Raw genomic sequence first — 56,559 nt, 5'->3', positions numbered from 1 at the left:
CCCGTCGGGGACGTCGCGCCCAGTACGAGGGCCACGTGGAGGAGAGCCATTGCCAGGGACATTCCCACAAGCATCCGGGCCGTACGTAGAGAGGGGGCGCGCCACATGACCCATGCGCAAGGGACGCATACGAAAGCCATGCAGAGACCCATGGCGATCATCCAGCCTCCGGCCGAGACCATCCCCAGGTGGGCTGCGATTCCGACGGACGCCGCTGCGGCGGTCCAACGTGCGTGGCGCCCCAACACTTCTGCCCGCTTGATGGGCAACGCGGCGGCCGGACGTGGCCGGTAGAGGTTCCGTGCCGTCGCTGGAGGAGCGGCATGGGACAGGGTCTCATCCATGAATCAGCCGCCCAGATCCGTGGCGTAGTCAAGTACCAGTCCCTTGCGACGGCGTTGGGCAGCGTACGCCCAACCGACGGCGGCGGCACCTGGAATCAGCAAGAGCAGCCAACGCGCGGTCTCATCCGTGGCCCCCAGGAACTGGTAATTCTGGATGGCGAGCACCAGGACGCAGATCATTCCGATCGCGGCAACGGCCGGAGCGATCCGGGTTGCCCACGCATTTCCTGAGGTTTCGTGTCGTGAGAAGAAGATGAGAATGGAGACGCTGACCAGGGAAAGGACGGCCAGCAACCCTACCGTGCCCAAGCCCACGAGCCAGCTGTAAGTGACGGCCACAGGGTCTGCCCCGGCCAGGGTAAAGGCCAACATGGCTATGGCGATAGTTCCTGTCACCGCCAGGGAGGCTGCTGCCGGGTTGCCGTTACCGCCCTTCGTGGCGCCCAACCGTCGGGGCAGCGCTCCTGCGCGGGCAAGAGCGAAGACGTAACGCGAAATCATGCTCTGGAAGCCGATGAACAGTGCCAGGAAGCTTGTTGCCACCAGGATTTCCAGGAAACGGGTGAAGCCGGGCCCCATGGCGCTTTCCACGACGGCGAAAAAGAAGCCCGCGGGATCCTCAGCCGCGATGGACTGAACTGCATCGGGGCCGACATGGACGGTGATCAACCAGCTTGTCACTGCGTAGAAGCCCGTGACGAAGCCCAGCGAGACGTAGACTGCCCGGCGAATGGTGCGGCGGGGGTCCCGGGCTTCTTCCGAGAAAACCACGGTTGCCTCCAACCCGCTGTAGCACGTCATGGACAGCAGAAGGGCTACTCCGAAGCCGGGGCCGATGATCACAGCTGGGTCGAAGCCAGCCAATGAATATCCCTGCGGTCCACCTTGAACCAGCAGGGCTACGTCCACAATTCCCAATGCCGCTACCTCGACTGCAAGCAGCAGCACCAGGAGCTTGACGTTCACTGAGATCCCCAGGTAGCCAAGGACTCCGACGATCGCGATGCCCGCGAACGTGACCCAGTATGCGTTGAATTCCAGCCCGAAGGTTCCTGCTGCGACAACGCCGGCAATCGCGTAGAAGGCAACCAAGGCTGCCAGATAGAACAGCAAGGTAACGGCGGCTGTTGCCGTGCCTGCAGTGGGGCCCATGGCTCTGGCGACGTATGCCACGAAGCCGCCGGCATTGACCATATGCCTGCTCATTGCAACATAGCCGACGGAGAAGACGGCGAATAGAATTCCGGCAATGAGGTACGTTGCCGGAGTGGCGGAGCCGTGAACAGCGAAGATGACCGGCGTGGCGGCCGCCATGACGGAGACCGGGGCAACCGCAGATACCACCAGACTCGCAATCGACAGTGTTCCCAGACGATTCCTGGCGAGTGCGGGACCACTGGGGGCGGTCAGCGTGGAATTTCTTTGCTCTTGATGTTCTTCATTCGACATTGAAGTACTTCTTTCTCTCAGATGACCACCTTCATTGGTGGCGGTGAGCAGTATTTGGTCGTGGGGAAATCAGGGTGCCAGCGCCTGAGCAGCACACTCGAAGGCTGGCTGTCGTGGGTCGATGAATGCGTAGTGGCCGGTTTTGGTGAGTGTCGTGAGGGAGACGTCTTCACCTGCCGCCAAGGCGGCGGCAGCGTGGCAGCGACTTTGAGCTGCGGGGACGGCCCGGTCATGGGTGCCGTGAAGCAGCACATTTCTGGCGTTTGTTGGCCATTGGTGCTGCAGGCGTGACGCCTCGTAGATCTCAGGGCGGTGGTCAGGTGCGGCGCCGAGCCAGGTCGAAATTGCGCCGTCGTCGGCGCCCGAGCGTGTGGATGCCTCAAGGTCGGTCACTGCCGCCATGGCGACCACGAGGTCGACCGGTTCCAAGGCTGATACCCACTCTGCGAGGTACCCGCCGGCGGAGTGCCCGATCACAGCGACTCTGCTGGATTCAGCGGATGCGACAAAGGCGACCGCCCTGCGGACGTCATCGGTGGTTTCCCTGAAGCCGCCGTGCCCAGGGGGCGCACGCCGGTACTCGATGTTCCAAACAGTGAAGCCCCGGCGGGCAAGGGCCCTCGAAAGTGGTGTGTGGATCTCCCGCCTGTACTCTTCGGAAAAGAATCCTCCGTGAATACTCACAACGATGCGGTCCGATGCTTCGTCCACAAGCTGCCATACGTCGGCCACTTGGTCCGGGAGGTCGCCGTATGGCACTGTCCGTACCGAAACCTCGGGTCCGTCGCTGTGGTTGCGGTCCCAATCCTCCAGGTCTGCGAACCAGTCGCTGAGCAGGTCCTCGGAGGGGTCGAGCGCCGACATCACGAGGCCAGATCCACCCGAAGGACCACAGCTGCCGCGCTGTCCCCGGCCGCGCACCCGGTGAACAAACCCGTACCGCCACCTTTCAGGGTCAGCGCCTCGATTAGCTCAGCCATCGCGCGCATGCCGGTGGGTGCTTGGGGATGCCCATAGATCAGGCTCGACCCATAGGGGTTAAGCAGGTCCGGATTCAGCTCAAGCTCCCGGCATAGCCACAGATCGTTGACGACGAAAGGGTTGTGCGTGGTGACCACATCAAGCTGGCCGGGTGAAATGGCAGCGTCGCGAAGTGCGCGTCCGGCTGCAAGAACCGGTGCCTTTGGCATGGCTCCAAGCTCTGCCCGGGCCGTGCCCACAGAAAGGACCTGCGCAACCCCGTGATTGCTCAGAGATCTGGCGCGGGAGCGGGTTGTGACCAGCATTCCGGCCGCACCATCTGCAGGGTGAGTCTGGGACCCGGAGGTCACTACGCCACCATGAACCGTCGGCGCCAAGGCAGCCAAGCCTTCCTTTGTGGATTCCCGGACACCCTCGTCTGCGTCAACCATCCGGATGCTTCCACGCGGTCCGGGGACTTCGACCTGTACGAAGTAGCGGCGCTGAAATGCCCGGTCCCCGGCAAGGGCGCGCTGGTACTGGGTGGAGCGAAGCAGAGTCATGTCGTCAAGCTGCGCCCTGGAGAATCCTGCTTCGCGGGCAACCCGCTCCGCGGTCTCAACCATCGGTTTCCCGGTCAGCGGATCCCGCGCAAAGTTATCGAGCACCCAGTCCTCCGACTGGACGCGGCCGGATCCTGTTGGGTAGACCAAATGGGGACCATTGCTGGTGCGGTCAGCGGTGACTGCCAGCACGAGTTCATCCTCGTCGCTGCCTTCGACCGTTTGTGCGGCGTGGGACACGACGGCCGCCGAGGTCGCGCAGGCTTGCGCGATCACAGGACCGCCCAGTGCGGGCGCACCGATCCGATACGCCAAGGTCGGCGTCGCGTAAAAGGCCTCAGGCTGTGGAATTGTCATGCCCAGCGCGATGCTGGTGAGGGATGCGGAGTCCACCCCCCGGTCCGCCAGCGCCCGCCGCGTCACATCGGCAGCCAGTTCCAAGCTGGACAGAGATGCCAGGCTGCCCTGCCAACGGCTGAACGGCGTGGACCAGGCAGCCCCCAAGGGGATAAATGCGCGTTCGAACCTCATGCGCGTACCCCTGCGTCTGTGGCGGCCTGCACCCGGATCAGGCGGGTCTTGCCTTCTGATCGTTCCAAAGTGCCGCGCGGAACCAACTCAACCTCGCAGCGGGCAATCAACCGGTCACGCAGCTCCCGCTCAAGGTCTGCCTTGAGCGCGGAGAGATCTTCGGCCTCACCGTGCTCCACGCGGAGCTGTAGGGGTGGCACCACAAGTGGGGGTTCTTGACTCAGCAGAATCTCAAAGGCTCCCGTGGTGGCCGGCACCATTGAGGACACGACGTCGCTGATCGCTGAGGGCCAGACGTTCACACCGTTGACAATGAGGAGGTCGTCGGTTCGCCCAATGCAGGTGATGCGGGGAGACAGCCTGCCGCACGAACAAGCGCCGGTCCTGACGCGAACACGGTCGCGCGTGCGGAAGCGGATCAAGGGGACGCACTGCCGCAAAAGATGTGTCGTGACCAGCTCTCCCTCGGCGCCATCCCCCCAGTCAATGACGTTCCCGGTTTCCGGGTCGATGAGTTCGAAGATGACGTGGTCTTCGGCGAGCAGGTGGTTTCCATCGAATTCGTTGCACATTGCCGCATACACGGGCAAGACGTCGGCATTGCCAACGCTTTCATATACCTCCGCGCCGAACGCCGACTCGATCTCCTGGCGGACCGATGGGATGGATCCGCCGGGTTCGGCTCCGACCAGGATGCGCCGGAATCCCAGGCTCCGAGGGTCCTCGCCGAGTCGGTTCCGCATGTAGTCGATGAGGTAACGCGCGAAAGACGGTGTACAGGAGAGGACGGTTGCGCCAAGGTCGCGTGCACTCTGTACCAAGCGGTCTGTAGCGCCAATACCAACGGGGACGAAGGTGGCCCCGGTGCGCTGCACTCCTTCGGCCAGTGGCAATCCACCGACGAAGAAGCCCAACGCCAGCCCATGAATCACCACATCGTCTTCAGTGACGCCCTGGCAGCGGTACACACGGGCCGCAACCTCCGCCCAGGCGTCTGCGTCTTTTGCCGTGACGCCAACGTAGCTTGGCCGTCCGGTGGTTCCGCTGGACGCATGGACTCTCACTACATCCCTCAGCGCTGCAGCCGCGTGGTCGCCCAACGGTGGGGTAGTCAGCTGGCTTTCGCGAAGTTCAGACTTTTCCGTGAACGGAAGGGCGGCCAGGTCTGCGACGGAACGGATCGCGTCGAACGCTATGCCGGCGTCGGCAAACTTCCTCCGATAAAACGGTGAGTGCCCTTGAACGTATTCGAGTTGGGCCCTTAGCCGTTCTTCCTGGAGGAGACGGACCTGGTCGCGGACGAGGCCCGCGGTCTCCGTCGTGGTGGGGTTTGATTGCATTATTGCTCCTGATGGCTGTAAGGCGCGGAGGCCTGGGGAGCGAGCCTGCCGCTGGTGTCATTGCGCCAGGGACCGGTGCCGGGTGACGAGGGCCGCGATCTGCTGCTGCAGTTCGAGGTCCTCTGAGATGACCAGCACCAGCCCCTGGCTGGTTTCCTCTGCCCCTGTGGAGGAACCGGTGTGGGCCGTTTTGAAGAGCGCGAGCGCGGACCGGCGCACAAGAACCCTTGCACTGTCCAGCAATGCTGCAAGGTTGACGTCCTCGTGGAACGCCCACGTGTCCAAGACGCCGTCAACGGCCGCCACCAAACCCGCCGCGAAAATGCGAGCGGCAAGTTCGGTCTCCGGCTGGGTGGCTTGGCCGCTGCTGCCTCGGTGGTCGAGCTGGCCGACGAGGAATTCCTCGATGGCCAGCTCGTAGGCACGGTCAGCGATGCGTTCGTGATCACGCAGCGCTTGTTCGGTGTGCACCAGCCGGTACCGTGGCCGGTAAAGCTCCGGCTGTTCGAAGTACTCGTGTGCCGATGCCAGGCTCACATCGATGGCGGCCTCAATCGGGTCGGCCGTGAGCACATGCGCCGCCAGTGCTCCCTTGAACCGCTGGACGCGCTCCTCGTGGTCGGGGAAAGCGGCCTGCTCCTTGGTGGGGAAGTAGCGGAAGAACGTGCGGGCCGCAACGCCGGCCTCCGCTGCAATCTCCTCGGCCGTGACGGCGTCATACCCGCGGTCGATGAACAATTTGATGGCGGCGGCTGCAATCGCGTATTTACGACGCTCGCTCGTTGGCGACATGGGCTGGTACCTCCCGGTTGTGCTTCTAACAGTGACTCTGGCAGTGTCCCACGGCCTCCGAGGGTGGCACGTCGATTGCCGGACTCTGTGTGAAGAACCCCGATGGTTTGAGTGCGAATCCCATCCGCGCTACGGGCATGACTGGCCAATCCTCAGGGCGGACCAGGTGGTGATGGCCCAGTGTGTACCAAAGGACAACGTCCTGATCACGGATGTTCCGGTCCTCCGCAGTCCAGACTTGAAGTCCGTCGGCCCCTGGATCCTGGTTGGGGAACATCCCGGCAGGGTACTTCTCGTCCTTGTTCCAAGGTGTCACCCACAGATGGTGGTACATGTACTCAGCCCGGGCGGCGATGGATGATCCCGGCTGGGCGTAGGGCTTGCAGTTCTCACCCGGCACCAACCGGTAGCCGGGGGTTCCGCCCAGCGCATTCTTAGTAGTGGAACTCTCGATCACCCATGAACGGGAGGTCTCCAGGTTCAAGTCCCGGATGGCTTCCAACTCGGTGTTGAAAGTTGTCTTCACCGGATAGAAGGCGTTTCCGTAGGGGTTGCTTGGTCCCAGAGGGTCCGCATGGGTATTGACCTCGGTAACGCGGTTCTGGATGCCGTCCACCATCGGATCCAAGCGGACGCAGAAGAAGTGCTGATGGTGGGGCGCGTACAGGTTCGGGCCCAGTTTGGTCCCGTGCCGGTTTGTTTCTCCATCGTGCAGCGCACCGGTCTGGACGATCCCGGTAGCCTTGACTTCCAGTTCCATGGTGCCGTCCTGATAGAAGTACCAGTAGAACCCATATTCGTAGTTGCCGATGGTGGATATGGACGAGATCACCAGGCGCCGGGAGCGGCGGACTTCGGTCTTGTCGGTGCGCTGGTCGTAGTGCTTCCAGAGGATCCCGGCATCTTCCTCATGGAGGCAGATCACGTTGTTGCGGGGATCGAGGTCACCTTGGGCGCTGATGACCGTGGAGTCGAAGTAGTAAATCTCTCCGAGGCAGTCGCACCCAAGTTCCAAGGCGTTGGCGCACATTCCGAGCCCGTATTCACCAACATCAAATGCGTTCTTACGACGCTGGGTGAGGGATGTGTCACCATACGGAACGGTCATTTCCGCGATGGAAGCACGGTACATGATCGAGCGATCGTTTCCCTTGTCGTTATAGCGGATGTCGTGCAGAACCAGGCCTTCACGCTGGCTGAAGCCGACCCGGAAACTCCACTTCTGCCAGTTGACCTTCCAACCCTCGACCGTGAAACTCGGCCCTTGCGGCTGGACAATGTCGAGGGGCTTGATGTCCTCGCGCATGGTGTCGATGAACTTGGCCCCATAGTTGGCGTCTTCCATTGGGACCGGGTAGACGTCCTCGTCCTCCAGCCCCACCAATTCCAGCGTGTCAAGGTCGATGAGGGCCACCAGCCCGTCCACCGGGTGGGCGTACTGGTTGTCGTCGTTCTGGGATCTCATGTAGAAGACGCCGCGGGCGATGCGCCGCCCTTGCTCTTCTTCCACCCCAAAGTTGCCGGCGGACCAAGGATCCACCATGACCATGGCGCGCTGTTGGAGGTCCAGGCCACGCTTGCGCAAGGCTTCCTGCACGCGAGGGTCCGACTTCGTTTCTATCTCGATATCGACGAACTCGTCGATGGTGATGGCCGGTTGTTGGCCCGGCATGTCGGTCCAGGACAGAACTGTTTCTTTACGGACATCGACACTGAGCAAGTGGGTCACCCGGCGGCGTCCATCGAGAAGCAGCACCTCTGCTTGTCGCTCGATTTCCGCGCCGCTGGCCATTTGCTGTTTGGTGGGCTCAGTTAGTTCTATCGAAGCGAATCGCATGTGGTATTCAAACCGGGCGTCGTGGCGGACCGTGGCGGCCACCCGCTCGTATTCATCAGGCGACAGTGGATCCAGCGGGTGTGCAAATTCTGTGAGTTCCTCTGCACGGGTTGCGTACCGCTCACGGAGGGTCTGTACTTTGCGGGCCCTGGTCACCGCGCGCTCGGGCGACCTCCGCGTGTCGCCAATGGACAGCCCCATTGCCTGCTCTTCCAGGCGAAGGCTTTGAGCCTCAACTGTTTGCTTGGTCATTTCACTTGCTCCTCTTCTTACACAGCTCAGTAGGCAATGCACACCGACTTGGTCTCGGTGTAGTGTTCGATCGCCGCCTTGCCATGCTCACGGCCCAAGCCTGACTGCTTGAAGCCTCCGAATGGCATGTTCGCGTCGAGGACGCCATGGGTGTTGATCCATATGGTTCCCGCTTTGAGGCGGGGTATGAGTTCGTGCACCCGACTGATGTTCTGGCTCCAGATGCTGGCGGCCAAGGCGTACTCGGAGTCGTTGGCCATCTCGACGAGCTGCTCAATGTCGTCGTAGGGCATGGCGACCAGTACGGGACCGAAGATTTCTTCCTGCACCACCTTCATCGAATGATCGGTGTTCGCCAGGATGGTCGGTTCCACGAAGTAGCCGGGTCCGTCTATGGCATTTCCTCCCAGAATGACCTCGGCGCCTTCTGCGCGGCCCGATTCGATGTAGCTGCATACCCTGTCACGCTGTTCGGCAGAAATCAGCGGACCCAGATGAACATTGGAGTCGAAAGGGGAACCGATGCGGAGGCTGTCGGCCAAGGATGTGATCCTCGTCAGGTACTCGTCGTAACGACGGCGGGGCAGATACAGCCGTGAGCCGGCAACGCATTGCTGTCCGGAATTGAAGAACAGCGCGCGCAGCATCCCCGCGCCGATGAATTCCGGATCAATGTCGTCGAGGACCACTACCGGGGACTTGCCGCCGAGCTCAAGAGAGGTCCGGGTCATGTTCTTCATGGCCTCGATACCGATTTGCTTCCCGACGCTGGTCGAACCGGTGAACGCGATCTTGTCGATGCCCTTGTGCTTGCTGAGCGCCGCACCCGCTTGGTAACCCAAGCCCGTGACAACATTGAGGACGCCTGACGGGAATCCGGCCTCAAGGACCAGCTCGGCGAGCAGCAGCGCGGTCAGCGGTGTTTGCTCTGCGGGTTTGAGCACCACAGTGCACCCGGTCGCAAGCGCTGGCGCTACCTTCCATACAGCCATGAGATGGGGGAAGTTCCACGGCACGATGGCAGCCACAACGCCCACTGGCTCACGCCGGGTGAAGGCATGGAACCGCGTGCCGTCGTCGTCGGTTGGCGAAAGGTCGAAGGTGCTGCCCTCGATCTTCGTGGCCCAACCGGCCATGTAACGGACGTAGTCGGCTGCCATGCCGACCTCGACCGTCCGTGCGACGTCGAGAAGCTTTCCTTGTTCCAGGGCCTCCAAAGACGCGATTTCCTCGCCCCGCTCCTCAATGAGGTCGGCGAGCCGGTGCATCAGCTGGGCACGATGATGCGGCAGCACCGATCCCCACGGCCCCTCCAGCGCTGTTCGGGCTGCGCGCACCGCCAGGTCCACGTCCGGCTCGTCGGCCGCTGGAACTTTGGCTATGAAACAGCCAGTAGACGGATCAAGAACGTCTATCTCCGCGCCACTGACGGCATCCACCCACTGGTCCGCGATCAGCATCCGATGCTTACGTGAAAGGAAGGAATCCAGGACTGGGGGTGGAACAAACTCTGTTGAAACAAACATATGACACACCTCACTAAATGACAGTAAATGCCACATTAGTGGCAGTGACTGACAAGCGCAAGGCCTCGACGAGACTCATGAATAGTGCTCGCGAAACGGGGTGCATGCCTCATTTGAGAAACGCTCGCGAAATCATGGGCCGCTGCGGGCACGGCGGTGACGATGAGGGATGGACCTGTCGATGGCAACGCGTAGGGAAATCACGAAGAAGTACGCAGCCGGTTATGCGAAGTCGTCGAAGAATGCCAAGGGATTGGTTCTGGACGAGCTGGTCGCCGTCACGGGCTGGTCCAGGGCCAATGCCCGGCGGGCGCTTTCCACAGCGCGCAAGCGCAAGGGCCCTGCGAGGGTGGCGGTACGGAAGCCTCGGGGACGAACCTATGGCTATGACACGCTTAAAGTCCTGATCGGTGTGTGGCGGCTGGCGGGGATGCCCTCGGGCAAATATCTGGCCGCGACCATGGACCTATGGCTACCGAAGCTCGAAGCGTTTGGTGAACTCGACACCAAGAGACTGACACCGGCTGTCAGAGTGCAGTTGATGCAGGTCTCCGGGGCCACGATCGACCGGCTCCTCAAACCCACCAAGGACGCGGACAAACCCAAAGGGCTCTCCGCGACGAAGGCCGGGCCACTGCTGCGTAATTCGATCACGGTCCGTAAGGCCGGCGACGAGCACGAACAGCTCCCGGGTTTCATCGAGGCGGACCTGGTCGTCCATTGCGGCCCCACCCTGACTGGGGAATTCGCACGAACCCTGACCGCCACGGACGTGTTCACCGGCTGGACCGAGAACGTGGCCGTCCGAAACGGGGCGCACGTCTGGGTCCTTGCGGCCATGGATGAGGTCGTGGCACGACTACCGTTTCCCTTGGTGGGGCTTGATACCGACAACGGCGGGGAATTCATCAACTACGCCATGATCGAGTGGGCCGGGAAGAAGGACATCTACTTCACCCGTGCACGGCCGTATAAGTCCAACGACAATGCTCACGTCGAGCAGAAAAACGGTGACGTCGTGCGCCGGCACGCCTTCCACTACCGGTACGACACGGCGGCCGAACTGAAGCTCCTCAACGCCCTCTACGCCTTGGTCCGGATCCGCCTCAACCTCTTTACCGCGACCACCAAAGCCATCGGCTGGCGCTCAAACAAACACGGCAAAAAGACCCGGATCTATGACAAACCACGGACCCCATACCACCGCGTCATCGACTCCGGGATCCTCACCGAGGCCAAAGCGACCGAACTTGCCGAACTAATGGAGACCACCAACCCGGCCGAACTCACCCGCGGCATCACCAGAATCCAAACCCAGCTCATCGCCCTCGCCGCCGCGAAAACACAGGCTCTAGAAGCCTCAATCACGCGAGCAGAAATAACTGAGGCACGCACAACACTTTCGCGAGCATCTTGACATGAGTCATCACGGGCCTGGGTGCTTCCAACAACAAGAATTGTTCGGGTGGGCGTTCGCGGCCGCCGATTTGCAACCCGGCCAAGGCGACGTGCTCAGCCGCCGGCGGTCCGCGCCTGATCACCGAGCCGCATAGCAAGCTTGGCGCCGTAGACCTGCGCTTCCACCAGGTCGGTGACCGGCGGCATAGTATCTTCGACCAAGACCAAGCACGAGCCGTAGGAAGCCTCCGGGTCGAAGCCGTCCAGGCCGAAGAACTGCCGCTGGAAGTCTTCGCGACTCAGGCCGACGCAGGGGTAGGGCTTCGTCTGCCAGTAAGCGCGCTCGAAGCCGTAGCCGTAATTTCCCCTAGAACAGCGGCCAGGGCACCGCCGGCATGTCACCGCTCGGAGCGGGAAACTGCCCTGCCAAGCGCAACCGGTCACAGCGCGCGGCGAGCGATTCGATTTCTTCATCGCTGAGCAATTCAGCCAGGTCCAGGCCAAGCGCGCCATGCAGCCCTTCGCTGACACGATCGATACCAGCGCGCTCCTCGGCTGTGAGAGTGTCTCCCAGCCATCCCCACAGCACTGTGCGGAGCTTGTGTTCACTGTGAAAGGTGAGCCCATGGTCGACTCCGTGCCGGTGCCCGTCAGGCATGGCAAGAACGTGGTTGCCCTTGCGGTCAGCGTTGTTGACCAGCACGTCGAACACCGCCATGCGCCTTAGAGCCGGCGAGTCTTCGTGGACGAGGGCGACCAGGCTTCCGTCCTCATCGCGTCCCTCAAGAACGTGTTTCCAGCCGGTATCCGGCATATTGTCAGCAGCGATCAGGTCCACGGGGCTTTGGGCGGGGTCCTGTTCCTGCCAGAGCTGCACCATTCCCTGGCCCAGGGGACCTTCACGCAGCCAAGTGCGTGGCACTATGTTCCAGCCCAGGACCTGAGACACCAGATACGCAGCCACCTCCCGGTGGGCGAGTTTTCCGTCGGGAAAATCCCAGAGCGGACTTTCGCCAGCTATCGGCTTGTAGACCACAGGCACGTTGCTGATACTGCCCAGGAATGTAGCGTTTGAGGCCGTCGTAATGCGGCCGGTAAGAGTCAGCTCGGCCGTTACCAGGTCCGGCGCCGGCACTAGGCCTCGGGGAGTGTGCAGTCGTGTCCGTCGGCGTCCATGGGGTACCCGCAGAGCGGGCATGCTGGGCGCCCTGCGCCTACGATCTCACGGGTGCGCTTGGCGAAGGCGCGGGCAGTGCCTACCGGCATACGCACCAGCATCATTTCTGTTTCGTTGGCGCTGTTCTCGTTGAGCGGTTCGTCGATGTCGTCAGGATCGACATCGCTGAGGGGATAGGCCTCTATGACGATCTGAGCCGTGGTTGGGTCCCAATCCAAGGTCATGGCACCGGTTCGAAACTGTTCATGAGGGGCCTCAAGCGGGTCATTGTCGACGAGCTCAATCGGCGTACTCGTAGGAACGCTGAAGGGGTTGCCGTCAATGGTGATGAGCTGGTCAAGGACCTCATCGATCTTCTCCGCAAGCAGAGCCGACTGTTCCTTCTCGAGGGCAATACTCACGATGTTCGCGCCTGTGCGCACCTGCAAGTAGAACGTACGCGCTCCTGGAACGCCAATGGTGCCAATGACAACCCGATCAGGCCAGGAAAACTCGTGAACGCGTGTAGGCATGTCAGTATTTTAGGCACATGAGCCTTACGGCGTCTTCTGCCCTGCACCACCACCCACCGGCGCATCGCCCGAACGGATGCCTTTCGACAGCCATGACAGATCACCTGCTTCTGTGTTGGTCGCGTAGACGCTCGGCCGGCTGGCGCTGTAGTTGACGATTGATACGGAGGCAGGGCTGACGCTTATACGCTGGAACAGGTCAAGGTGCATTCCCAGCGCGTCGGCGAGGATTGACTTGATGACGTCACCATGGCTCACCGCCACCCAGACGGCCTCTGGCCCATACTCGGCTTCGAAGGCTGCATCGTGGCGCCGGATCGCCGCCACCGACCGGGACTGCATCGCTGCCATGGACTCACCGCCCGGAAAGACGACGGCGGATGGTTGCGACTGCACCAGAGGCCACAGGTTTTCGGTCGCGAGATCACTGAGTTTGCGGCCCTGCCACTGGCCGTAATCGCATTCAGTGAGATCGGGATCCACAGGGGTGTAAGGGGTGCCAGCCTGGCGATCGATGATGAGCTGGGCGGTCTGCTGGCAACGCTCAAGCGGACTCGTCACGACGCCGACGACGGGCACGGTCGCGAGCCGCTCTCCGGTCAGAGCCGCTTGGTCGCGCCCCACCTGGTCCAGGCTGACGCCGATGGCACGACCGGCGAGCAGTCCACTGGCATTGGCTGTAGTACGGCCGTGCCGCACGAGAATAAGTGTTGCCATTCACCCAGCCTAACTACCCGCCTGCAGGTGAGGGGTCTAGTTTCCCGTGTACACGCTTGTCACCGTTCCGGGCTCAGTGGTTATCGGGGCCTGGCTACGGGCAAGGCTGAGGCGGCGACGATGGTAGAAGCATCACCTGCGTCTTCAGGCCCGCTGCTCGATGAGGGTGAGCTGCGTACCATCGGGGTCTACGAGGTATCCGGCGCGGAGTCCCCATGTTTGCATGCGGACCGGGTGCAGACGTGGCATGCCCGCCATAGCGACGGGTACACCGGATCGGAGAATGGCGTCGTACAGTTCGTCGACATCAGCAACACGCAAGCAACACATGAAGTTGCTGGACAGCGGATCGAGGTCCGGGGCCGGAAAGAACTCCAGCTGCAGTCCGGCCCGCGTGAGGATCATCCATCCCTGATCGCGGAACAGGCGTTCAAAACCGAAGGCGCTGTAGAACGCCTCGGTCGCATCGAAGTCTTGCGATGGCAGATTTGGAACGGCGAGATCGTGCACCGGGGGCGAGGCCATGGACCAATAGTGGCACGGATTGAACTACTTGGTTGGGGGTGTCCGCCAATGACAGACACCCCCAACAGAGTTTGATTCCCTAGGCGATCGGTGCAGGGGGCAGTTCGCCGCTCAACACGGCGAGGGCGTTGTCGGCAGCGAGCATGGCCATGGCGGTGCGTGTCTCCACTGTGGCCGAGCCGAGGTGTGGAAGCAACGCGACATTGTCCAGGTCCAGAAGCCCGGGATGCACGCGGGGTTCCTGCTCGTAAACGTCCAGTCCGGCTCCCGCGATGACGTGATCTCGAAGTGCCGACGCCAATGCTTCTTCGTCGATGATCGGTCCGCGCGCGGTGTTGACGAGGAATGCCGAGCTCTTCATCGCAGCGAGTTGCTCGGCCCCGATCAGGTGATGGGTGGCGGGACCGTAGGGGCAGTGCAGGGATACGACGTCGGAGACGGCCAGCAGTTCGTCGAGATCGACCCGCCGGGCGTCCAGTTCGGCGGCAATCCTGGGGTCGGTTTCTCTGCGCGACTGATAGATGATCTCCATGCCGAAGGCTTTGGCCCGGCGCGCCGTCGCTTGGCCGATGCCACCCATGCCAACGACCCCGAGCGTCTTGCCCTGCAGACTGCTGCCGAGTAGAAAGAACATGCCCCACTTCCATGCCTGGCCGGAGCGGATGAGCCGTTCCCCCTCACTGAGCCGCCGGGTTGCCATGAGGATGAGACCGAACGCGATGTCGGCCGTGGCCTCCGTCAGCACGCCGGGAGTGTTGGTGGCCACGATGCCCCGTTTGGCACACGCGCGAACGTCGATGTTGTCATAGCCGACTGCGACGTTCGCCACGACTTTGAGTTGCGGGCCGGCGGCGTCGAGCAGTTCAGTGTCGACGCGTTCGGTGAGCAGGGACACAACCGCGTCTGCGCCGGCGACCCTGCGCAGGAGTTCTTCGCGGGTGATGGATTCCGCGCCGGTCCAGGCATCGACCTCATGTTCAGCACGGAGCTTTTCAATCGCTGCATCGGGGATGCGCCCCGTGACGACGACACGGCTCATGCGGTCACGATCCAGTCGCGAAGGCGGCCGAGGCCGTCACGGATATCGGCGACGTCGATACCTGAGTAGGCGAGCCGGATGTATTGACGCTCTTCACCTGGTTGGCGCCGGCCGAAGTGCTCGCGGGTACAGAAAGAAACGCCGGTCTTATACAGTGCGTCGCTGGCGAAGTCGCCGACGGCCGTATACCCCATTTTCTCCATGACGTCGGTGACATCCGGGAAGAGGTAGAACGTCGATTGTGGCACCGCGACGTGCATCCCGGGGACGGCGTTCACGAGTTCGCAGGCAGCATCCCGGCGCTCCCGAAGGTTGTCGAGCATCTGCTGGACGGGTTCCTGGGTTCCTCGGAGTGCTTCGATGCCGGCCCATTGAACGTAGTGGGTGGTGCATGATTCGTCGTTGGTATTGAGGGTGCTGAGTACTTTGGCGATTTCAGGCGGCGCGACCGCACAGCCAAGACGTGAGCCGGTCATGGCGAACTTCTTGCTGAAGGTATAAAGGATGACGGTGCGTTCGGCCATGCCTGGGATCGAAGCGATCGAGTTCGAGACGCCCTCGTAGCGGGTTTCGAAGTAGGCCTCGTCGGAGAGCACCCAGAGGTTGTGTTCCTGGGCGAGCTGGGCGATGGCTTCACGCTCGGCCGCTGTGGATTCCGCGGAGATGGGGTTCTGGAGGTCGTTGTAAATGATCGCAACGGTGTTGGAGGTAATTGACGCGCGGACCTGGTCGAGATCGATGGAGAAGCCCTGGCTCGTAGGCAGGTAGCGGTACGGCACCGCCGTACCTCCGAGGTATTCGATCTGCGACTCATAGATCGGGAACCCTGGGTTCGGGTAGAGCACCTCCTGGCCGGGATTCATGACCGCCTGGAGGAACTTGGTAATGACCGGCTTGCCGCCAGTCATGACGACGATGTTGTCCGGGGACAGGCTGATGCCGCGCCGTGATCCGATGTCTTCGGCGAGGGCTTCGCGCAGTTGGGGGATGCCTGGTCCGGGGCAATAGCCCGTGTAACCGTCTGCGATTGCCTTGGTCATGGCCTCGACAATGTGCGGGGCGGTCGGGATGTTGATATCGCCGAGGTGGAAGGGGTAGACCAGATTCCCCTTCGCCTTCCAGGCCGCCGCGGCTTGGGCGACGCTGAAAGCTGTTTCGGTGCCGAGCCGTTCGAGTCGATGCGCGAGTTGCTGCATGCAGTTCACTCCTCGTTGAGTAAGAGCCGTTGGTAGACATCTAATACGGCATTAATATATCAGAGAGGAAATGGCCCGCTCAATGGCTCCTTATGTGAGCCCAGGGACGTTGAAACCTACGTGCCCCGGGCGTCACACCGCCTGGGCACTAGTGTTCGGCGTCCGCCGCTGCCTGCTTCCTGGCATTTTTTCCGGCGTCCTTTTCGGCCCGCAGGGCCTCGGCCTCGTGTTGCTCCTCAGCCTTTTCCTGATGGATGACGTCGGCGAAAAGCTTCTCCATTTCCTTGGCCACACCAGCCGCCGAGGCAGGGTTCTGGCCGGTCACCAGACGGTCGTCCACCACCACCTTCTCTTCGAATACTCCCGCGGAGACGTGGTGTGCCCCCTGTTCCTCGAGCCGGTCGGCCAGGAAGAACGGGATGACCTTGTCTTTCCCTGCGGCCACTTCCTCGTCATTGGTGAACGCGGCAACGTCCCGGCCTTCGACCAGCCGGAACCCGTTCTCCAGTTCCACCTTCAACAGTCCGGCGGGCCCATGGCAGACCGCCCCGACCAAGCCGCCGGCGTTGTACACGCTGGCAACGAGGTTCTGCAGGCCTTCGCTGTCCGGGAAGTCCCACATAGTGCCGTGGCCGCCAACGAGGTAGACGGCGTCGTACTGCCCGGGATCGATGACGTCCACGCGGGCAGTGTTGTAGAGTCCGGCACGTGTTGTCTCGTCCGTCGTAAAGGCGACCTGGATGGGATCATCCGGGTCCACTTCATCGCGCGGAGGCTGGCCTCCCTTGATGGAAGCAAAATCGACAAAGTGGCCTGAGTCTTTGAAAACCTTCCAGGGATGTGCAGCTTCGGCTACGTTGTAGCCGGTCTTCTCTCCCGTATCGCCGAGCTCGGAAACGCTGGTTAGTACCATGAGGATTTTCTTCATGAGGTGCTCCTTTCGTCCACCTTCCACCCTACGCCCCCTCCAATTTCGGTCCCTTCGGGAAGGCCTGACAGCGGGCCAGGATGGGTACGTTCCTCCAGAACCGAACGGCAGCGCTTGGGGATCGGATCCGGTGTCGCCTGAGCCTGGTGTTCACGACTGCTTGATGGCCAACCGGACAATGACACATGCTTGAGTGGTTCCCTACGTCAGGAGTGTGAGTGCAATGCCCAAGACCGGCAAGAACGATCATGCCCGGAAGGACGAGTTACCGTCGACCCTTCAGCGCTCCGACCAGAAGGCTCAGGACACATTCGCCAAGACCTACGATTCGGCCATGGATTCCTACGATGGCGATGAGGGCCGGGCCGCCCGTACCGCGTTCGCTTCGCTGAAACACAGCTACGAAAAGGTAGGCGACCACTGGGAGGCAAAGGAAGAAAGGGGTCCTTCGGATCAGCGGGCGGAAGAAGGAATCACTTCAAATGCGCCCACGGCTGGGGGAGTGGACGCCAATGCCTCCAAAGAGCACCTCTACCAGCGGGCCCGCGAATTGGATATCAAGGGGCGTTCGACCATGGACAAGGATGAACTGGTTGAGGCCCTGCAAAAAGCCAATGACGCTGCAACCCGAAAAGCCCGGGAAGGATAAGCCGCCGTACAGAATTCGCGCCAGCAATCGTCCCCTGGACCGTGATTGCAGCGGTAGCCCTGCCATGGGCGGCCAGGGTCCTATTTCCCGGTGAGTTCGGCTGGGCGTCGCCTCAAGGTCTTGGTGATGGAGAGCTTGCTGGAGTACTGGATGGAACCGTAGCGGAACAGGTGGACGGCCAACCGCAGGATCAGGGCGCCGAGGATGAAAAGCATGGCGATGATGACGATCGCTTCCCCGGTGCCCAGTGTTCCAAATCCGTTACGAAGCATCGCAGTGACCGGTGCGGAGAGGGGGAAGTACGTGAAGACCTGCACGATGGGCGCGGTAGGGTCCGAAAGGATCAGGCTGATCGCGTAGAACGGGACAAAGATCAATGCCATGAGCGGGCCGAAGATGACACCGGCCTCTTTCGCGGTGGGCATGACCGCTCCAATGGCAACCAGGACTGCGGTGAACAGGGTAAACCCGCTGAGGAGAAGCAGTGCGCCGATGATGAGGGGACCGGGTTCGAAAGTTAACGAGGACAGATCGAAGTCGGGCAAGGACAGCCGGTCGCGGAAGAAGACGTAACCGACAACGACCGGGGCCAGGAAGACCGAAACCTGTACGACGCCGATCAAGAACAGGGAGATGATCTTCCCGACGATGAGCGTGGTCGGATTAAGCGTCGTCAGGATCATCTCGGTGACCCTGTTTTCCTTCTCTTCAAGGGTGCTGTTCAGCATCTGGTTGGAGAGCAGCAGGATGACAACGTAGAACAGCAGCAGGAACATCAGGGGCGGCAAGGCAGAGCCGAATCCTCCCGAGACGTTCCCATCCCGGAACGTCTCGGTCCGGACCTTCACTTCACCGCCGGCGGCCGCCGTGAGTTCGGGGGAGTTGATGGTGGCTTGTGCCGCAACGGCCAGCAATTGCTTTGCGACCGCCTCGTAGGTGTTGTTGGCGAACACGCCCCTGTCGGTGCCGTAGACCCTGACGGTTTCAGTGGCCGGGTCGGCCGGGTAAGCGAAGTACGCATCGCTCGTGCCGGCCCTGACGTCGGAAAGTGCGGTCTCAGGATCAGAAGCCTTGCTGCCACCCATGTCTGTCGCGGCTGCCTCGGAGATGATTCCTGACGCGTCCGTGTAGGTGAAGCTCAGGGACGCATTCTTCTGGGCCTGTGCGGTGGCAGAGGTGGACGTGTTGCTGGCAAAGATGAGCACGAAGATGATGGCCATCACCACAGGTATGGCGAGGGTCGCGATCCAGAAGCGTGGCTTTTTCACCGTTCTGGTGAACTCGAAGCCGACAACAGTGCCGAGGTTGTGGCGGCTCAAGGGAGGGCGCTTGGTGGGTGCTGGAGCTATTGCTGGTGAGGGTTTGGTTGTAGTGCTCATATCAGGCCTCCGCCAAGGTGTTTTGTTCGCCGTAGACGCTGATGAAGATCTCCTCGAGGGAAACCCGTTCAGTGGTGAAGCTGCGGACTCCAACGCCGGAAGAGATGAGCTCCCTCAGCACCGCGGTTTCCGTAGCGCCGTCCTTGGGCGCCAGATCTGCCGTGCCGGGGCCTTGGGCGACGATCTCGAAGAGGGGAGAAGCTGGCAGCGCTCCTTCAAAAGACAGCCGATATACAGTGCCGCCGAACTGGTCCTGAACCTCCGAAACCGTTCCATAGGCGCGTGAGGTGCCGTCTTTGAGGAGGATCACCCGGTCGCAAAGGCGTTCGACTTCTTCCATCTGGTGCGTAACCATGATGACGGTCGCCCCGCCGAGTTTCTGTTCTTCTATGATGTCCATCAGCAAGCGACGGTTCACGGGGTCGAACCCTTTGGTCGGCTCGTCCAGGATGAGCAGCTCCGGGTTGTTCATGATGGTTACACCCAGCTGGATCTTCTGCTGCTGGCCACCGGAAAGCTTGTCCACATTGAGGTTCGCTTTGTCCGCCAGTCTGACCCGCTCGAGATACTCCAGGGACCAGGTGCGCGCAGCTGCTTTGGACAGGCCTTTGAGCCTGCCGAAGTAGACCATGACGTCCAGGACAGGTTCCTTCTTGTACAGGCCGCGTTCCTCCGGCAGGTAGCCAAGCCGGGCACCGTCACGGGGTTCGAAGGCTTTTCCATCAATGTGCAGGGTTCCGGCGGTGGGCTGGTAGATGCCCAGCAGCGCCCTGAGCGTGGTGGTTTTTCCCGAGCCGTTACTGCCCAGGAACCCAAACGTTTCCCCGGCTTGGACATCGAAGGAGAGGTCCTTGATGACCGTCGTCGCCCCGAAATCCATCCTGAAGTCTTTGATGTGAACCAGCGGCTCGATGGCCGCGCCCCCTGCAGTCATGTCATTCACTCTATAAAGATTCTCAAGGAAAGCGCGTCACGATTCGGTTCCAGCTCACACTGTAACCGTTAGGGGGGCTTTGTTCGTTGGCAATTCAGGTCAGGTGGTCGAAATCGCCCCGCACCCAGGCAGCATGTCTCTGAGCCGAATCGTGAAGTGCGGCCTTGGCTCCGGAAGCGATGACGTTGTTGAAATTGCCGTAGATGCGGTCGAACTCGAGCCCCTCCAACTCCGCGGCGATCCGCAACGCCACAGCGCCGGATAGCGGCAAGCGATTAGGGTAGCTGCGCATGAAGGAGATCGAGCGTCGATCAGGATTGGGAAACACGCTGTCACCGGTGAGCAGAACACCTTTCCCGCCTGCACCTGCTGGCCAGTGGGCCACTGCGCTGCCCGGGAAGTGTCCTCCGGTCTGCCGAAGCGTCAAGCCTCCGGCGACAGGCCTGCTGCCTGACCAATAGGCGATGTTCGGATCATCGCGTCCCAGCCATTGACGGTCTGCATCGGCCACCAGGACAGGGACGCCCCCAAGCCTCCGCGACCATTCAACCTGCACGCCGAACATGTGGGGATGGCTGGCGGCGATGGCCAGGACAGGACCCTGTTTCATGACGGCCTCCACGGCAGCGTCGTCGACGTATCCCACGGGGTCCCACAGCAACGAGCCCACGGATGTCACCACCAACTGGGCGGTCTGGCCGATTCCGACTTTCGGTTCAGTGCTGATCCCGATAAGTCCCGGCTCGGTCTCCTCCAACGTTATTCGCTGTCCGGCCAGCATCAGCTCCTCCAGGCTGAGCCAGTTTTGTCCTTCGTCGGGCACATACTGCCGTTCATCAGTGCAGATGGGGCAGAGCTCCGGGACGGGTTCGTCACGCTCAACGGCACAAGCCGCGCAGATCAGCATGGGTGGTCCTTTCCGCCAGAATAAGGGTCCTGCTGTCCGCCTTGCGCCGCAGGCTGGTGGGCCCAGATTATTTCACGGGATCGCTTGCCAGGAAGGGCAGCGCCAGTCCGAACAGTGTTGCCAAACCCAAGCCACAGGATCACAGTGGGATACGTCAGGTCACTAACACGATCAGGGAACCGTGCAGCCGCCGTGGAGGTCAACCATGAGCACCACTTCCGACAACGTCTACCAGGCACCAACCTCAGACGAAGAACCGCAGCTTAAGCGCGTTCTGGGATCGAAACTGCTGCTCCTGTTCATCGTCGGTGACATCCTTGGAGCGGGCGTCTATGCAGTCACAGGGACCATGGCCGGAACAGTCGGGGGCATCGTATGGCTCCCATTCCTCCTCGCCTTCATCGTCGCGACGCTCACTGCATTCTCCTATTTGGAACTGGTGACGCAGTACCCTCAAGCGGCGGGGGCGGCGCTCTATACGCACAAAGCATTCGGGATCCACTTCGTCACGTTCCTTGTGGCATTCGCCGTCGTCTGTTCCGGCATCACCAGTGCATCCACATCGGCCAACGTCCTTGCCCAGAACCTGTTTGGAGGTTTGGAGGTCAACGGGTGGATGGGCGCGCCGGACAGGGGACTGATGACAGCTGTTGCCCTTGGCTTCATGCTGTTGCTCGCAGTGATCAACCTGCGCGGTGTTGGCGAGAGCGTGAAGTTCAACGTCGTCCTGACGTTGGTTGAGGTAGTCGCCTTATGCATCGTGATCGGGGTCGGCTTCTTCGTGCTGGCCCAGGGAACCGGGAACATCCAGGAAATCACTGTCTTCACGGACTACCAGGACAAAGGATTGTTCCTGGCCGTCACTGCTGCCACGTCCATAGCTTTTTTCGCGATGGTCGGGTTCGAAGACTCGGTCAACATGGTGGAGGAGACCAAGAACCCGGAGCGGATCTTTCCACGCACCATGCTGACAGGCCTTGGCATCGCCGTGCTCCTTTACATGCTGGTGGCGGTGTCTGTTGTCAGCGTGTTGTCCCCCGCGGAGCTGGGTGAGATCAGGGAATCCGAAGGGGCGGCCCTCCTTGAAGTCGTCCACAAAGGTTCCCCGGATTTCCCCATCGACAAGGTCTTCCCGTTCCTGGCAGTCTTCGCGGTTGCCAACACAGCGCTGATCAACATGCTGATGGCCAGCCGCCTGATCTACGGAATGGCCCGCCAGAACGTCCTGCCACGAGGTCTGGGCAAGGTACTGCCGGGTCGCCGTTCACCGTGGGCCGGCATCACGTTCTCCACCCTTCTAGCCCTGGGATTGATCGTGTACGTCAGCAGCGATCCGGGAAGCAACATCGTGGCCAACCTGTCCGGGACCACGGCCTTTCTGCTGTTGTGCGTCTTCACTGTGGTCAACGTGGCGTGCGTTGTGCTCCGCCGCAAGAAGGACCCGAACCGCAAGGTCTTCTTCACCTCGCCAGGGCAACTGCCACTGGTGGCCGCCGTCCTCTGCGCTTTCCTTGCGGGTCCGTGGGTCGGCAGGAACCCCATCCAATACCAGGTGGCCGGTGGGCTGATGGCCATCGGAATTGTGCTTTGGTTCATCACGTGGCTAATCACCAGAAAGTCCAACAGCACGGTGGGGCCCAGCGACCCGGAGCAGGGCCGCGGGAGGGTTCCCCGACAATAATCATTATGCTTACTATTGTGCGGCGCTTGAAGTCAGAGCCGGAAGCCACAGTATGTGGTGGAATCCGATAAAACCGGCGCCCGGGCCGCGCACAAAGGCTCCGCGCTGAAAGAGGCGACGTAGCACGATGTCCCGTCACTGCGTCCATCTCCATACCGGTAGCCGCCGCCCGGACCTGGGTCCGGGTGCTACGGCGTTGACCCGGATGCCCTGGGGTGCCAGCTGCCGGGCCAACCCCTTGGTGAAGTTGTTGGTGTTGATGATGGTGGACCCCGCGGGCAGATGGGGACGGGCGGCCTTGGTCAGCCAGAACATCGCGTAGACATTGGCTTTCAGCGTGTGGTCGAATTGCTCGTCTGTGATGTCCGCTGGTTTTCCCCGTGCCACTTGCTTGCCGGCGTTGGTGACCAGGATGTCGACTCCGCCCAGGACGGCGACGGCGGTATCCACCACGCCCTGGCACGTCGCCGGGTTTTTGAGGTCGCCAGGCACTTTCACTCTCTGTCGGCCAGCAGCTTCGATAATGCCTGCGATTCGGGCCGCGTCCTCTTCCTCTTCGGGCAGGTAGGAAAGGACGACGTCTGCGCCCTCCCGTGCGAAGGCAATTGCGGTGGCGGCGCCGATTCCCGAATCCGCTCCCTGACGATCGCCTTGCGGCCTTCCAGGCGGCCGGTTCCACGGTAGCTCGCTTCGCCGAGGTCGGCCTTGGGTGTCAGCTCCACATCCAGTCCAGGTTCAGGCTGGTGCTGTTTGGGCGCCGAAATTTGTTCGTAGGCGGTGACAGGAATGCAGGGATACGTCTGCAAAGTCCCGAGGCGAGTGTCTAGTTCCCGCCGGTGGGTGAAGCGCCCGACGGCGGGAGGTCGCCGTCGGGCGCTTGGTGCGTTTGGTCCGGACTGTTGTCGGATGGAAGCGGAACGTTGGGGAGCCGTGGTTCCTCGCCCTGCAGTTGTCGAAGCGCCAGCAGTGGAAACAGCAGGACTGAGAGCATTCCTGCGCCAACCAGTGCGGAGGAGATTCCACTGGTGATAAATCCGTGTTCCCGCCCGATGGTGGTCACGGCCACGATGATCGGCAGGCCCGTTGCTCCGAACAGGACCAGGGCACGTTTGACGGCACGGGTCGAGCCACGGGGAGCAGCAAGCAAGGACGGCAAGCCGCGGATGATCAGCAGGAGGACCAGGAACAGGGGGATGAGCGCGAGAGTAGCCGGGCTTGATGTCAGCGCGCCAAGATCGAAATCAATGCCGGTGTCGATGAAGAAGACTGGAACCAGGAAGCCGAAGGCGACGGCGTCGATTTTGGTCTCGATGACCCGCCGGTCAACTTCAGGTGCCCGGGCAATGATGACCTGCCAGAGGACACCTGCGGCGAAAGCGCCCAGCAGCATATCGAGCCCCAGCACCATGCTCAGGACTACCAGTGAACTGAGAATGAGCATGATGGACCGCATGGCGAACTGGCTGCTGGTGTGGAGGGTCCTGGTGACTTGGGCATGGAACAACGTGTGCTTTGCCCGTGAGGCGTAGACGATGGCTATGCCGGTCAGGAGAACGAACCCCAGCAGCACAGCGGACGCGGTGCCCACTTGCTTGCCGGTGAAGAACAGTGAGATCGCAATCAGCGGACCAAACTCCCCGACGGCCCCCAGGGCTGCAACGGCAATCCCCGGCGGCGACTTCGATTCGCCGGCGTCGCGGATGATGGGCAGCAGCGTGCCCAGGGCGGTGGAGCACAGGGCGACACCGATGATCACGGCGGCCTCGGGAGCAGGCGCCAGGACAAATCCGGCGCCGACCCCGGCTGCCAGGGAGATGACCCAGCCTGCCGAGGCTCGCTTGATGGGGCGACCCCGGATTGCCGTGAAGTCGATTTCGTTCCCCGCAACGAAGAAGAGCATGGCCAGGCCGAAGTCGGCCAAAGTGTCGGTGAATGGGGTGGAGTGGACCCACCCCAAAAGGCTGGGGCCAAGCAGGATCCCCAGGAGAATCTCGAACACCACGATGGGCACCTTGATCACGGGATCAAGCAAACGCGCGGCAATGGGTGCTGCAACAGCCAATGCTGCGATCAGGACCAGCGACGCGGACAGGCCTTGCATGTCAGGACCCTGGCCGCCCCGGCCACTCCTTGCCGGCCCACGGGTCGTAGTCGGCAATGAGTTCCTCCTGCGCCGGACGTTCGGGCTCGGGAACATGCTGCAGGTTCACGCGCACCCTGTACCAGAGCGAGCTGGACCCCCTCATGCCGTCAACAAGGACGTCAGCAGGGTGCAACGCCGAAACGAGATCCGGGTGCCTCGCTTTCCACTCATCCAAGGCAGTGAGGGCCTCAGGCTTGGTCTTCGTCCGGGCCACCTCAATGAGCGGCATCGTGGACATCCGGCGACCCGAGCCATCCCCGTTCCTGGGAGCCTTCTCGGCAGGGCCCAGTTCGACCGCTAATGCCAGCAGCCCATCGAGCGAACCTGCAGCGTCGTCTATGCCGGCGTGGGGATCACCCACGTCCGAGAAGCGATCGAGCACGGTGCGCACGGTGAACTGGTCCGGCCGAGCCGTGCGCACTTCTTTCCAGGTGAGCGGTGTTGAGACGCGGGCATCCGGCAGGGAACGGACCGAGTAGGCGGAAGCGACAGTTCGGTCCTTTGCGTTCTGGTTGAAGTCGACAAAGACACTTTCACCCCGTTCCTCTTTCCACCACCGCGCCGTAGCGAGTCCGGGGGCACGGTTTTCCACTTCGCGGGCCAGGGTTTCAGCGGCAAGCCGCACGTCACGGTATGACCATTCCGGCGCGATCCGGACCAGGATGTGGAGTCCCCGCGAGCCGCTGGTTTTCGGCCACCCCACCAGCCCGACGTCGTCGAGGACTTCTTGTGCGACGTACGCGGTATCGACGATCTGCGACCAGTCCACCCCTGGCATGGGGTCAAGGTCCACCCGAAGCTCGTCAGGGTGGTCCAGGTCCTCGGCGCGGACGGGATGGGGGTTGAGGTCAAGGCAGCCCAGATTGACCACCCAAGCCAACCCTGCGGCGTCCCGGAGGACGGTCTCTTCCGCGGATGTTCCGGATGAGTAATGCAGGGTTGCGGTGTCGATGAACGGAGGGTGGTTTTCGGGCACGCGTTTTTGGAAGAATGGCTCGGCGTCGATGCCCTTGGGAAAGCGCTTGAGGACCATCGGCCGGCCACCGGCCCCACGCAGCGCGCCTTCTGCAACAGCAAGGTAATAGCGGACCAGATCGAGTTTGGTCAGCCCGGGTTCGGGAAAAACCACCTTGTCCGGATTCGAGATACGGACCTCGGCGCCGTCAATGTCGAGGATCTCCGCTGGGGTCTTGGAGGGGCTCATGCGGCCACGCTAGCAACGAACAGCTGTCCCAGCCAGAGGAACTGAACAAAAAGTGCTTCAATGCCACCCCAGCCCGCCCCTGAATTACTCAACTGGCCACTAAAATATAAGAAGGTATGTTGATGGTAAAGCATCAAAGAATGGAGTGATTGGATTGCCCGGAAAATCCCCAGGTAATGGAAAATCGAAGAAACCCGGAAAGACCAAAGGTAACCCTATTCGCCCCGACCAATGGGCATGGATTGATGCCGGTCGTCAGCCGTGCTGCTCCGACTGTTCATGGCAACCCTCCATGGCAACCCGCCAAAATTATCGGCGGCATTTGTGGAAGACATAAAAGTGCGGACGTGAAGTTCAAATTCACCGCACTCGTTATGCCTGCGAGGCGTCCCATACCCCCTGCGACTCGAATTCATAGGACATGGCCTGGGAATTCGACGGAAACCGGTGGAGGGCAACGTGGAAACAATAAACGGACAGGGTTAACACGTTTTCCTGAATGACGAGGCCACATACATTTCCCTTCCTCCCAACCCTCGCGCAGAGGTGTTGATCCCAGCCGGGGCTAAGCCAAGCCGACTATATTTGGCCATGTCAGCCCACCACCACGAACTGAGGGAGCCTGCACACTATGGCCAAGGAACTTGCCACCCAGCTCATCGAACAACTTCAGGCTGCCGGCGTGCAGCGGATCTACGGAATCGTCGGTGACAGCCTCAACCCGATCGTGGACGCTGTTCGCCAAACCGGAGGTTCGGCGAAGGGAGGCATCGACTGGATCCACGTGCGCCATGAGGAGGCGGCCGCGTTCGCCGCCTCTGCGGAGGCTCAATTAACCGGCAAGCTAGCTGTGTGTGCAGGATCCTGCGGTCCCGGCAATTTGCATCTGATCAACGGACTGTATGACGCCAACCGCACCGGAGCCCCGGTTCTGGCCATTGCCTCACACATCCCCAGCAAGCAGATTGGATCAGGGTTCTTCCAGGAAACGCATCCTGACAGGCTCTTCAATGAGTGCTCGGTGTATTCGGAGCTGGTGAGTACGGCCGAGCAGGCGCCGCGTGTGATGCATAGTGCCATCCAGAACGCGATTGGCCTCGGGGGAGTCGCCGTGGTCACCCTCCCTGGTGACATCGCCGGTCTTGAAGCCACAGCCCCCACCCCCTTGCCTGCCACGTTCCGGCCCGCCAGCTTGGTCCCCGACCCCGACAGTGTCCAGCAACTGGCTGAGGCAATTAACGACGCCGGTAAGGTCGCCATTTTCGCCGGTGCCGGCGTCGAGGGCTCCCACAGCGAACTCATTGCGCTGGCCGAACTGACCAAGGCACCCATTGGCCATTCACTCCGGGGCAAGGACTTTGTCCAGTACGACAATCCGTTCGATATCGGCATGACCGGACTGCTCGGCTATGGTGCCGCGGCGGAGGGCATCGAGGACGCGGACCTGCTGATCCTGCTGGGTACTGATTTTCCGTATGACCAATTCCTGCCCGATACCCGGACAGCCCAAGTGGATCGGGCGGCGCAGCGGCTGGGGCGGCGGACCGACGTCGACATTGCCGTCCACGGTGATGTGCTGCCGACACTCCAAGCGCTGCTGCCATTGGTGCACCCCAAGAAGAACCGCCGATTCCTGGATCAGATGCTCAAGAAGCACGACCGCCTGATGAATAAAGCAGTAGGTGCCTACACTCGCAAGGTGGAGAAGAAGCAGCCGATCCACCCCGAATATGCGGCCTCATTGCTGGACCAGGTCGCAGCCGACGACGCTGTCTTCACAGCCGATACCGGCATGTGCAACGTCTGGACCGCCCGGTACATCAACCCGTTGGGTACCCGACGGCTAATCGGTTCCTTCCTGCACGGCTCCATGGCCAACGCCGTTCCGCATGCGATCGGCGCACAAGTGGCCTATCCCGGCCGTCAGGTGGTATCTGTCTCCGGCGACGGTGGCCTGTCCATGCTGTTGGGCGAGCTCATCACTATTGCGGCGCACAAGTTACCCGTGAACGTGGTGGTGTTCAACAACTCGACCTTGGGCATGGTCAAGTTGGAAATGCTGGTGGACGGCCTTCCCGACTTTGGCGTGGATGTGCCGGACGCCAACTATGCCGGGGTAGCCAAGGCGCTGGGCTTCCACGCCGTGCGGGTCACGGATCCAGCGGATATCGAGGCTGCGTACAGGGCTGCCTTTGCACACCCGGGTCCGTCCCTGGTGGAGCTCATCACTGATCCGAATGCGCTGTCCATTCCGCCGAAGATCTCCGGATCGCAGGTGATCGGCTTCGCCACGGCCATGTCCAAGGTGGTCCTGAACCGGGGCGCGGGGGAGGCCGTGAGCGTGGCGCGCAGCAACCTGCGCAACATCCCGCGGCGCTAGCTCACTGCCCGAGCGCAGCGGCGAGGTACGGTGCCGTCCTGCTTTCCTTTGAGAGTGCCACGACGGCGGGCGGGCCGGCGGCGATCACCATGCCGCCGGCGTCGCCTCCGCCGGGTCCCAAGTCGATCACCCAATCCGCGTCCGCCACTACGTCCATCCCGTGTTCCACGACGATCACGGTGTTGCCGGCATCGACGAGCCTGTTGAGTTGCTTCATCAGCAGTTGGACGTCAGCGGGGTGCAGGCCGGTGGTGGGTTCGTCCAGCAGGTAGAGCGTGTGGCCTCGCTGGATGCGCTGCAATTCGGTGGCGAGTTTGATGCGTTGCGCTTCACCGCCTGAGAGCTCGGTTGCAGGCTGTCCAAGCCTGAGGTATCCCAGCCCTACTTCCTGCAAGGTCTGGAGGCTTCGCGAGACGGACGGGAGGTCGGAGAGGAAGTCAGAGGCTGCGGTGACGGTCATACCAAGGACCTCGGCAATGTTCCGGCCACGGAAGGTCACTTCCAGAGTGTCCGGGTTGAACCGGGAACCGTCGCACTCGGGGCAGGGGCCGTAGCTTCCTGGCAGGAAGAGCAATTCAACCGCCACAAACCCCTCTCCCTGGCACGTTTCGCAGCGGCCTCCGGCGACGTTGAAGGAGAACCTTCCTGCACCGAACCCCCTGGCACGGGCGCCATCCGTCGCCGCGAATTCCTTCCGGACACCATCGAAGAGGCCCGTGTAGGTGGCCAGGTTGGAACGCGGCGTACGGCCGATGGGCTTCTGGTCAACTTTCACGAGCCGGTCGAGCCGGTGCAGACCCGACACGGATCCTGTGTCCGGTGCCGTAGTGGCAGCCTCGTTCTCCAATGATTCCGGATGCAGCCTTGCGCCAACAAGGTCTGCCAGAACCTGGCTGACCAGTGTGGACTTGCCTGAGCCGGAAACACCCGTCACGGCCGTGAGCACGCCCAAAGGGAACTCAACCCCCAGACCGCGGAGGTTGTGCCTGGTGACCCCTCGAAGCTCCAGCGACTCAGTCCAGGATCGAGGACTACGGTGATTCCTTTTGCCGCTTCCCGGGAAGAGGAATGGCTTGGTCACAGAATCATGGACATGTTTCAGCCCGTCCACGGGGCCGCTGTAAAGGACCTCTCCGCCACCTTCGCCCGCGTGCGGTCCCACGTCCACCAACCAGTCCGCGGCCCGGACGAAGTCCATGTTGTGCTCCACCACGAACACGGAGTTCCCGGAGGCCTTGAGTTGGTTCAGGACGTCAAGCAGCGGCTCGGCGTCCGCTGGATGAAGCCCGGCGGAGGGCTCGTCGAGGACGTAGATGACGCCGAAGAGGCCGGAGCGCAGTTGCGTTGCGATCCTGAGCCTTTGCATCTCCCCGGGCGAGAGAGTTGGTGTCGCCCGCCCAAGGGCCAGGTAGCCCAGGCCCAATTCCAGGAGCACGGTGACCCTGTTGAGCAGGTCCCGGGTGATGGCGACGGCAACCTCGTTGCTTTCTCCGGAAGAGTGGGTGCGGGAAGCCGTCCCGGCGCTGGTGAGTTCTGTCGTGGGCCGGATGACCGCCGCCAGTTCGGTCATCGGCAGGGCATTGAGTTCGGCGATGGTCTTTCCGGCGAAGGTGACTGCGAGCGCTTCGGGCCTGAGCCCGCTGCCTTGGCATTTCGGACACCGGCCGGTCTCCATGTAACGCAGCACCCGGTCACGCATGGTGGTGCTCTTGGAGTCCGCGAGAGTGTGGAGGACGTAGCTTTTGGCGCTCCAGAACCGGCCTTTGTAGGGCTTGGCTACACGGTCACGCTGGGGCGTCACTTCCACCACTGGCTGCTCTTCGGTGAAGAGGATCCAGTCGCGGTCTTTCTTCGGCAGCTTTTGCCAGGGTGTATCCACGTCGTAGCCCAGGTGGGTGAGGATGTCACGGAGATTCTTGCCTTGCCATGCTCCGGGCCATGCGGCGATCGCCCCGTCCCTGATGCTGAGGGATGGGTCGGGCACCAAGGATGATTCGCTGACCGTGTGCGCGACGCCCAGGCCGTGGCACTGGGGACAGGCTCCGGCGGCTGTGTTGGGGGAGAATGCGTCAGAGTCCAGCTGGCTGGCGCCTTCCGGGTAACTTCCGGCGCGGGAGAAGAGCATGCGCAGGGAGTTGGAAAGAGTCGTTACTGTGCCGACGCTGGAGCGGGCGGTCGCCGTGCCGCGGCGTTGTTGGAGCGCGACGGCGGGTGGCAGCCCCGTGATGGACTCCACCTTGGGATTGTGGCCCTGTTGGATGAGCCGACGGGCATAGGGTGCCACGGATTCGAAGTAGCGCCGCTGGGCTTCGGCGAAGATGGTGCCGAAGGCCAAGGAAGATTTTCCTGAGCCGGAGACTCCGGTGAAGGCTACGATTGCATCCCTGGGGACGTCCACGTCCACGGTGCGGAGGTTGTTCTCGCGGGCTCCCCGGACTCTGACAAAGCCATCTTCAGGGTCTGCAAACTGTGGGGTCGGCTGGTGGGGAACGGGCCGCTGCGAATTTCTCAGTTTACTGTCCATTGGAATGACTCTATCGGCGTCCGGGGGCCTTCCGGGCCGTGCCCTCCCTCTAGCGCATTCGAACGCTCCCGCTGGGACCTCACACCGCACTCCTCCATCACTTCGGGAGCAAGGAAGCGCTACTGGAAGCCGTGCTGGTCCTCCGCGAAGAGCGCGAGGGTCCATGGCGTAAGGAACTGATCAGCGAGAAGGGGTTGCTCGAAACCGTGCCTGCCGTCATGCGGCACAACGCCGGCATCCGGGGCGTCATTCACCTTGACGCGACCCTGAGGGCAGACGCCATCAGCCCCGACCACCCGGCCCACGGCTTCCTCCTACGGCGCAACACGGATTTTGTTGACTCGGTCCGCTCTGAACTCGAACGCGAACTCGCCGCCGGCCGGCTCCGGAGGGCTTCGCACCATCGGTCCTGGCCCGCCAGATCACCGCATTGGTGGACGGGATCCAACTTGCCTGGCTCTACGACGAATCAGTGGGCATGGCCGAACACCTCCAGGCCTACATGGACCTGATCAAGAAGAACTGACCTACCGCCGGCAACTCCCGTGGTGCGATCCAGCCACTAGGAGGACAATGCGCTTCATGGCTGCAGAAAACATCAACGAAACAGTGGTTCAACGGCTGATCGACTGCATCAACGATCGCCACATCGAGGTCATGGATGAGCTGTTCCACGACGACGCCGTCATGCACTGGCCGCAATCCGGCGAAGTGGTGCGCGGCGCTGGAAACCGGCGCGGCATCTACAACGCCTTTCCCCAGCTCCCCACCATCACACCCCGCCGCCTCCTCAGCGGCGGGAACCTGGTGGTGGCCGAAGCGCTGCTCGACTATGGGGGACCAACCTATGAGACGGTGTTCATCTTCGAGTTCCGGAACGGCCGGATTGCCAAGGAAACTGCGTACTGGAGCGAAGCCTTCCCGGCCCCGGAGTGGCGCTCGCAGTGGGTTGAGACCACCGGCGGCCAGCCGCGCTGATCTCAACGAGGGCGCCTGGTACGCCCATTCCGCTGACGAAGCCGCGGTCACGGGGGCTGGTTCGGTGGTTGGACTACTCGGCAGAAGGCCGGCGTCGTTGCTGTTTGGTGGCTGACCTAAGCTCCTTGGCGGCACGGTGGCGGCGGGCCGAGCCGCGCGTGGGTTTGGAAGCGCGCCGGACGGTTTCGGGGACGAGGCCTTTCCTGATGAGTCCGGCGAGCTTTGCCAGCGCGATTTCACGGTTGCGCAGCTGGGATCGTTCTTCGGAGGCCGTCACTGTGATGACTCCCGCGACCAGTTTCCGCCCCAGACGCTTGAGCAGCAACTGCCGCTGCTCATCGGTCAGCGTCGCAGAACCCGCGAGATCCCAGATTAACTCCGCCCGGCTGTCGGTGGTGTTCACATGCTGGCCGCCTGGTCCCGAGGAACGCGAAAACCGCCAAGCCAATTCCGAGGCGGGAACCGTCAGGGAGGGGGAGATTTCCAAGTCCATGGAACAAGGGTCGCACGTCCCGCATGTCCGCCTTCAACGTGTCCCGCTGACATTCCGGGACACGTTTTTAGGAATTAGGTAAGCCTAAGCTAATCTTTCATTTTGTGATTGAACTGAGTGAACTCTCCGGGCTCGAAGCCACGGACCTGGTCCTCCGCTATGGGGACAGGGACGTAGTGCACGGCGCGGGTCTCCGCCTTGAGCCGGGGCGCATCGTTGCCTTGGTGGGCCCCAACGGAAGCGGCAAATCCACGCTGCTTCGCGCACTCGCGCGGCTTCATGAGGCTTCGTCGGGTTCCGTGACAGTCCGCCCCGAAGGCGGGGAGGCATCGGACGCCCTGATGATGAAGAGAAGCGACTTTGCCCGGCATGTGACGTTGCTCTCGCAGAGCCGCCCCGTCCCGCATGGCCTGAGCGTCCGCGATGTGGTTGAGTTCGGCCGCCATCCGTACCGCGGACGGTGGCGGGCCGCAGATCCCGAGGGGCCCGCCGCCGTCGAGCGCGCCATGAACCTGACGGGTGTCGCTGAGCTCGGCGACCGGGGGGTCCACGAACTCTCCGGTGGCCAGCTGCAGCGGGTGTGGCTGGCGAGTTGCCTGGCACAGGACACGTCCGTGCTGCTGCTGGATGAACCGACCAACCACCTGGACCTGCGCTACAAGGTAGAGATCTTCGACCTCGTCCATGACCTCGCCCGCGTCCACGGAGTAGCAATCGGCGTGGTCCTTCATGACCTTGATGAAGCAGCCGCACTGGCCGATCATGTGGTGGTTCTCTCGGAAGGACGGATTGCAGCAGCCGGTCCTGCCCCCCAAGCACTCGACGCAGCGCTGTTGAGCGAGGTCTATTCAATCCCTATCGTGACCCACACTGACCCTCTCACCGGAAGGCTGCGGACCCGCGCAGTCGGACGACACAGCGGCAGCTGAAGACCTTCAACACAACATAAGCACCCCAACACGAAAGGGACCCTGTGTCCATGAAGATCCACAAAGCCCTGGCCGCAACTGCTGCCTTGGCAGTCCTGCTCACTGGCTGCGGCACCACCGAAGGCCCTGCCAGCCAGGCTTCCAGCACTTCCGGTGCCGGCGAAGCCATCACAGTGACCGATGCCCGCGGCACCGAGGTCAAGCTCGACGGCCCCGCCAAGCGCGTGGTCGGCACCGAATGGAACGTGGTGGAGAACCTGACCACCCTCGGCGTCATGCCGGTGGGCGTTGCGGACATCAAGGGCTACAACGCCTGGGTTACCGCCGGCAAGCTGGACAGCACACCCACGGACATCGGCACGCGCAACGAGCCCAGCTTCGATACCATCGCTTCCTTGGATCCGGACCTGATCGTCGCCACCACCGATCTCACTGAGCCCGTCATCAAGCAGCTCGAAGAGTTGGCACCGGTGGTTGTGGTCAAGTCGGCAGACGGCAGCCGCCAGATTGCACAGGCCGAGGACAACCTCAAGCTCGTCGCGAAGGCCACCGGTACAGGGAAGAAGGCCGACGAGGCCATCGCAGCGTTTGACGCCGCCGTCGCCAAGGGCAAGGCTGACCTCGAAAAGGCCGGCCTTACCGGATCCCGCGTCGCGTTCGCAGACGGCTGGGTAGCCGACGGCAAGGTCTCCATCCGCCCCTACACCACGGGATCACTGCTGACCGACATCAACACCGAATTGGGACTCGTCAACCCTTGGACGGTTGAAGGTGACCCGGCTTACGGCCTGGGTTCGACGGATGTCGAAGGCCTGACCGCCGTCAACGCCGACCACTTCGTCTACATCACCAACAGCGCTGATGGTGACTTCACCGAGCAGTTGACTGACAACGCTGTCTGGAAGTCCCTTCCGTTCGTGGCCTCCGGCAAGGTGCACCGCCTGGCTGACGGCATCTGGATGTTTGGCGGACCTGCCTCGATGACCCAGTACGTCAATGCCATCGTCGCTTCGCTGACCAAGTAGTTCCACCGCATGACCGACACTGTGAAGAGGCCCGCCATGACCGTTCCCACGGCCGTGGCGGGTGCTCCCGTACCCGCCGGGCCGACTGGACAAGCGGCCCGCCGTCCTTTCGGACCGCTTCTGGTGGCTGGCTCCGGGGTAGTTATCCTGGCCGTCTTCGCGATGATCCACCTCACGCAGGGAACGGCCGACGTCGGCCCTCTCCAGTTACTGGGGCTGCTCACCGGAAGTGGTTCCGATCAGGAGGCCGCAGTGTTGGTCGCCTCGCGCATTCCGCGACTCTTTGCCGGCCTGCTGGTCGGTGTCGCTTTGGGGGTGGCCGGGGCAGCACTGCAGTCGGCCACCCGCAACGTCCTGGCATCTCCCGATACCCTCGCAGTCAATGCCGGCGCGCACTTCGCCATCGTGGCCATCGCCGCGTTTGGCCTGACTCTTCCGTCGTTGCTTTCCGGTGGCGTTGCCTTCATTGGCGGCCTCGCCGCGGCGTTGCTTGTGCTGGCGTTGTCCGGCGGGGGAGCGAACGGCAATGGAGGTCCCATCCGCCTTGTCCTGGCGGGCACGGCGCTTGCCCTTGGCCTGCATTCGGCCACCAGCGCGCTGCTGTTGTTGTTCAGCCAGGAAACCACCGGCCTTTACGCCTGGGGCCAGGGCAGCCTGTCCCAGTCACGCACTGACGAACTGTTCCAGTTCACTCCCGTCATTCTGGTGGCCGTCGCCGGCCTGCTTCTCCTTGCCCGCAGGATGGATCTGCTCGGCTTGGGCGACGACGCTTCCAGGCTGGCAGGTGCAGATCCGCGCCTGGCCCGGGTTGGCGCCGTCGTGCTTGCAGTTGTCCTGTCCGCGGCTGCAGTAACGATCGCCGGACCGATTGGTTTCGTGGGCCTCTGCGCCCCGGCGATCGTGCGGCTCCTGGCCTCCCGGCTCCGTGGACTGGGCAGGCATCGGGCCTTGCTTCCCATCTCCGGACTGGCAGGTGCAGTCGTGGTTATCGGTGCTGATGTCCTGGTGCGTGGCCTGTTCGGTGCACAGGCCGGCGTGGAAGTACCGACCGGTGCGGTCACCACTGTTTTTGGTGCTGTTTTCCTGGTGATCCTGGCCATGAGGATGTCCGACTCCGGATTGAGCGGTGCCGGGGACGCATTGGCGCGGCTTCGTTCGCGCCGGTTCTTCCTGGCTGTGCTGATCAGCCTGCTGGTTCTGCTGACCGGCCTCCTGGTGGCCGGAGCCTTGTTGGGTGATGCGAAACTACTGCTCGGCGACCTCCTTAATTGGCTCACCGGCCAGTCCGGAAACCGTGTCAGTGCCGTGCTGGGTACGCGGATGCCGCGCGTCGTTGCTGCGGTCCTTGCCGGGGCCGCGCTGGCGCTTGCCGGCGCCCTGATCCAGGCCGTATCCCGGAACTCCCTCGCCGAACCTGGCATTCTTGGCGTGTCCGGCGGTGGCGGGCTCGCAGCAATCATCGTCATCACCACTGTCCCGACGGCCAGTTCCTGGGTGGTTACCGGCTCTGCACTAGGGGGCGCCGCACTGTCCGCCCTGCTGGTCTTCGGGCTGGCGTTCCGGGGCGGGCTTCAACAAAACCGCTTGGTGCTGATTGGTATCGGCGTCTCCGCCGGGTTGGCTGCGATGATTACTGTCCTGTTGGTGAGTACGGACCCGTTCAACCAGACCAAGGCGCTGACGTGGTTGTCCGGTTCCACCTATGGCCGCAACTTTGCCTCCGTCCTGCCGCCGCTCCTTGCGCTGCTGGTCTCCCTGCCCGTGCTGGCCGGGATGAGGCGCGACCTGGATCTGATTGCCGTGGACGACGATTCGCCCCGGGTGCTGGGCATCGGACTGTCCCGATCCCGCTTACTCCTTCTTTCGGTGGCCGTCCTGTTGACGGCAGGCGCAGTTTCATCCGTGGGGGTGATCGCGTTCGTGGGACTGGTGGCACCGCACGCCGCCCGGACGTTGGTGGGTGCACGGCACGCCCGGGTCCTTCCCGTGGCTGCGCTCATCGGCGCCTGCACCGTGATGTTCGCGGACGTGATCGGCAGGACGGTTATCGCTCCAGCCCAAATACCTGCCGGCATCATGACCGCACTGGTGGGCGCGCCCTACTTCGTGTACCTGCTGTGGCGCTCCAGGGTTGACAGGACGTTCTGAGTCACTTGATGCGCCCCCTGCCGGCACTGGCCGCCAGAGCATAGGATCGACTGTATGGCCGGATCCGTGGATGTTCTTGGCCCCATCCTGGAAATGATGACGTGGGTGGGGTTTGTCCCGGGCGTGCCTCTGTTGATCAGCGCTTGGGTTATCGCAAAGCGCCGATGCGTATGGGTGACCGCTGATGGCGAACGGTTCGCCGCGGGCGGTTTTTTGGGGCTCCACTGGGTGGACCAAGCGAACGAAGAACAGAAAGTCCTGCTCGATGTTCCGGCCGAGACGGGGACCCTTGATTCCGGACCGGTGCTGGTGCACTACGACATCTGCCATCCGGCACGATGTTCCCTTCGGCCGCCGCGCCACGATAACACCGTTTTGATCCTGGGGTGGATGCTCACCGGGGTCGGCATACTGAGCACCCTTGGCGGGTTCGTCCTTCTCCTCCTCTAGCGTGGACCTCTTGAATGCCGGATCGCTCCGGGGCTAGCATTTCCGCGCGCGGTCAACGCGCACTTTCACCGCGCACGGATAAACCGAGGAGACTGCTATGAGTGCAACGAAGGCAACCCTGATGGTGGACTTGATCATCTCCCTGGATGGATACGCTTCCGCCGAGGGGTGGCCCGGCTGGTGGGGACTGGAAGGGCCCGAATACCTGGCGTGGCTTGAGGAAGAGGGTAAGAAGGACTTCACTACCCTCATGGGCGCCAACACCTATCGGCTGATGTCGAGTATGTCCGAGGAGGCTTCTGAGGACAGTTCGGGGTTTTCGGAGGAAGAAGGGGCCAGCTTGACGGGGTTGGCTGCCATGCCCAAGATCATCTTTTCCTCCACCCTGAAGGAACCGCTGGCGTGGCCAAACTCGGAGTTGATTGCCGGCGACGCGGTCGACGCGGTGCGGGAATTGAAAGGGACACGGTCGGGTACCTTCAGCACGCTGGGCAGCTTGAGCCTTTGCCGTTCGCTGCTGGCGGCCGGCCTGGTGGACAGGTATCGGTTGGTCGTCTTTCCCGTGATCACCGGGAAGACCGGGCGTGAGCGAATCTACGACGGATACCCGGACGTCGCACTGGATATGGTGGACAGCCGTACGTTCGACGGGCGGACCCAATTGCTGGAGTACGTTCCCCGGGTCATCGATGGTCCGCTGACCAGAGGCTGACCCGGCTGTTCCGGCTGTTCCGGAGACCAGCTAAGCGCTTTGCTTCGCGAAGAGCGGTTCCAGGCATTCCGAGTAATGGGTCATTACTTCCGAAAACGTCATCAGCCGGCGGCCGTCCACGTTGGGGGTGTCTGCCCCCTGCAGCTCCGCTCGGTCAGCCAGACAGAGCAGCGGTTCCGCACTTCTCCCGTTTGATGTCAGCACTGCTATTCCCCATGGGTCGCTGGGCTCGCCGACCAAGATGCCCGCTTGGTCAAAGGTGTCGCGGAGGACGTACCGCGTGACAGTCCGCCACGATTGGAGAAACGGCGGCTGCAGCTGTTCAACCAGGTCTTCGTCCTTGGCCGCGTAGGCCTCCAGGAGTCCGGTTGCGAGCCCGTCCCATTCCTTGGCGTCGCGAACCATCAGGTGTGCGGCCCTCATGCGGGCGATAGTTTCAATCAACGTCATGGCAGTCCCCAAACTTCCCGTCGCTTCGCCTGCCCCCCGAGGCAGGCCTGACCGCCGTCGGCATGTCACTACCAAGAAGAACGGATAGCGCTCCGGCTTGATTCCCGGAAAGCGTCTGTTTTCTGGTTGTTGGCCAGCTTTCGACATTCCTTGTCCGCCTAGTAAATCAGTAGACTTACTAATAGGCTGTCCACTCGGGGAAGGTCCCCGGCAGGAAGTGAAGCGAGGCGAGGAATGGCTGAAGAGCAGGGAATCAGCAAGGTCGTGGACATTATCAACGACGCCAAAATCGGCATGCTGACCACGGTCAACGAAACCGGCGCGCTGGTCAGCCGGCCGCTGGCCGTTCAGGACGTCAAGGACGACGGCGATATGTGGTTCTTTACCGGACTTGGAACCTCGCAGGTTGCGCACGTGCGTCAAGATCCCCGGGTCAACGTTTCCTTCGGCAAGAACACCGAGTGGGTCTCCGTCGCTGGAACTGTGGAGGTTGTCACTGACCGGCAAAAGATCCGCGAGCTGTGGAACCAGGTTGTGGAGGCATGGTATCCGGACGGGCCGGAGACCCCGGAAGTATGCCTCCTGCGCGTTGACTCTGAATCGGCCGAATACTGGACCAGCCCGGGCGGAACAGCTGCGACGGTACTTCAATGGATCAAGTCCAAGGTCACCCATTCCCGATTCAGCGTAGGCGAAAGCGGCACCGTGGAACTATGACCCACCATGGTTGATGCCGAGCGGTTTCAACTTCTCCTTGAGGAGGAGCGTGATCGAAAACTCGAACTGCTGAAGGCCCTGCAAGGCGACATCAGTTCGGTAAGCCTTGCCCGGCAGGACTCCAATGTGGATGACGAACACGATCCCGAGGGCAGCACCATAGCGTTCGAACTCTCGCAGGCGTCCGCACTCATGGAGCAGAGCCGCGTTGGCCTGGATCAGATCAACGTGGCTCTGGAGCGGATAGCCTTGGGCAGTTACGGGCTGTGCGAAATCTGTTCAATAGCTATTCCGGAAGGCCGCCTTGAGGCCCGGCCATGGACGCCATACTGCGTCGAGCATGCCTCGGGAAAGCCAAAATAGCTTTGCGATGAAACACGAATAACGTGGCGATGAAACCGGTCAGCTGGACATGCCTGGTGCGACAGGCACAAATTCGATGCCCTGCTGGACCTTCTTCTTGGGCCCTCGGCTGAATCCTTTCGCATCCAGATTATTCCCCGCACGGTAGGACGCCAGCGCTTCGTCGTACATCTCGTTGAGTCGTCGCCCGGTGAAAACTTCATGGTTTCCATCGGTAAATACGACGGTGATGGAAACGGTGGCGGGAAAATGCCTGCTCATCCGGATAAAGCCTTGGGGGTCCTGCTGGAGGGAGATCACGAGCCAACCGCGCTTTCAGTAGTGGTAGGTTCCAGTCTTGCGTACTCGAGCCGTATTCGCGCCATGGGGCATTTACAAGCGCTCGACGCAGGGCTATGTTCCCAGCCACACCAAAGCCATGAGCCTGAACCCGCAAGCACACACCATCTGGGAGTCCTTGACCCGGGCCATCAGTTCGTTATTGGGCCTTCGGCGCTACGAGTTGGTGACCCTCGCCGCAGCCCAGGCCATTGGTTCCTCCCACTGCCGATTGGCGCATGGCAAGAAGACCCTCACCCTCATCGACGAGGACCAATTGTGTGCCATTGCCCGTGATTACCGGGATGCAGGGCCTGGCCGTCTCCCATGCCACCGAAGACCGTGCTTACGCCAATGGTTCCGTGTCCGTTCGGATTTCGGCGGTGCTGGCCCGGTCTGCCGGGGCACCCTGTTTCCGGCTGGCCAGCAGGAAAGGCACGGCGATGAGCTCGATGACACCGGCCATGGCCAAGGATGCTTGATATCCGTAGAGATCAGCTCCCCGGCCCAGGAGCGGCTGGATGACCACGCCCCCGCTTGAGCCCATCAGTGAGTCGAAACTCAGGACAGTGGCCCGCTGTTTCGATGGGATCATGTCATTGACATATGCCTGCCGGACCGGGGTGGCTGCAGAACCCACGACGCCCCAGAGTGCCAGCAGGACCAGTGCCACCCAGAAGATGTGGGTGACGCCAAGGACCAGGAGAATCACGCCGCCCACCACCCCTGCAAGGATCAATACCGACGTGCGCTTGTGGAACAGTTGCCGGGCGTGTGGGGCGAGCCAGCCTCCCAGGATTTGCGAGCCCGCCACGATTGCTGCGGCCAAACCCGCGATGGAATAGGCCTTGGGATCGCCGAAGAGATCAAGCAAATATGGCTGCAGCGCATAGAAGACATAGATTCCGACGCCGGCGCTGAAGGGGGCGGCAAGCATCACGTAGCGCACGGGCGGGTTTTTCAATCCGTTGTCGATCGATGCGGTCAGCACGGTACGGACGGCACGGAGAGGGTGCGTCGAACGCTCAGGAGTGAAGCCGACGTCGTGCATGAGCCCAAAGGCGACAGCAAACATGGCGAGCAGCACCGCCACGCGCAGGAGGAAGGGAATGCCAAGATTGGTTGCTTGGGCAATGACGCCACCAGCCACAGAGCCCACCAGCATGGCTACGCCCTGCACCATCTGACCGCGGCCAAGCACTGGCTCCAGTCCGCCTTGGTAGCCCGAGAAGCGCAGGGCATCCACGAGCCACGCCTCCACGGCACCGGAAAAGAACGTGAACCCGAGGCCCAGCAGCACCGACACGACGGCCCACATCCAGAACGGAGCCGCAATCTGCCAGAGTACAAAATACAAGTACGTCGAGGCGGCCAGCGTCACTGTTCCCAGGAGGAAGGAAACCCTGCGGCCCCAACCATCGGCGATGACTCCGGTGGGAACCTCGAAGAGAACCATTCCGGCGGTGAAGAAGGCATTGGCGGCGAACGCCTCGAGGTTGCTCAGCCCGGCATCCAAGAGGAAGAGAGTATTGATGCCCCAGATGAAGGAAGCCGCAATGGTATTGCCCAGCGTCAAGGTGAGATAGACGCGCTGGATCTTTCGGGCGGCGTCGTTCATGGTGTCGCCGCCCCCGCCGGTGCCAGGAGGGACCACCACCTCATTCTCGTCCCGATCCCGGTCCTTTGCCAGAGCGGCCGGGCACGAAAAGGCCTGCTTCCCTGATAGGGAAACAGGCCTTTCCGTAGTTTCAGAAAGTGATCAGTGCCAGAGGCCCAGGGCGAACTCCGCGATCACTGTCGAGAGGATGAAAGACGCGGTGATGGCCACCAAGCCGACGGGAATGATCTTCCAACCGATGTTCCGCAGCAACGGGATGTCCTTGCCGAGCGAAAGACCGGCAAGGGTCAGCATCACCGTCGCAATGGAGAGGAAGTCCACGGTTTTGACGGCTTCATTCAGGACCCCGGAGCCAAAGAACCACGGGCTCGAAATGTAGGCGCCAATGGTGGTGATGAAGACGATGGCCGAGATCTTCCTGGTGATCTTTGCGAGCAACAGGCTGACAAGTACCAAAGCCAGCATGATGCCGTAGCCTGCCAGGATGGACAAGCTCAGGCCCTTGGCGGCCACGGCTGCAGTGCCAACACCCAACACCGTCAGGACGGACAGGGATAGCCACAATGGCAATGTCATGGCGGCCGAGGACTTTGCGACTTCCTCCCGGAACCGGCGGTTCTCTTCGGCCTGGACCTCGTCTTGCGCAAGCTCTGCATCGGTCCGGGCCTGGGGCACCGTGCCGGCAGCAACCTTCTGCGCTTCTTTGTTCCGGGTCAGCACCTTGTAGAACTTGTCAGCCACGGGAAGGGCAATATAGATGCCCACGTACACACCCAGAATGGTGGTGATGAGGTTGGAGACAGCTGCCATGCCGAGGATGGCCTCCTGGTCGGCCGGGTACGCGGCGATGATGCTTGCGGCCGAGGCGGCCATCATGGACCCCGAACCAACACCCGCGCCCATAGCCAAGGCCAGTGGATCGAAGATCTTCCAGTTGGCCACCAACGAGGTCAGCAGTGTGATGAAAATGGCGCCGAACAAGGTTCCAAAGACGTACATGGCCAGGACGCCGCGGTATTGGTCGGAATCAGGACCGTATTTCTCAGAAACCATGGCGAACGAAGGTTCGCGGTCCAGGGAGAAAGTGGCTCCCACAGTGGCTTTGCCCATGCGCAACAGCACGGCAAGCGGAAGTGCCAGGACGATGGTTCCCAGCAAGTGGCCCACTTCCTGTAGGAGGAGTGCGGGGCCGGCCTTGATGAGGCTGGGCAGGCTCGGGCCGATGTTGAAGGCCAGCCTGGCCACCAGGAGCAAAACGGCCACACCCACCAGGGCCGCAGCCACACGCTGCAGGTCCAGGCCCAACGGCTTGAATTTCTGGATGGAGACCAGCAATCCGAGGATCAGGCCCCAAACCATCGGGAAAATGATGATCGCGCCAATGCCCAGATCAATCTTGGCCTGACCGATGAACTGAACCGCAAGGGCGATGACAAAGGCCAGCGCGGCGATCGGAAGCGTAAGCCGTGTGCCGGCCTTATCCGTCCGCGCGGTTTCGGTGTTGGTGCTCATGATGTTGCTTCCTGGATCGGGGCTTCGGGGCGGTAGGCCGCCTGGACGAAGCGTTCTCTCTGCTGGGGATTGGTTGCGGCGCCCGCCACGGTCCACGCCAGCGCTGTGGCTGCCTCGAACATGACGGCGTACGCCTGGGGTGTGTTCGCAAGGGCCGCGAAGCCGTGCGAGTGGATGGGGACATTGGCTCCGGGAATGCTGAGCCAGGGATGCAGGGATGGAATGACCTGGGAAATGTTGCCCATGTCGGTGGAGCCGCCTCCCATGCCAGCTGCGGGCGAGGTGTCCTTGCCGAACGAGTCCATGGCTGCCGTCCAGTGGCCGGCAAGGTCCCCGTCCTGGATCAGCGGTTCGTACAAGGGTTCGGCTGCCGTGATGTCAAGGGTGGTTCCCGTGGCCAGGGCCGCCCCTTCAAAGCAACGCTTGACGCGCTCAAGCAACGCCTCATACTCGGGGAGCGTGAAAGCCCGGCACTCGAACGGCACTACGGCATGATCGGGAATGATGTTGGTGACATGTCCGGCCTCAGCCACATAGCAAGCTACCCGGTGATCGCCAGGGATCTGCTGCCGCAGCAAGCCAATGGCCACTTGGCTGAGCACCGCTGCGTCCCCGGCGTTCACGCCCATATGCGGCGCGGCCGCAGCGTGGGCGGCCTTGCCTGTGAAGACTGCCTCGTACCTGCCCACGGCCTGGGCGGTGGTCCCAGCGGGGTTGTAGGTGACGCCGTCCTGAACCGGATGAACCATCAGTGCAAGGCCAACGCCGTCAAAGGCACCGCCTTCCAGCATCAATACCTTGCCGCCGCCATGCTCCTCCGCCGGTGTGCCAATGGCCTTCAAGGTAATGCCGAGTTCGTCGACGTGGGGGAGCAAGGCCAACGCTGCCGCCACGGATGCCCCGGCTATGAGATTGTGCCCGCAGGCATGGCCTACCGAGGGCAGGGCGTCATATTCGACGCACAAAGCCACTACCAGCTCACCTGTTCCGGCGGTTGCCGTGAACGCGGTGGGGAGGCCTGCCGTTCCTTTGGTGACTTCGAAGCCCCCTTCGGCCAGCAAAGAGGTGATGGCCTCGGCAGCCTGGACTTCCTCGAAGGAGATCTCGGGATTGGCGTGCAGGCTCTCTGAGAGTTCGCGCACCTTGGGCTTCCAGGTGGCGACGCCGCCTTCCAAGGCCGTTCGCAGGTGGTCGGCAGATGCTGTGGTGTTGGTAATTTCCATGATCATTCCTGCTAGTAGGACAGGGACGGGAAGGGAGATCCGGCTGCCCGGGTGGGGACCCAGACCGCCTTTGTCTGTGTGTACTCGTCCAGAACGCCAGGGCCTGAGGAGCGGCCGTGGCCTGAATCGCCAAAGCCACCGAACGGGACGGCTACGTGGATGGTCTTGTACGAGTTGATCCAGAACGTCCCGGCCTTTACCTCGCGTGCGATGTGGTGTGCCCGGGAAATGTCGGAGGTCCACACGGCGCCCGCCAGGCCAAAGTTGGTGTTATTCGCTCGTGCGATGGCCTCGGCCTCTGTATCAAAAGCATCTGCACCCACCACCGGGCCAAAGACCTCGGTGGTTTCCAATCGGTTGGCAGGGGTGACGCCATCCAAGAGGGTTGGCATCACCCAGTGGCCGCCGGCAAGACCGGAGCTTCTCAGCGCCTCCGGCAGGGTCGCGCCGGTAACCCGGCGGCCGCCGTCGTTCATTCCCGTTTCGATCAGCGAGGTAACGGTGGCGAACTGCGGAGCCGTAATGATCGGCCCCACCTCGGTAGTGGAATCCAGCGGGTCTCCGACACGGAGCCGGGCAGCGCGGTCGGCCACCAGCTCGATGAACCTGGCGTGGACGCTTCGTTCCACCAGAAGGCGGGAGCCTGCGACGCAGGACTGGCCTGCACCGGAGAAGATGGCGGAGATGGCGCCATCGGCGGCCCGCTCCAGGTCGGCATCGGCGAAGACGATGTTGGCGCTCTTGCCGCCAAGCTCCAGGAGGGCCGGGATACCGGCCTCGGCAGCAGCCACCGCCACACGGCGGCCGGTGGGCACGGAACCAATGAAGCTGATCTTGCCAATGCGCCGGTCAGTGGTGAGGGTTGCGCCAACGGTCTGGCCCAACCCGGTGGCAACGTTGAAGGCGCCGTCCGGGAGTCCGGCGTCGTGGGCCAACTGAGCCAGCCGGACCGTGGTGGCGGGCGTGAATTCGCTGGGCTTGATGATCACCGCATTGCCGGCAGCCAGTGGTGCAGCTGAGTTCCACCCGGCAGTGAACAGGGGCGCATTCCAGGGCGTGATGGCGACGACGACACCCCAAGGGACCCGTTCGGTGTAGGTATGCCAAGGGCCGGGAACGGGTATGGTCTGCCCAGTCAATTTGTCTGCCCAACCGGCATAGTAGCCGAACATTTCCGCGACTTTGGCCGCTTCGACGCGGGCATCGCGGATGGGCTTGCCTGTGGTGGACGATTCCAGGATCGCCAATTCTTCTGTGTGTGCTTCGACCACCCTGCTGACGTTGCGGAGGATGGCGGCGCGCTCGAAGCCGTTCAACTTTCCCCAGGTCGCAGCGCCGCGGACGGAGCTTTCAAGGATGGCGTTGGCACCTTCGGTGCCGGGATCGGCGTATTCGGCGAAGGATCTGCCCGTGGCTGCGGACGTCAGGGTGATGGTGCTCCCGGAGCCCGGGACTACCTTTCCGTCCATGAAGGCGCCAAGGCCCTGGGGGAAAGCTGAGTCCAGGACTGTCCGGGCGGTCTCCGCCGAGGATGCTGTTGGGGCTGTGGTGATGCTCAATCTCGTGTCCTTTACTTGCGGGTGCGTGGTGACGCGGACGGGGACTTGTCCGGGGCTCCGGCCGGTGTCACGGAAGGGGCCACCGTTCTGGCAATTTCGGTGAAGTCCGCCGCCGGTCCAAGGACGGCCAGTGCGTCCTGCCATTGGCTGGCCGCAGCGGCCAGCAGTTCAGGCTGCTGGCCCACTTGCCGGGCAATGTCGATGGCCAGGGCGGCGTCCCTGGCCATGAGGCCCAAAGAGAACCCGGAATCATGCGTTCCGGATATGACCCAGTTGGGGTACATGGCCTCCGAGACCTTGCTGCCGCCGGAGGCATTGCTGATGCTGGCGGCCGCAACGGCCGGATCGATGCCGTAGGCCTTGGCCACCCCCAGGGCTTCCCCTACGGAGACCAGGTTCGCTGCGGCCAGGACGTTGTTCAGCAGCTTGACGACGTTGCCGCTTCCCGGGCCGCCGATGTGTGCATACTTGCCGCCTGTCAACGCTTTCAGGATGGGCCCGGCCGCCGTCAACGCGCTCTCGGTCGCTCCGACGAACGCACTCAGGTTGCCGGTCGCAGCGCCGTCCCGGCCGCCGGAAACAGGGGCGTCCACGAATGCGGCGCCGCTGGTGGACGCCAGTTCTGCCATGGATTTGCTGGTGCCCGGCTCAGAGGTAGTGGTGTCGATGATGGCGATGGTCCCGGGAGCCGCGAGGAGCGTGGGAACTGTGGCCTCGACGACACTGGCGGAAGGCAGGGACAGGACCGCATACGGGGTTCCTGCCAAGTCCTTTGCCTCCGCCGTAGTGGAGATGCCGGTGAGGGCAGCGGCATCCCGTGCCGCTTCCGAAGGATCGAAACCCGTGACGGTCCAGCCGGCGCGGTGCAAGGTCGATGCCATGGCACCGCCCATGGACCCGAGGCCAATGACGGCGACGCGACGAATATTGCTCATGAAGTACTCCTGGTGGGGCATTGAGGGGTTCTTTTTGTTGGGGGCGTCCATAGGTGGGCCCTGTACGACGTCAGTCCAGGTAGATGTCCAGGTCTTTCCACAACTGCTGTGTGCGCCGGATGGCAGCACGGCTGCGTTCCGGGTGGGCGGCTTCCATTCCGGCCAGTAATCCGTAGACCATCGAATTTGCTGCGGTGACTGACTGGAAGAACGAGATACCTTCCGATGCCACGATCAGCAGGTGGTCCGCGGCTGCGGCGAGGCGGCCCCGGCGCATGTCGCTGATGGCGACCACTGTGGCGCCCGATTGCTTGGCGGCTTCGGCCGTGACGATGATTTGCTGGACTGACCGCCACATGTTGACCACCACCAGGACGTCGCCGGGCCCCAGGGTGTTCGCAGCGGACGCGAGGTGCACGCCGCCGCGGTTTTCCAAGGTGATGGGATAGCCCATGGTTGAGCCGAGGTGGGCCATGACGCTCGCCGGGCCGGCAAAAGAGCCAATGCCGACGGCGGTGATGGACTTGGCTGAGGCAAGGGCGGCGATGGCCGCCTCGACATCGTCTGCGGTGTTTGAATCGAGCGTCAGGCGCAGGTTCTCGATGTCATGGTTCAACGCGTCGTGGAGGGGGCTGCGGTGCTCACCGTGCTCGATCAACGTGTCTTCGGTGGAGATCATCACCAGATAGCGGGAACGCAGTTCGCGCTGCAGGTCCGGCCAGCCACGGTAGCCGAGTCGTTGGGCGGTGCGGACGACGGTGGAGTTGTTTACGTCCGACCGTTGGGCGATTTCCGCGATGTCCGCATACGACGAGAGCTGTGGATTGCGGGCAATGACTTCCACTACGCGTGCCTGCGACTTGGACAGTGCAACGTCCGGCAGGGCATCCCCAAGCCATGCATGATCCGCGGATTCCCTGGCCGCGGGTGCGGCGCTGGCTGTGTCCTCGCTGATCTTCACTGGTTCTCCTTGTAACGAACATCACTCTGCAAACTGCATTGCAATAAAGATACTCTGCAATTTTGTTTGCTTCTAGTGGTTTGCGTTACAGGGATGTAAAACTTCGGTAGTGGTCAGCCGTTAACGAGCAAACTGCCGGCGGACCTTGGCGGCCCGCCGGCAGTTTCCCTATGTTCAGGCTTCGACGAGTCCCGCCGTCGGGTGGGTTTCCAGCACCGGAGCGAAGAACGAGCCGAGTTCCGCCGTCGCATGCAGCGGTAGCACGTTGGCGACGTACTGGTCGGGGCGGACCACCACGACTGCTCCGTCGCGGCTGATTCCGCGCAGTTCGAAGATGTCGGCGTTCGGATCGGCGCCGAAGACCTTCTCAAGATACGTGAGCTTGAACGGTCCAACTGTGGGCTTGAACGCGGCGGGCACGGCGTTGATGTCCACGTCCGTATGGTCCTGCTGGTAGATCACCTTCACATCGAACCAGGCGTCGCGGTCAGCGCCCGACGGCGTCGCGGCCAGCGGCGAGTCCGGCGAGTTCGCGATCCACTCGGCAAGGTCGGCGACGGGCCCTGCCGCGCCGGCCTTGGCGGCGTCAGCGAACACGTAGATGCGCCAGCGACCATCGGCCTTGGCGTGATGGCCAAGGTGCATGGGGTTCGTGTCGCAGACCCGCAGGACCGGTGCGGACTTGAATCGCTTGCCCACGGGGAAGCCCGTGGCGAGCTCCTGGTGCTGTGGCGCTGCGACCAGCATGGAGGGCGCATATTGCGTCATGAATCCTGCGGGGAACTCGGCCGTACTGGTGTAGAAGGTCTCCAGCTCCGCCGGGTCTTCGAACTCCTCCGGCTTCTTGGCCATCAGGGTAGACCACTGCTTGTCGAAGTCGATGAGGTTCTTCGCAACAACCTGGCGCTCGGCGGAATACGTGTCAAGCAGGCTTTCAGGACTGCGACCCTCAAGGACGTGGCCAAGCTTCCAACCGATATTGAAACCGTCCTGCATGGACACGTTCATGCCCTGGCCGGCCTTCGCGCTATGGGTGTGGCACGCGTCGCCGGTGATGAACACCCTCGGCGTGCGCGTACCGCGGTCCTCCGGCAGAACGTCGTCGAACCTGTCCGTGAGGCGGTGGCCCACTTCGTACACACTGTGCCAGGCGACGTTCCGGACATCCAACGTGTACGGGCGCAGGATGTCGTTGGCCTTCTGGATAATCTGCTCGATGGTTGTCTTCCGCACTGCTCCCTGATCGTCAGCGGCGACTTCGCCCAGATCCACATACATGCGGAACAGGTGCCCGCCTTCGCGGGGGATCAACAGGATGCTGCCCCCGGATCCGGACTGGATAGCGCACTTGGTGCGGATATCCGGGAAATCGGTCACGGCGAGGACGTCCATGACGCCCCAGGCATGGTTCGCCTGGTCGCCTGCGAGGTGGCAGCCGATCGACTCACGAACCTTGCTGCGCGCACCGTCCGCGCCGACCACGTATTTGGCGCGGATGACGCGCTCCTGGCCCTCGTTGGAGCCGGAGGTGTGGGCGAGTGTCACTGCGACGGGGTATTCGCCTTCGCCTGAGACCTCAAGGCCGCGGAACTCGTAGCCGTAGTCCGGCGTCATTCGCGTGGGGGAGTTGGCCATGAATTCGGCGAAATAGTCCAATACCCGCGCCTGGTTCACGATCAAGTGCGGAAACTCGCTGATTCCGGCGGGGTCGTCCACGGCGCGGGCGGCGCGGACGATGCGGGAGTGATCGGCCGGGTCCGGCTTCCAGAAGGCCATCTCGGTGATGCGGTAAGCCTCCGCAATAATGCGCTCGGCGAACCCGAAGGCCTGGAATGTCTCGACGCTGCGGGCCTGGATGCCATCGGCCTGGCCGATGGCTAGCCGGCCGGGGCGTCGCTCAACGATGCGTGTTGTCACACCGGGGAACTGGGAGAGCTGCGCCGCGGTCAGCATGCCGGCCGGGCCGCTGCCCACGATGAGGACATCCACTTCGTCGGGAAGCTCGGTTGGGCGGTTGATTCCGACGCCGGCTGCCGGCTCGACTCGGGGGTCACCGGATACGTAACCGTGGTGGTGGAACTGCACGGGCTTTCCTCACTTCTTTGTGGGCTGACAATCACGGATTGTTCGATAATAGAACTCCGTGTTCTATTATTGCTCACATCATCGTAATGCCGCTCACATTGGTGATCAAGTCTTTACCGTCCCTGACACCTGCTTGACCGGCGAATTTGCGTGTGATTCCTGCCGAAAGAACAGCAGGCATGTCAGGATCAGGTATGCCCCGACTGATGCTGCTGGACACTGCTTCCCTGTACTTCCGTGCCTTCTACGGCATCCCCGATTCGATACGCCGCCCCGACGGAACGCCGGTTAACGCTGTCCGGGGATTGATGGACATGATCGCCCGCCTCACCACCGACTATGAAGCAACACATGTCGTCGCCTGCTGGGACAACGATTGGCGGCCGGAATGGCGCGTGGATCTGATCCCTGGCTACAAGTCGCACAGGGTAGCGGAGATCGTTCCGGACGGTCCCGACGTCGAGGTCGTCCCGGACCCGCTGGAGGCCCAAATTCCGATGATCCGGCACGTGCTGCACCTCGCCGGGATAGCCGTCGTGGGTGTCGATGAGCATGAGGCCGACGACGTCGTTGGCACCTACGCGAGCCACGCGCAGATCCCTACGGATGTCGTCACCGGCGACCGCGACCTTTTCCAGCTCGTTGATGACGACCGCGGGGTCCGGGTTATCTACACCGCCCGCGGCATGAAGAACCTGGAGCTCGTCACCGATGTCGTCGTTGTGGGCAAATACCGGGTCCTGCCCCAGCAGTACGCCGATTTCGCCACCCTGCGCGGCGATGCTTCCGACGGCCTGCCCGGTGTTGCCGGGATCGGCGAAAAGACGGCGGCCTCCTTGCTCGGCACCCACGGCTCACTGGAAGGCTTGCTTGAAGCGGCAGAGGACCCCGACGGCGGGTTGTCCGCTTCCATACGCGCCAAACTGTCGGCCGCGGCCGACTACCTTAAGGTGGCGCCCGCCGTCGTGAACGTTGTGCGCGACCTCAAGGTACCGACGCTGGAAGACGTGGGAGCTGAGCTGCGTCCCGTCACCGGCGCAGCGCGCGCCGAACTTGAACAGTTGGCTACGGACTGGAACCTGGGTGGTGCGGTCAAGCGGCTGCTGGACGCTTTGGACCGGGTTCGCTGATTCGGCCGGACCATGCCGATTCGGCCGGAGCATAGGGAGAGTCCCTCACAGCTTCCGGATCACTCTCACAGCGGAATGACAGGTTCAGGACAGCGTGGGCTGGGGTTGTCCACTCATCGTGTTAAGAGGACGGCACTACTGCCCGTCCCTCAGACACCAGCCGTACCAACGGCTCATTGAGGAGAGGTACATGTCGAAAACCAAGAGAATTACGTTGGGAGTGGCGGCCGGAGCCCTGGCATTGGGTGCAGGACTTGGTGCAACGAGCATGGCAACTGCGGCCACCACGCCATCGCCCAGCGCCACTTCCTCTGCGGATGCGACAGCTCCGTCAGACCGCGGTGGTAAACCGGGCGGGCATGGCCACGGACGCGACGGTGGACAGATTGCGGCGCAGTTGGCCAGCAAGTTGGGTGTGGACGAGGCCAAGGTCACCGATGCCTTGAAGGCATTCCGTGAGGCGAACAAGCCCGCTACGCCACCCGCCGAAGGTACCGAAGGCACCAAACCGGACCGCACGGCCCAGGACGCAGCCCTGGCGAAGTCGCTGGCCGAAGCCTTGGGTGTGGACGAGGCCAAGGTCACCACGGCGTTGGAGGAAATCCGTGCCGAAGGTCAAGCGGAGCGTGCTGCTGCGCTGAAGACCAGGCTGGACAAGGCAGTCACAGACGGCAAGCTCACACAAGCTGAGGCTGATGCCGTGACCAAGGCTGTCGAGGCCGGGGTCATCGGTGGAGGCGGCCGCTGAACTGACTACCCCGTTGGCGTGAGGATCCCCCCGGAGTTACTCCGGGGGGATCCTTTTGCCATCCTGTGCCACCTTGCGGTCACCGGGGACGGAATTGGTCAACGACCGGGCACTCGAAGGGTTCTCCGGCGAACAAGCCGACGTCATCCAGATATCTCACCACGATCACGTAGGACGCTGCGAGGCTGGTTTCGGTGTAGGGAATACCTAACTCATCACAGCATGCCTTGACCATCCCGGACGCGCGATGAAGGTAGGGACGAGGCATGTCCGGGAAGAGATGGTGTTCTATCTGGCGGTTCAGCCCACCCATCAGCGTGTCCATGAACCATCCTCCGGAGATGTTCCGGGCGGTGAGTACTTGGCGGTTGAGGAAGTCCGTTCTGCTGGACGTGGGCAGGATGGGCATGCCTTTATGGTTCGGGGCGAAGGACGCGCCCATGTAGAAACCGAAGACACCCAGCTGGACGCCAAGGAAGGCGAAGGCCATGCCTAACGGAAGCATGGAGAAGACCAGAATGGGCACAGCCAGCAAGCGCAGCAAGAGGACGGGGATCTCCACCCAGCGGTGGTCAACTTTTCGTTGGTGCAACAGGTACTTCAACGAATCAACGTGCAGGCTCACACCCAGGAAGAACAACAGCGGAAACAACAGCCAGCCCTGTCGGCGGGTGACCTGCACCATGACGCCCCGCCGGGTACTGGCCGCTTGGGGGTGAAAAGCGATGGCGCCGGTATGGATGTCCGGGTCCTTGTCGATCACGTTGGGGAAGTTGTGGTGACGGGTGTGCTTCTGTGCCCACATCGAGTAGCTGATGCCCACCAATCCGGTACCAACCAGCCGGGCGGACCACTCATTCATTCCCTTGGACTTGAAAACCTGACGATGGGCGGCTTCATGGGCCAGGAACGCGAACTGGGTCAGGACCACACCCATTACCGCCGCGATGAGCAGCTGGAACCAGGTGTCCCGCAGCAACAGGAAGCCGCTCCAGGTCCCGGTCCAAGCAGCCATCAGGATCACAAAAACAGTGATGTAGAAACCCCTGCGGCGTTTCAGCAATCCGGCGCTGCGCACGGACTTCAGGAGTGTCACGTAGCTGTTGACGGTCCGGGTGGCACCCCGGTCCGGCAAAGATTCATCGGACGTACGTTCTGGTGCCATGGTGCCTCGAACCACTTCCAGGCGGACTCAACACAATCGTTTCCCGCCGTCCCTCCAGACTACGCCGATGACGTGGACCGAGAGCCGGGAAATTGTTTTGGACCCGTTGTCGATATGCCCTCGCGCCGTTCGACCTATGGATGAGAAGGTCGAAGGGCGACCTTCCACTTACACAGGAGATTGAGTCAGATGGCTAAATACATGTTGATCATGAGGGCAGACGACGCTTCGTACGCCAAGTTCGAGAACATAGATTTCAACGAGATCCTTGACGCCATGGGGCAATTCAACGACGAACTGATCCGCGCCGGTGTCCTCCTGGCTGCGGAGGGCCTGGAGGATCCAAAAGAGGGTGTCGTGGTCGACTTTACGGGGGAGACCCCCGTTGTCACGGATGGCCCCTACGGCGAAACCAAGGAGCTCTTTGGCGGCTACTACATTCTGGACGTCGCGTCCAAGCAGGAAGCCATCGAGTGGGCCAAGCGGGCACCCATGACCGAAGGGACCAAGACCGAAATTCGGCGCGTCGCTAGCATTGACGAGTTTCCGCAGGACAACAAATGGATCCAAAAGGAACGTGCATGGCGCGAGCAGACGGGCCAACTCTAAAGCCGGCCTCGGGAACTGCAGTCAGCAGCACCTGAGGTGGGCAGCAACGAGGCAAGGGCCGCCGTCGAAGCGGTGTGGCGTAGTGAATCCGCACGCATCGTCGGCGCCCTTGCGCGCTATTCGGGCGATTTCACTTTTGCCGAAGACCTCGCCCAGGAAGCGGTCGCGGAAGCACTGGTGTCGTGGTCTGTCAACGGCGTCCCCGCAGAACCGGCAGGGTGGCTCCTGACTGCCGGGCGGCGCCGGGCGATCGATTCCTTTCGCCGGCGTTCTGCCCGGGACGAAAAGTACGCCCTGCTTGCCCGCGACCTCTCCGAGGAGGAACCGGGCGTGGACACGCTGTTCAACCCGGACTCGATTGACGACGACGTACTCGCATTGATGTTTATCTCTTGCCATCCGGTGTTGTCCAAGGAATCGAGGATCGCTTTGACGCTCCGCGTGGTCGGCGGCATGGGCACGGAGGAAATTGCCAAAGCGTTCCTTGCACCCGTTCCAACCATCCAAGCCCGCATCACCCGCGCCAAGAAAACCCTGGCGGCGGCGCACATTCCGTTTGCCGTGCCCGAGGCAGACGAAATTGCCGAGCGGCTTGGCTCCGTGCTGCAGGTGGTCTATCTGATTTTCACGGAGGGATCGTTTGCCACCACCGGTGACTCGTGGATGCGGACGGAATTGGCCAGTGAAGCACGGCGACTGGCCCGTGTGTTGGTTCGACTGGCACCGGAACCCGAGGTATTTAGCATGCTTGCGCTCATGGAACTCACTGCTGCCCGGTTTCCTGCGAGGCTCGACTCAGCCGGAAAGCCGGTCCTTCTGGAAGACCAGGACCGACGCCGTTGGGACCAGTCCGCGATTCGTCGAGGCAGGGCAGCGCTCTCGACGGCGGTCGGCGCCGGCCGCGGTCTCGGCGCCTATGGATTGCAGGCGTCGATTGCTGAATGCCACGCGGTGGCTCGAACCGCAGCGGACACGGACTGGCAACGGATTGTGATCTTGTACGAAGCACTAGGACGCTTGGCACCATCTCCGGTTATTGAATTGAATCGCGCCGTTGCGGTAGCCATGGCTACAGGGCCAACAGCCGGGCTGCAGTTGGTGGATGCCCTGGCGAACCGCGGGGATCTGCACGGGTCTCACCTGGTCCCGACCGTTCGTGGCGAACTTCTCACCAGGCTCGGCCGATTCGGGGAAGCAAAAGGGGCCTTGGCGGAGGCACTGGCCTTGTGCTCCAACGCTGCCGAACGAACAGCACTGGAGCGCAAGATCGCTGACTTGGCAGGCAAATAGCCTCAGGTCCCAACAACGTGATGGGGGCACCAGCCGAAGTCACACCAACGGCCCTGGTTGCCACGGCACACACCTGTGCGCAGCCGCGACACGCAGGATGCCTGTGTCTGGATCCCTTATGTTCTGTGGGGTGTGTGGTGGTGGTTGCGTCGGGGTGTTTGTTGGGGGTCGATGTGGGGTGGGGGGATGAACCAGGGGACCCCGGTTGTCATGTCGATCCTCCATTGTTCTTTGTGGATGAGGTGGTGGTGGTGGCTGCAGAGCAGGGTGCCGTTGTTGGTTGAGGTGGTGCCGCCGTGGGTCCAGTAGGTGGTGTGGTGGGCTTCGCACCAGGGTGGGGGCATGGTGCAGTCGGGGAAGGCGCAGCCTTGGTCGCGGGCGGTGATGGCTTTGCGGATGTGGGGTGGGAAGATCCGGGTGGTGCGGCCGATGTCCAGGACGCGGGAGTCGCTGCCGAGCAGGACGGGGATGATGTCGGCGTCGCAGGCTATTTTGCGGATGGTGTTCGGGTGCATTGGGCCGGTGAATGTGGCGGTGCCTGTGTTCAAGCGATCGGTGCCTGTTCCTATGCCGGTGGCTGTGCCTGTCCCTATGAACGTGGCGGTGCCGGTGCCTGTGCCTGTGCCGGTTTGTGTCCTGGTGCCGGGCTGGTGGTGGCCGGTGCCGGTGAGTTGTTCGAGGAGGTCGCGGTGGTCGATGGTGACGGTGAGTTGGGGGCGGAGTCCGCCGTTGGAGGGTAGTTTCCCGGTGGTCATGGCGAGGGCGCAGGCGCCGGTGAGGCCGTCGAGGAGTTTCTGTGCCCGGGAGCGGCGGTCCAGGTCCGGGCTGGTGCCTGTGCCGTTGTCTGGGCTGTGCCCGGTATCGGTGTTGTCCGTGGTGCCAGGCCCGGTGCTGGTGCTGGTTCTGGTGCTGGTGCTGTTGGTGAGTCGTGGGTTGGTGGCGGCGTTCATGGTGGTGGTGAGGGTTTCGATTTGTTCGTCGGTGGCGAAGATTTCGAGGTGGTGGAGTCCGTGGCGGCGTCGGCGGCGGAGGAACGCGCCTTGGAGTTGGTGGAGGATTTCTTCGGAGGGTTCGGGGCCGTCGTGGTCGATCCTGTCGGCCCAGCGTTTGGTCATTGTGGTGACGAAGTCCGGGTCGGTTTCGGTGGCGGTGGTGGTCAGGGCGTGTTCCATCCGGGTGATGGTGTCCTGGTCGGTGAGGTTCCGGACTTTGTCCAGGGCGGTGCTGATGATGGTCGCGGACCGGGACGGCACCAAAGCCGATCCGAGGGCCTCGGCGAGGACTTCGCGGCGGGCCGGGATTTCCTGCCCGGTCATGCCCTTCCGGGGGAGGACCTCGGCGGCGAGGGCGAGCCTGCGCCGGGCTTCGCCGATGCCGATCCGCAACCGGGCCCGCAGGAACTCTGCCGCGTTCCGGTACCCTTCATCCACAACACTGGCCTTGGACCCGGCCCCATCCACGGACAGTGCGTTGGTGGAACGTGCTTCACCAGCTGGAACTGTTGCCTCCGGAACCGTTGCGCCCGTGCCACTCGTTGGCTCTTCGGGTGTTTCCGTCCAGCCGGTCCGCCATTCCGGCGCTGCTGCCGAGGACCCCGGCCGGGAGTTTTGTGCCTCAAGCCGGGCCCGTTCCACCGCGTGGGCTGCGACGATCTGTAAGTACTCCACCGATCGGGAAATCTCCTCGACCTTGCCGGCAAAATCAGCAGCCTCAACAAACCCCAACAGGGAAGCCTCATCCGAGGCGGACACGCGTGCGGAGTCCAGAAGTGCAGCGCACTCAAGCAGCGCCGTGATGAGTCCAGGAGCAACCTCGGCGGAACCCAACCGCGGGGGAGAACCATCAAGGAACCCAAGTGGCGCCGTGGACATCAACTCAGCGGTTCCGGACTCCGATGAACCGGCCACCGGTTCATTCCGAAGCAGCACACCGCCAGGCAGTCCAGCGCCAGGCAGTCCAGCGCCAGGCAGTCCAGCGCCCCGGGAGGTATCCGGGGCGGGAGCTGCCGCCGTCGCGACTTTGAAAGCCGCGAGACGCGCGGTGCCACTTTCAGCCCTCAGGGACCGTTGACGCGGCAGCCCACTGGCGCGGGGTGAACTTGCCCGCCGTGCCACGATCTGCCCGATAATTCCCATAACTGAACCCTGTCACGAGGCTCCGACATTTATAGCCGTCTGCCTCCCTTGGTGCTGCCACGGCGACTGCCGGCGGTGATTCCCGGAGGTGATGGCCCCAAGGTGTGCCTAGAGTGTCG

General features: G+C 62.5%; 52 protein-coding genes and 2 pseudogenes (2 of these 54 cut by a window edge). 17 read left to right on the top strand and 37 right to left on the bottom strand.

What is annotated here, in order from left to right:
• From ACSSVG_RS21955 to ACSSVG_RS21920, 8 genes are all read right to left on the bottom strand, one after another.
• Positions 1-344, bottom strand: the 5' portion of a protein-coding gene (locus ACSSVG_RS21955) for a hypothetical protein (protein WP_492416305.1). 214 nt of this gene lie to the left of the window's left edge; the window shows 344 of its 558 coding nt (coding positions 1-344); it begins with the start codon at positions 342-344; the stop codon falls past the left edge of the window.
• 3 nt (positions 345-347) lie between these two features.
• Complete coding sequence (locus ACSSVG_RS21950; protein WP_492416304.1) at positions 348-1,793, bottom strand: APC family permease; 1,446 nt, start codon at positions 1,791-1,793, stop codon at positions 348-350.
• A gap of 69 nt (positions 1,794-1,862) precedes the next feature.
• Positions 1,863-2,657 carry an alpha/beta hydrolase family protein gene (locus ACSSVG_RS21945; RefSeq protein WP_492419274.1) on the bottom strand — a complete coding sequence of 265 codons (795 nt, stop codon included), beginning with the start codon at positions 2,655-2,657 and terminating at the stop codon, positions 1,863-1,865.
• Positions 2,657-3,847, bottom strand: coding sequence for a thiolase family protein (locus ACSSVG_RS21940; protein WP_492416302.1), 1,191 nt, complete (start codon positions 3,845-3,847; stop codon positions 2,657-2,659). Before ACSSVG_RS21940 ends, ACSSVG_RS21945 begins: the two co-directional genes overlap by 1 nt.
• Positions 3,844-5,187 (bottom strand): phenylacetate--CoA ligase family protein, encoded by a 1,344-nt coding sequence (locus ACSSVG_RS21935; protein ID WP_492416300.1) that lies wholly within the window; start codon positions 5,185-5,187, stop codon positions 3,844-3,846. The genes ACSSVG_RS21940 and ACSSVG_RS21935 overlap by 4 nt, the downstream gene beginning before the upstream one ends.
• Positions 5,188-5,244: 57 nt before the next feature.
• Positions 5,245-5,979: a TetR family transcriptional regulator gene (locus tag ACSSVG_RS21930; protein ID WP_492416298.1), complete on the bottom strand. Its 735-nt coding sequence runs from the start codon at positions 5,977-5,979 to the stop codon at positions 5,245-5,247.
• Positions 5,980-6,004: 25 nt separating this feature from the next.
• The gene (locus ACSSVG_RS21925) at positions 6,005-8,068 is read right to left on the bottom strand and encodes a primary-amine oxidase (protein ID WP_492416296.1); all 2,064 of its coding nucleotides are present in this window, start codon (positions 8,066-8,068) and stop codon (positions 6,005-6,007) included.
• A 26-nt stretch (positions 8,069-8,094) separates the two neighbouring features.
• On the bottom strand, positions 8,095-9,594 hold the full coding sequence (locus ACSSVG_RS21920; protein ID WP_231340957.1) for an aldehyde dehydrogenase family protein: 1,500 nt from the start codon (positions 9,592-9,594) through the stop codon (positions 8,095-8,097).
• A gap of 181 nt (positions 9,595-9,775) precedes the next feature.
• Between ACSSVG_RS21920 and ACSSVG_RS21915 the strand changes: the two genes are divergently transcribed.
• Entirely contained in the window at positions 9,776-11,011 is a 1,236-nt protein-coding gene (locus ACSSVG_RS21915; RefSeq protein WP_492415551.1) for an integrase catalytic domain-containing protein, read from the top strand.
• Positions 11,012-11,259: 248 nt separating this feature from the next.
• Here ACSSVG_RS21915 and ACSSVG_RS21910 read toward each other — a convergent pair.
• The 8 genes and pseudogenes from ACSSVG_RS21910 to ACSSVG_RS21875 form a co-directional block, all read right to left on the bottom strand.
• Positions 11,260-11,394, bottom strand: a pseudogene (locus tag ACSSVG_RS21910) (hypothetical protein); the annotation flags it as partial.
• Positions 11,360-12,127 carry an SCO1664 family protein gene (locus ACSSVG_RS21905; protein ID WP_231340956.1) on the bottom strand — a complete coding sequence of 256 codons (768 nt, stop codon included), beginning with the start codon at positions 12,125-12,127 and terminating at the stop codon, positions 11,360-11,362. The gene ACSSVG_RS21905 and the pseudogene ACSSVG_RS21910, both read right to left, overlap by 35 nt.
• On the bottom strand, positions 12,127-12,681 hold the full coding sequence (locus ACSSVG_RS21900) for a DUF3090 domain-containing protein (RefSeq protein WP_492416294.1): 555 nt from the start codon (positions 12,679-12,681) through the stop codon (positions 12,127-12,129). Before ACSSVG_RS21900 ends, ACSSVG_RS21905 begins: the two co-directional genes overlap by 1 nt.
• Before the next feature lie 24 nt (positions 12,682-12,705).
• Entirely contained in the window at positions 12,706-13,398 is a 693-nt protein-coding gene (locus ACSSVG_RS21895; protein WP_231340954.1) for a histidine phosphatase family protein, read from the bottom strand.
• A gap of 144 nt (positions 13,399-13,542) precedes the next feature.
• A complete protein-coding gene (locus ACSSVG_RS21890) occupies positions 13,543-13,923 on the bottom strand; it encodes a bleomycin resistance protein (RefSeq protein ID WP_231340953.1) in 381 nt (126 codons plus the stop codon).
• Positions 13,924-14,002: 79 nt separating this feature from the next.
• The gene (locus ACSSVG_RS21885; RefSeq protein ID WP_231340952.1) at positions 14,003-14,962 is read right to left on the bottom strand and encodes a 2-hydroxyacid dehydrogenase; all 960 of its coding nucleotides are present in this window, start codon (positions 14,960-14,962) and stop codon (positions 14,003-14,005) included.
• Entirely contained in the window at positions 14,959-16,158 is a 1,200-nt protein-coding gene (locus ACSSVG_RS21880) for a pyridoxal phosphate-dependent aminotransferase (protein ID WP_231340951.1), read from the bottom strand. The genes ACSSVG_RS21885 and ACSSVG_RS21880 overlap by 4 nt, the downstream gene beginning before the upstream one ends.
• Positions 16,159-16,306: 148 nt before the next feature.
• The gene (locus ACSSVG_RS21875) at positions 16,307-17,086 is read right to left on the bottom strand and encodes a type 1 glutamine amidotransferase domain-containing protein (protein WP_231340950.1); all 780 of its coding nucleotides are present in this window, start codon (positions 17,084-17,086) and stop codon (positions 16,307-16,309) included.
• A 223-nt stretch (positions 17,087-17,309) separates the two neighbouring features.
• Here ACSSVG_RS21875 and ACSSVG_RS21870 point away from each other — a divergent pair, with 223 nt between their 5' ends.
• Entirely contained in the window at positions 17,310-17,735 is a 426-nt protein-coding gene (locus tag ACSSVG_RS21870) for a ChaB family protein (protein WP_253468169.1), read from the top strand.
• Between the two features lie 80 nt (positions 17,736-17,815).
• On the opposite strand, the gene ACSSVG_RS21865 is transcribed toward ACSSVG_RS21870, so the two are convergent.
• From ACSSVG_RS21865 to ACSSVG_RS21855, 3 genes are all read right to left on the bottom strand, one after another.
• Complete coding sequence (locus ACSSVG_RS21865) at positions 17,816-19,114, bottom strand: ABC transporter permease (RefSeq protein ID WP_492416290.1); 1,299 nt, start codon at positions 19,112-19,114, stop codon at positions 17,816-17,818.
• Between the two features lies 1 nt (position 19,115).
• The gene (locus ACSSVG_RS21860) at positions 19,116-20,048 is read right to left on the bottom strand and encodes an ABC transporter ATP-binding protein (RefSeq protein ID WP_492416288.1); all 933 of its coding nucleotides are present in this window, start codon (positions 20,046-20,048) and stop codon (positions 19,116-19,118) included.
• Positions 20,049-20,142: 94 nt separating this feature from the next.
• Positions 20,143-20,955, bottom strand: a complete 813-nt coding sequence (locus tag ACSSVG_RS21855) for an MBL fold metallo-hydrolase (RefSeq protein WP_253468172.1) — start codon at positions 20,953-20,955, stop codon at positions 20,143-20,145.
• Between the two features lie 205 nt (positions 20,956-21,160).
• Between ACSSVG_RS21855 and ACSSVG_RS21850 the strand changes: the two genes are divergently transcribed.
• Both ACSSVG_RS21850 and ACSSVG_RS21845 read left to right on the top strand, forming a co-directional pair.
• A complete protein-coding gene (locus ACSSVG_RS21850) occupies positions 21,161-22,636 on the top strand; it encodes an APC family permease (RefSeq protein ID WP_231340945.1) in 1,476 nt (491 codons plus the stop codon).
• Between the two features lie 54 nt (positions 22,637-22,690).
• Positions 22,691-22,759, top strand: coding sequence for a hypothetical protein (locus tag ACSSVG_RS21845; protein ID WP_492419272.1), 69 nt, complete (start codon positions 22,691-22,693; stop codon positions 22,757-22,759).
• 54 nt (positions 22,760-22,813) lie between these two features.
• Here ACSSVG_RS21845 and ACSSVG_RS21840 read toward each other — a convergent pair.
• The 3 genes and pseudogenes from ACSSVG_RS21840 to ligD all read right to left on the bottom strand — a co-directional run.
• Positions 22,814-23,442: pseudogene (locus ACSSVG_RS21840) on the bottom strand (SDR family oxidoreductase); the annotation flags it as partial.
• 17 nt (positions 23,443-23,459) lie between these two features.
• Positions 23,460-24,737, bottom strand: coding sequence for a cation:proton antiporter (locus ACSSVG_RS21835; RefSeq protein ID WP_492416286.1), 1,278 nt, complete (start codon positions 24,735-24,737; stop codon positions 23,460-23,462).
• A 1-nt stretch (position 24,738) separates the two neighbouring features.
• Entirely contained in the window at positions 24,739-25,983 is a 1,245-nt protein-coding gene (gene ligD, locus ACSSVG_RS21830; RefSeq protein ID WP_231340943.1) for a non-homologous end-joining DNA ligase, read from the bottom strand.
• Between the two features lie 631 nt (positions 25,984-26,614).
• On the opposite strand from ligD, the gene ACSSVG_RS21825 reads away from it, so the two are divergent.
• Positions 26,615-28,363: a pyruvate dehydrogenase gene (locus ACSSVG_RS21825; protein WP_492416284.1), complete on the top strand. Its 1,749-nt coding sequence runs from the start codon at positions 26,615-26,617 to the stop codon at positions 28,361-28,363.
• Between the two features lies 1 nt (position 28,364).
• Here the strand turns inward: ACSSVG_RS21825 and uvrA are convergent, their stop codons facing one another.
• Both uvrA and ACSSVG_RS21815 read right to left on the bottom strand, forming a co-directional pair.
• Positions 28,365-30,887, bottom strand: a complete 2,523-nt coding sequence (uvrA, locus tag ACSSVG_RS21820; protein WP_492416282.1) for an excinuclease ABC subunit UvrA — start codon at positions 30,885-30,887, stop codon at positions 28,365-28,367.
• 119 nt (positions 30,888-31,006) lie between these two features.
• Positions 31,007-31,192 carry a hypothetical protein gene (locus tag ACSSVG_RS21815; RefSeq protein WP_492416280.1) on the bottom strand — a complete coding sequence of 62 codons (186 nt, stop codon included), beginning with the start codon at positions 31,190-31,192 and terminating at the stop codon, positions 31,007-31,009.
• Between the two features lie 277 nt (positions 31,193-31,469).
• Here ACSSVG_RS21815 and ACSSVG_RS21810 point away from each other — a divergent pair, with 277 nt between their 5' ends.
• Positions 31,470-31,865 (top strand): nuclear transport factor 2 family protein, encoded by a 396-nt coding sequence (locus ACSSVG_RS21810; protein ID WP_492416278.1) that lies wholly within the window; start codon positions 31,470-31,472, stop codon positions 31,863-31,865.
• Positions 31,866-31,938: 73 nt separating this feature from the next.
• Here ACSSVG_RS21810 and arfB read toward each other — a convergent pair whose 3' ends face one another.
• A complete protein-coding gene (arfB, locus tag ACSSVG_RS21805) occupies positions 31,939-32,358 on the bottom strand; it encodes an alternative ribosome rescue aminoacyl-tRNA hydrolase ArfB (protein ID WP_492416276.1) in 420 nt (139 codons plus the stop codon).
• A 104-nt stretch (positions 32,359-32,462) separates the two neighbouring features.
• On the opposite strand from arfB, the gene ACSSVG_RS21800 reads away from it, so the two are divergent.
• The 5 genes from ACSSVG_RS21800 to ACSSVG_RS21780 all read left to right on the top strand — a co-directional run bounded on the left by ACSSVG_RS21800 (position 32,463) and on the right by ACSSVG_RS21780 (position 37,622).
• Positions 32,463-33,287: an ABC transporter ATP-binding protein gene (locus ACSSVG_RS21800; RefSeq protein WP_308102742.1), complete on the top strand. Its 825-nt coding sequence runs from the start codon at positions 32,463-32,465 to the stop codon at positions 33,285-33,287.
• Between the two features lie 44 nt (positions 33,288-33,331).
• Entirely contained in the window at positions 33,332-34,312 is a 981-nt protein-coding gene (locus ACSSVG_RS21795) for an ABC transporter substrate-binding protein (protein ID WP_492416274.1), read from the top strand.
• A gap of 9 nt (positions 34,313-34,321) precedes the next feature.
• Positions 34,322-36,460 (top strand): iron ABC transporter permease, encoded by a 2,139-nt coding sequence (locus ACSSVG_RS21790; protein WP_492416272.1) that lies wholly within the window; start codon positions 34,322-34,324, stop codon positions 36,458-36,460.
• A 54-nt stretch (positions 36,461-36,514) separates the two neighbouring features.
• Complete coding sequence (locus ACSSVG_RS21785) at positions 36,515-36,910, top strand: hypothetical protein (RefSeq protein ID WP_231341857.1); 396 nt, start codon at positions 36,515-36,517, stop codon at positions 36,908-36,910.
• Positions 36,911-37,007: 97 nt separating this feature from the next.
• A complete protein-coding gene (locus ACSSVG_RS21780; RefSeq protein WP_231341856.1) occupies positions 37,008-37,622 on the top strand; it encodes a dihydrofolate reductase family protein in 615 nt (204 codons plus the stop codon).
• A gap of 30 nt (positions 37,623-37,652) precedes the next feature.
• On the opposite strand, the gene ACSSVG_RS21775 is transcribed toward ACSSVG_RS21780, so the two are convergent.
• Complete coding sequence (locus ACSSVG_RS21775; RefSeq protein ID WP_492416270.1) at positions 37,653-38,072, bottom strand: hypothetical protein; 420 nt, start codon at positions 38,070-38,072, stop codon at positions 37,653-37,655.
• A 234-nt stretch (positions 38,073-38,306) separates the two neighbouring features.
• Here ACSSVG_RS21775 and ACSSVG_RS21770 point away from each other — a divergent pair, with 234 nt between their 5' ends.
• Positions 38,307-38,789 (top strand): pyridoxamine 5'-phosphate oxidase family protein, encoded by a 483-nt coding sequence (locus ACSSVG_RS21770; RefSeq protein ID WP_231341854.1) that lies wholly within the window; start codon positions 38,307-38,309, stop codon positions 38,787-38,789.
• A gap of 6 nt (positions 38,790-38,795) precedes the next feature.
• Entirely contained in the window at positions 38,796-39,152 is a 357-nt protein-coding gene (locus ACSSVG_RS21765) for a TraR/DksA family transcriptional regulator (protein WP_492416268.1), read from the top strand.
• A gap of 39 nt (positions 39,153-39,191) precedes the next feature.
• Here the strand turns inward: ACSSVG_RS21765 and ACSSVG_RS21760 are convergent, their stop codons facing one another.
• The 8 genes from ACSSVG_RS21760 to ACSSVG_RS21725 form a co-directional block, all read right to left on the bottom strand.
• Complete coding sequence (locus tag ACSSVG_RS21760) at positions 39,192-39,452, bottom strand: hypothetical protein (protein ID WP_231341852.1); 261 nt, start codon at positions 39,450-39,452, stop codon at positions 39,192-39,194.
• A gap of 364 nt (positions 39,453-39,816) precedes the next feature.
• The gene (locus ACSSVG_RS21755; protein WP_492419270.1) at positions 39,817-41,088 is read right to left on the bottom strand and encodes an MFS transporter; all 1,272 of its coding nucleotides are present in this window, start codon (positions 41,086-41,088) and stop codon (positions 39,817-39,819) included.
• A gap of 141 nt (positions 41,089-41,229) precedes the next feature.
• Complete coding sequence (locus tag ACSSVG_RS21750; protein WP_231341851.1) at positions 41,230-42,600, bottom strand: DUF3100 domain-containing protein; 1,371 nt, start codon at positions 42,598-42,600, stop codon at positions 41,230-41,232.
• Positions 42,597-43,823 carry an amidohydrolase gene (locus ACSSVG_RS21745; RefSeq protein WP_231341850.1) on the bottom strand — a complete coding sequence of 409 codons (1,227 nt, stop codon included), beginning with the start codon at positions 43,821-43,823 and terminating at the stop codon, positions 42,597-42,599. Before ACSSVG_RS21745 ends, ACSSVG_RS21750 begins: the two co-directional genes overlap by 4 nt.
• An 11-nt stretch (positions 43,824-43,834) precedes the next feature.
• Entirely contained in the window at positions 43,835-45,382 is a 1,548-nt protein-coding gene (locus tag ACSSVG_RS21740) for an aldehyde dehydrogenase family protein (protein WP_492416265.1), read from the bottom strand.
• 11 nt (positions 45,383-45,393) lie between these two features.
• Positions 45,394-46,317 (bottom strand): NAD(P)-dependent oxidoreductase, encoded by a 924-nt coding sequence (locus ACSSVG_RS21735; protein WP_492416263.1) that lies wholly within the window; start codon positions 46,315-46,317, stop codon positions 45,394-45,396.
• A 70-nt stretch (positions 46,318-46,387) separates the two neighbouring features.
• Entirely contained in the window at positions 46,388-47,272 is an 885-nt protein-coding gene (locus tag ACSSVG_RS21730) for a MurR/RpiR family transcriptional regulator (protein WP_492419268.1), read from the bottom strand.
• 180 nt (positions 47,273-47,452) lie between these two features.
• On the bottom strand, positions 47,453-49,363 hold the full coding sequence (locus ACSSVG_RS21725; RefSeq protein ID WP_492416261.1) for an FAD-binding monooxygenase: 1,911 nt from the start codon (positions 49,361-49,363) through the stop codon (positions 47,453-47,455).
• Positions 49,364-49,542: 179 nt separating this feature from the next.
• On the opposite strand from ACSSVG_RS21725, the gene ACSSVG_RS21720 reads away from it, so the two are divergent.
• Together ACSSVG_RS21720 and ACSSVG_RS21715 are read left to right on the top strand one after the other, a co-directional pair.
• Positions 49,543-50,493 (top strand): 5'-3' exonuclease, encoded by a 951-nt coding sequence (locus tag ACSSVG_RS21720; protein WP_374202234.1) that lies wholly within the window; start codon positions 49,543-49,545, stop codon positions 50,491-50,493.
• Positions 50,494-50,683: 190 nt separating this feature from the next.
• Complete coding sequence (locus ACSSVG_RS21715; RefSeq protein WP_231341844.1) at positions 50,684-51,241, top strand: Clp protease N-terminal domain-containing protein; 558 nt, start codon at positions 50,684-50,686, stop codon at positions 51,239-51,241.
• Between the two features lie 79 nt (positions 51,242-51,320).
• Here the strand turns inward: ACSSVG_RS21715 and ACSSVG_RS21710 are convergent, their stop codons facing one another.
• The gene (locus ACSSVG_RS21710; RefSeq protein ID WP_492416258.1) at positions 51,321-52,406 is read right to left on the bottom strand and encodes a fatty acid desaturase family protein; all 1,086 of its coding nucleotides are present in this window, start codon (positions 52,404-52,406) and stop codon (positions 51,321-51,323) included.
• A 189-nt stretch (positions 52,407-52,595) separates the two neighbouring features.
• On the opposite strand from ACSSVG_RS21710, the gene ACSSVG_RS21705 reads away from it, so the two are divergent.
• Positions 52,596-53,015 (top strand): YciI family protein, encoded by a 420-nt coding sequence (locus tag ACSSVG_RS21705; RefSeq protein ID WP_159698432.1) that lies wholly within the window; start codon positions 52,596-52,598, stop codon positions 53,013-53,015.
• Positions 53,016-53,051: 36 nt separating this feature from the next.
• The gene (locus ACSSVG_RS21700) at positions 53,052-54,305 is read left to right on the top strand and encodes an RNA polymerase sigma factor (protein ID WP_492416256.1); all 1,254 of its coding nucleotides are present in this window, start codon (positions 53,052-53,054) and stop codon (positions 54,303-54,305) included.
• Positions 54,306-54,421: 116 nt separating this feature from the next.
• Here the strand turns inward: ACSSVG_RS21700 and ACSSVG_RS21695 are convergent, their stop codons facing one another.
• Both ACSSVG_RS21695 and ACSSVG_RS21690 read right to left on the bottom strand, forming a co-directional pair.
• Positions 54,422-56,440, bottom strand: a complete 2,019-nt coding sequence (locus tag ACSSVG_RS21695) for an HNH endonuclease signature motif containing protein (protein ID WP_492416254.1) — start codon at positions 56,438-56,440, stop codon at positions 54,422-54,424.
• 108 nt (positions 56,441-56,548) lie between these two features.
• Positions 56,549-56,559 carry the 3' portion of an acyltransferase gene (locus ACSSVG_RS21690; protein ID WP_492416252.1) on the bottom strand. 1,678 nt of this gene lie beyond the right edge of the window, so 11 of the gene's 1,689 nt are visible here — the last part of the coding sequence; the start codon falls outside the window, past its right edge; its stop codon occupies positions 56,549-56,551.

The organism is Paenarthrobacter sp. E2MeOHC11 (assembly GCF_058744955.1).
Note: the sequence above shows the minus strand (reverse complement) of the source record. Positions and strands in the feature narration are given on the sequence as shown.

Excerpts from the sequence above, each read along its gene's own strand:
- ACSSVG_RS21715 (WP_231341844.1), top strand. The coding sequence starts at position 50,684 with ATGTCGAAAACCAAGAGAATTACGTTGGGAGTGGCGGCCGGAGCCCTG.
- ACSSVG_RS21865 (WP_492416290.1), bottom strand. The coding sequence starts at position 19,114 with ATGAGCACTACAACCAAACCCTCACCAGCAATAGCTCCAGCACCCACC.
- ACSSVG_RS21780 (WP_231341856.1), top strand. The coding sequence starts at position 37,008 with ATGAGTGCAACGAAGGCAACCCTGATGGTGGACTTGATCATCTCCCTG.
- ACSSVG_RS21855 (WP_253468172.1), bottom strand. The coding sequence starts at position 20,955 with ATGCTGATCTGCGCGGCTTGTGCCGTTGAGCGTGACGAACCCGTCCCG.
- ligD (WP_231340943.1), bottom strand. The coding sequence starts at position 25,983 with ATGAGCCCCTCCAAGACCCCAGCGGAGATCCTCGACATTGACGGCGCC.
- ACSSVG_RS21940 (WP_492416302.1), bottom strand. The coding sequence starts at position 3,847 with ATGAGGTTCGAACGCGCATTTATCCCCTTGGGGGCTGCCTGGTCCACG.
- ACSSVG_RS21860 (WP_492416288.1), bottom strand. The coding sequence starts at position 20,048 with ATGACTGCAGGGGGCGCGGCCATCGAGCCGCTGGTTCACATCAAAGAC.
- ACSSVG_RS21825 (WP_492416284.1), top strand. The coding sequence starts at position 26,615 with ATGGCCAAGGAACTTGCCACCCAGCTCATCGAACAACTTCAGGCTGCC.
- ACSSVG_RS21890 (WP_231340953.1), bottom strand. The coding sequence starts at position 13,923 with ATGGCCTCGCCCCCGGTGCACGATCTCGCCGTTCCAAATCTGCCATCG.
- ACSSVG_RS21745 (WP_231341850.1), bottom strand. The coding sequence starts at position 43,823 with ATGGAAATTACCAACACCACAGCATCTGCCGACCACCTGCGAACGGCC.
- ACSSVG_RS21735 (WP_492416263.1), bottom strand. The coding sequence starts at position 46,317 with ATGAGCAATATTCGTCGCGTCGCCGTCATTGGCCTCGGGTCCATGGGC.
- ACSSVG_RS21945 (WP_492419274.1), bottom strand. The coding sequence starts at position 2,657 with ATGTCGGCGCTCGACCCCTCCGAGGACCTGCTCAGCGACTGGTTCGCA.
- ACSSVG_RS21935 (WP_492416300.1), bottom strand. The coding sequence starts at position 5,187 with ATGCAATCAAACCCCACCACGACGGAGACCGCGGGCCTCGTCCGCGAC.
- ACSSVG_RS21785 (WP_231341857.1), top strand. The coding sequence starts at position 36,515 with ATGGCCGGATCCGTGGATGTTCTTGGCCCCATCCTGGAAATGATGACG.
- ACSSVG_RS21925 (WP_492416296.1), bottom strand. The coding sequence starts at position 8,068 with ATGACCAAGCAAACAGTTGAGGCTCAAAGCCTTCGCCTGGAAGAGCAG.
- ACSSVG_RS21930 (WP_492416298.1), bottom strand. The coding sequence starts at position 5,979 with ATGTCGCCAACGAGCGAGCGTCGTAAATACGCGATTGCAGCCGCCGCC.
- arfB (WP_492416276.1), bottom strand. The coding sequence starts at position 32,358 with ATGGACTTGGAAATCTCCCCCTCCCTGACGGTTCCCGCCTCGGAATTG.
- ACSSVG_RS21885 (WP_231340952.1), bottom strand. The coding sequence starts at position 14,962 with ATGAGCCGTGTCGTCGTCACGGGGCGCATCCCCGATGCAGCGATTGAA.
- ACSSVG_RS21950 (WP_492416304.1), bottom strand. The coding sequence starts at position 1,793 with ATGTCGAATGAAGAACATCAAGAGCAAAGAAATTCCACGCTGACCGCC.
- ACSSVG_RS21880 (WP_231340951.1), bottom strand. The coding sequence starts at position 16,158 with ATGCAGCAACTCGCGCATCGACTCGAACGGCTCGGCACCGAAACAGCT.
- ACSSVG_RS21895 (WP_231340954.1), bottom strand. The coding sequence starts at position 13,398 with ATGGCAACACTTATTCTCGTGCGGCACGGCCGTACTACAGCCAATGCC.
- ACSSVG_RS21920 (WP_231340957.1), bottom strand. The coding sequence starts at position 9,594 with ATGTTTGTTTCAACAGAGTTTGTTCCACCCCCAGTCCTGGATTCCTTC.
- ACSSVG_RS21810 (WP_492416278.1), top strand. The coding sequence starts at position 31,470 with ATGGCTGCAGAAAACATCAACGAAACAGTGGTTCAACGGCTGATCGAC.
- ACSSVG_RS21870 (WP_253468169.1), top strand. The coding sequence starts at position 17,310 with ATGCCCAAGACCGGCAAGAACGATCATGCCCGGAAGGACGAGTTACCG.
- uvrA (WP_492416282.1), bottom strand. The coding sequence starts at position 30,887 with ATGGACAGTAAACTGAGAAATTCGCAGCGGCCCGTTCCCCACCAGCCG.
- ACSSVG_RS21775 (WP_492416270.1), bottom strand. The coding sequence starts at position 38,072 with ATGACGTTGATTGAAACTATCGCCCGCATGAGGGCCGCACACCTGATG.
- ACSSVG_RS21850 (WP_231340945.1), top strand. The coding sequence starts at position 21,161 with ATGAGCACCACTTCCGACAACGTCTACCAGGCACCAACCTCAGACGAA.
- ACSSVG_RS21790 (WP_492416272.1), top strand. The coding sequence starts at position 34,322 with ATGACCGACACTGTGAAGAGGCCCGCCATGACCGTTCCCACGGCCGTG.
- ACSSVG_RS21720 (WP_374202234.1), top strand. The coding sequence starts at position 49,543 with ATGTCAGGATCAGGTATGCCCCGACTGATGCTGCTGGACACTGCTTCC.
- ACSSVG_RS21750 (WP_231341851.1), bottom strand. The coding sequence starts at position 42,600 with ATGAGCACCAACACCGAAACCGCGCGGACGGATAAGGCCGGCACACGG.
- ACSSVG_RS21710 (WP_492416258.1), bottom strand. The coding sequence starts at position 52,406 with ATGGCACCAGAACGTACGTCCGATGAATCTTTGCCGGACCGGGGTGCC.
- ACSSVG_RS21705 (WP_159698432.1), top strand. The coding sequence starts at position 52,596 with ATGGCTAAATACATGTTGATCATGAGGGCAGACGACGCTTCGTACGCC.
- ACSSVG_RS21770 (WP_231341854.1), top strand. The coding sequence starts at position 38,307 with ATGGCTGAAGAGCAGGGAATCAGCAAGGTCGTGGACATTATCAACGAC.
- ACSSVG_RS21765 (WP_492416268.1), top strand. The coding sequence starts at position 38,796 with ATGGTTGATGCCGAGCGGTTTCAACTTCTCCTTGAGGAGGAGCGTGAT.
- ACSSVG_RS21875 (WP_231340950.1), bottom strand. The coding sequence starts at position 17,086 with ATGAAGAAAATCCTCATGGTACTAACCAGCGTTTCCGAGCTCGGCGAT.
- ACSSVG_RS21900 (WP_492416294.1), bottom strand. The coding sequence starts at position 12,681 with ATGCCTACACGCGTTCACGAGTTTTCCTGGCCTGATCGGGTTGTCATT.
- ACSSVG_RS21755 (WP_492419270.1), bottom strand. The coding sequence starts at position 41,088 with ATGAACGACGCCGCCCGAAAGATCCAGCGCGTCTATCTCACCTTGACG.
- ACSSVG_RS21695 (WP_492416254.1), bottom strand. The coding sequence starts at position 56,440 with ATGGGAATTATCGGGCAGATCGTGGCACGGCGGGCAAGTTCACCCCGC.
- ACSSVG_RS21835 (WP_492416286.1), bottom strand. The coding sequence starts at position 24,737 with ATGCAAGGCCTGTCCGCGTCGCTGGTCCTGATCGCAGCATTGGCTGTT.
- ACSSVG_RS21915 (WP_492415551.1), top strand. The coding sequence starts at position 9,776 with ATGGCAACGCGTAGGGAAATCACGAAGAAGTACGCAGCCGGTTATGCG.